50 protein-coding genes and 1 tRNA gene (2 of these 51 running past the window's edge) are annotated in these 57,671 nt (G+C 45.7%); 17 read left to right on the forward strand and 34 right to left on the reverse strand.

The window, feature by feature from the left end; genetic code table 11:
• The 5 genes from MKQ68_RS18715 to MKQ68_RS18735 form a co-directional block, all read left to right on the forward strand.
• Positions 1-1,643, forward strand: the 3' portion of a protein-coding gene (locus MKQ68_RS18715) for an alpha-N-acetylglucosaminidase (protein WP_264280443.1). 469 nt of this gene lie to the left of the window's left edge; 1,643 of the gene's 2,112 nt are visible here — the last part of the coding sequence; its start codon lies off the left edge, out of view; the stop codon is at positions 1,641-1,643.
• A gap of 884 nt (positions 1,644-2,527) precedes the next feature.
• Positions 2,528-5,536 carry a SusC/RagA family TonB-linked outer membrane protein gene (locus tag MKQ68_RS18720; protein ID WP_264280444.1) on the forward strand — a complete coding sequence of 1,003 codons (3,009 nt, stop codon included), beginning with the start codon at positions 2,528-2,530 and terminating at the stop codon, positions 5,534-5,536.
• A gap of 16 nt (positions 5,537-5,552) precedes the next feature.
• Positions 5,553-7,289 carry a RagB/SusD family nutrient uptake outer membrane protein gene (locus tag MKQ68_RS18725; RefSeq protein ID WP_264280445.1) on the forward strand — a complete coding sequence of 579 codons (1,737 nt, stop codon included), beginning with the start codon at positions 5,553-5,555 and terminating at the stop codon, positions 7,287-7,289.
• Between the two features lie 330 nt (positions 7,290-7,619).
• On the forward strand, positions 7,620-9,440 hold the full coding sequence (locus MKQ68_RS18730) for a histidine kinase dimerization/phosphoacceptor domain -containing protein (protein WP_264280446.1): 1,821 nt from the start codon (positions 7,620-7,622) through the stop codon (positions 9,438-9,440).
• Positions 9,441-9,472: 32 nt separating this feature from the next.
• Positions 9,473-10,063 carry a DNA-binding response regulator gene (locus MKQ68_RS18735; protein WP_264280447.1) on the forward strand — a complete coding sequence of 197 codons (591 nt, stop codon included), beginning with the start codon at positions 9,473-9,475 and terminating at the stop codon, positions 10,061-10,063.
• A 52-nt stretch (positions 10,064-10,115) separates the two neighbouring features.
• Here MKQ68_RS18735 and porV read toward each other — a convergent pair whose 3' ends face one another.
• From porV to MKQ68_RS18750, 3 genes are all read right to left on the reverse strand, one after another.
• The gene (porV, locus tag MKQ68_RS18740) at positions 10,116-11,222 is read right to left on the reverse strand and encodes a type IX secretion system outer membrane channel protein PorV (RefSeq protein ID WP_264280448.1); all 1,107 of its coding nucleotides are present in this window, start codon (positions 11,220-11,222) and stop codon (positions 10,116-10,118) included.
• Between the two features lie 63 nt (positions 11,223-11,285).
• On the reverse strand, positions 11,286-16,046 hold the full coding sequence (locus MKQ68_RS18745; protein ID WP_264280449.1) for an Ig-like domain-containing protein: 4,761 nt from the start codon (positions 16,044-16,046) through the stop codon (positions 11,286-11,288).
• A gap of 27 nt (positions 16,047-16,073) precedes the next feature.
• The gene (locus MKQ68_RS18750; RefSeq protein WP_264280450.1) at positions 16,074-16,535 is read right to left on the reverse strand and encodes a hypothetical protein; all 462 of its coding nucleotides are present in this window, start codon (positions 16,533-16,535) and stop codon (positions 16,074-16,076) included.
• 931 nt (positions 16,536-17,466) lie between these two features.
• Here MKQ68_RS18750 and MKQ68_RS18755 point away from each other — a divergent pair.
• Positions 17,467-17,622: a hypothetical protein gene (locus MKQ68_RS18755; RefSeq protein WP_264280451.1), complete on the forward strand. Its 156-nt coding sequence runs from the start codon at positions 17,467-17,469 to the stop codon at positions 17,620-17,622.
• 588 nt (positions 17,623-18,210) lie between these two features.
• Here MKQ68_RS18755 and MKQ68_RS18760 read toward each other — a convergent pair.
• Positions 18,211-18,285 (reverse strand) — tRNA-Pro (locus tag MKQ68_RS18760).
• 1,361 nt (positions 18,286-19,646) lie between these two features.
• Here MKQ68_RS18760 and MKQ68_RS18765 point away from each other — a divergent pair.
• Positions 19,647-20,705, forward strand: coding sequence for a nucleoid-associated protein (locus MKQ68_RS18765; protein ID WP_264280452.1), 1,059 nt, complete (start codon positions 19,647-19,649; stop codon positions 20,703-20,705).
• Between the two features lie 8 nt (positions 20,706-20,713).
• On the forward strand, positions 20,714-22,270 hold the full coding sequence (locus tag MKQ68_RS18770; RefSeq protein WP_264280453.1) for a hypothetical protein: 1,557 nt from the start codon (positions 20,714-20,716) through the stop codon (positions 22,268-22,270).
• 10 nt (positions 22,271-22,280) lie between these two features.
• Here MKQ68_RS18770 and MKQ68_RS18775 read toward each other — a convergent pair whose 3' ends face one another.
• Positions 22,281-23,270 carry a DUF4365 domain-containing protein gene (locus MKQ68_RS18775; RefSeq protein WP_244844014.1) on the reverse strand — a complete coding sequence of 330 codons (990 nt, stop codon included), beginning with the start codon at positions 23,268-23,270 and terminating at the stop codon, positions 22,281-22,283.
• A 66-nt stretch (positions 23,271-23,336) separates the two neighbouring features.
• Entirely contained in the window at positions 23,337-24,530 is a 1,194-nt protein-coding gene (locus tag MKQ68_RS18780; RefSeq protein WP_264280454.1) for a pentapeptide repeat-containing protein, read from the reverse strand.
• Between the two features lie 534 nt (positions 24,531-25,064).
• On the opposite strand from MKQ68_RS18780, the gene MKQ68_RS18785 reads away from it, so the two are divergent.
• Positions 25,065-25,253, forward strand: a complete 189-nt coding sequence (locus MKQ68_RS18785; RefSeq protein ID WP_244844016.1) for a hypothetical protein — start codon at positions 25,065-25,067, stop codon at positions 25,251-25,253.
• Positions 25,254-25,362: 109 nt separating this feature from the next.
• On the opposite strand, the gene MKQ68_RS18790 is transcribed toward MKQ68_RS18785, so the two are convergent.
• Together MKQ68_RS18790 and MKQ68_RS18795 are read right to left on the reverse strand one after the other, a co-directional pair.
• Positions 25,363-25,920, reverse strand: coding sequence for a hypothetical protein (locus MKQ68_RS18790; RefSeq protein ID WP_244844024.1), 558 nt, complete (start codon positions 25,918-25,920; stop codon positions 25,363-25,365).
• Between the two features lie 81 nt (positions 25,921-26,001).
• Entirely contained in the window at positions 26,002-26,268 is a 267-nt protein-coding gene (locus MKQ68_RS18795; protein ID WP_244844026.1) for a hypothetical protein, read from the reverse strand.
• Between the two features lie 374 nt (positions 26,269-26,642).
• Between MKQ68_RS18795 and MKQ68_RS18800 the strand changes: the two genes are divergently transcribed.
• From MKQ68_RS18800 to MKQ68_RS18815, 4 genes are all read left to right on the forward strand, one after another.
• Positions 26,643-26,915, forward strand: a complete 273-nt coding sequence (locus MKQ68_RS18800; protein ID WP_244844027.1) for a hypothetical protein — start codon at positions 26,643-26,645, stop codon at positions 26,913-26,915.
• Positions 26,916-27,178: 263 nt separating this feature from the next.
• On the forward strand, positions 27,179-27,496 hold the full coding sequence (locus MKQ68_RS18805; RefSeq protein WP_264280455.1) for a HipA N-terminal domain-containing protein: 318 nt from the start codon (positions 27,179-27,181) through the stop codon (positions 27,494-27,496).
• Entirely contained in the window at positions 27,493-28,467 is a 975-nt protein-coding gene (locus MKQ68_RS18810; RefSeq protein WP_264280456.1) for a type II toxin-antitoxin system HipA family toxin, read from the forward strand. Before MKQ68_RS18805 ends, MKQ68_RS18810 begins: the two co-directional genes overlap by 4 nt.
• 1,039 nt (positions 28,468-29,506) lie before the next feature.
• The gene (locus MKQ68_RS18815) at positions 29,507-31,186 is read left to right on the forward strand and encodes a hybrid sensor histidine kinase/response regulator (protein WP_264280457.1); all 1,680 of its coding nucleotides are present in this window, start codon (positions 29,507-29,509) and stop codon (positions 31,184-31,186) included.
• A gap of 51 nt (positions 31,187-31,237) precedes the next feature.
• Here MKQ68_RS18815 and MKQ68_RS18820 read toward each other — a convergent pair whose 3' ends face one another.
• From MKQ68_RS18820 to MKQ68_RS18935, 24 genes are all read right to left on the reverse strand, one after another.
• Positions 31,238-32,212 (reverse strand): terpene synthase family protein, encoded by a 975-nt coding sequence (locus tag MKQ68_RS18820; protein ID WP_244844032.1) that lies wholly within the window; start codon positions 32,210-32,212, stop codon positions 31,238-31,240.
• 963 nt (positions 32,213-33,175) lie between these two features.
• Complete coding sequence (locus tag MKQ68_RS18825) at positions 33,176-33,535, reverse strand: hypothetical protein (RefSeq protein WP_264280458.1); 360 nt, start codon at positions 33,533-33,535, stop codon at positions 33,176-33,178.
• Positions 33,501-33,773, reverse strand: a complete 273-nt coding sequence (locus tag MKQ68_RS18830; protein ID WP_264280459.1) for a MerR family transcriptional regulator — start codon at positions 33,771-33,773, stop codon at positions 33,501-33,503. The genes MKQ68_RS18825 and MKQ68_RS18830 overlap by 35 nt, the downstream gene beginning before the upstream one ends.
• A gap of 364 nt (positions 33,774-34,137) precedes the next feature.
• Positions 34,138-34,878: a hypothetical protein gene (locus tag MKQ68_RS18835; RefSeq protein WP_264280460.1), complete on the reverse strand. Its 741-nt coding sequence runs from the start codon at positions 34,876-34,878 to the stop codon at positions 34,138-34,140.
• 28 nt (positions 34,879-34,906) lie between these two features.
• Complete coding sequence (gene traN / locus MKQ68_RS18840) at positions 34,907-35,758, reverse strand: conjugative transposon protein TraN (protein WP_264280461.1); 852 nt, start codon at positions 35,756-35,758, stop codon at positions 34,907-34,909.
• Between the two features lie 23 nt (positions 35,759-35,781).
• A complete protein-coding gene (gene traM, locus MKQ68_RS18845) occupies positions 35,782-37,053 on the reverse strand; it encodes a conjugative transposon protein TraM (protein ID WP_264280462.1) in 1,272 nt (423 codons plus the stop codon).
• A 29-nt stretch (positions 37,054-37,082) separates the two neighbouring features.
• On the reverse strand, positions 37,083-37,547 hold the full coding sequence (locus MKQ68_RS18850) for a hypothetical protein (RefSeq protein ID WP_244844046.1): 465 nt from the start codon (positions 37,545-37,547) through the stop codon (positions 37,083-37,085).
• Positions 37,547-38,176, reverse strand: coding sequence for a conjugative transposon protein TraK (gene traK, locus MKQ68_RS18855; RefSeq protein ID WP_244844048.1), 630 nt, complete (start codon positions 38,174-38,176; stop codon positions 37,547-37,549). The genes MKQ68_RS18850 and traK overlap by 1 nt, the downstream gene beginning before the upstream one ends.
• A 5-nt stretch (positions 38,177-38,181) precedes the next feature.
• Positions 38,182-39,405 (reverse strand): conjugative transposon protein TraJ, encoded by a 1,224-nt coding sequence (traJ, locus tag MKQ68_RS18860; RefSeq protein WP_264280463.1) that lies wholly within the window; start codon positions 39,403-39,405, stop codon positions 38,182-38,184.
• Between the two features lie 23 nt (positions 39,406-39,428).
• Positions 39,429-40,058, reverse strand: a complete 630-nt coding sequence (locus MKQ68_RS18865; protein WP_264283658.1) for a TerB family tellurite resistance protein — start codon at positions 40,056-40,058, stop codon at positions 39,429-39,431.
• 16 nt (positions 40,059-40,074) lie between these two features.
• Positions 40,075-40,731 carry a hypothetical protein gene (locus MKQ68_RS18870; RefSeq protein WP_264280464.1) on the reverse strand — a complete coding sequence of 219 codons (657 nt, stop codon included), beginning with the start codon at positions 40,729-40,731 and terminating at the stop codon, positions 40,075-40,077.
• A gap of 11 nt (positions 40,732-40,742) precedes the next feature.
• Complete coding sequence (locus MKQ68_RS18875; RefSeq protein ID WP_264280465.1) at positions 40,743-41,147, reverse strand: hypothetical protein; 405 nt, start codon at positions 41,145-41,147, stop codon at positions 40,743-40,745.
• 9 nt (positions 41,148-41,156) lie between these two features.
• The gene (locus MKQ68_RS18880) at positions 41,157-41,831 is read right to left on the reverse strand and encodes a conjugal transfer protein TraI (RefSeq protein WP_264280466.1); all 675 of its coding nucleotides are present in this window, start codon (positions 41,829-41,831) and stop codon (positions 41,157-41,159) included.
• A 37-nt stretch (positions 41,832-41,868) separates the two neighbouring features.
• Positions 41,869-42,708, reverse strand: coding sequence for a hypothetical protein (locus tag MKQ68_RS18885; RefSeq protein ID WP_264280467.1), 840 nt, complete (start codon positions 42,706-42,708; stop codon positions 41,869-41,871).
• The gene (locus tag MKQ68_RS18890) at positions 42,705-45,152 is read right to left on the reverse strand and encodes a TraG family conjugative transposon ATPase (RefSeq protein WP_264280468.1); all 2,448 of its coding nucleotides are present in this window, start codon (positions 45,150-45,152) and stop codon (positions 42,705-42,707) included. Before MKQ68_RS18890 ends, MKQ68_RS18885 begins: the two co-directional genes overlap by 4 nt.
• A 79-nt stretch (positions 45,153-45,231) precedes the next feature.
• Positions 45,232-46,017: a hypothetical protein gene (locus MKQ68_RS18895; RefSeq protein ID WP_264280469.1), complete on the reverse strand. Its 786-nt coding sequence runs from the start codon at positions 46,015-46,017 to the stop codon at positions 45,232-45,234.
• Positions 46,018-46,052: 35 nt separating this feature from the next.
• Positions 46,053-46,379, reverse strand: a complete 327-nt coding sequence (locus MKQ68_RS18900; protein ID WP_264280470.1) for a DUF4133 domain-containing protein — start codon at positions 46,377-46,379, stop codon at positions 46,053-46,055.
• Between the two features lie 187 nt (positions 46,380-46,566).
• Positions 46,567-47,352, reverse strand: coding sequence for a hypothetical protein (locus MKQ68_RS18905; protein ID WP_264280471.1), 786 nt, complete (start codon positions 47,350-47,352; stop codon positions 46,567-46,569).
• 13 nt (positions 47,353-47,365) lie between these two features.
• On the reverse strand, positions 47,366-48,709 hold the full coding sequence (locus MKQ68_RS18910) for a hypothetical protein (protein ID WP_264280472.1): 1,344 nt from the start codon (positions 48,707-48,709) through the stop codon (positions 47,366-47,368).
• A 144-nt stretch (positions 48,710-48,853) separates the two neighbouring features.
• Positions 48,854-49,177 carry a DUF4134 domain-containing protein gene (locus MKQ68_RS18915; RefSeq protein ID WP_264280473.1) on the reverse strand — a complete coding sequence of 108 codons (324 nt, stop codon included), beginning with the start codon at positions 49,175-49,177 and terminating at the stop codon, positions 48,854-48,856.
• A gap of 316 nt (positions 49,178-49,493) precedes the next feature.
• On the reverse strand, positions 49,494-49,937 hold the full coding sequence (locus MKQ68_RS18920; RefSeq protein WP_264280474.1) for a hypothetical protein: 444 nt from the start codon (positions 49,935-49,937) through the stop codon (positions 49,494-49,496).
• Between the two features lie 371 nt (positions 49,938-50,308).
• Complete coding sequence (locus tag MKQ68_RS18925; RefSeq protein ID WP_244844096.1) at positions 50,309-51,265, reverse strand: hypothetical protein; 957 nt, start codon at positions 51,263-51,265, stop codon at positions 50,309-50,311.
• Between the two features lie 90 nt (positions 51,266-51,355).
• Positions 51,356-52,549, reverse strand: coding sequence for a hypothetical protein (locus tag MKQ68_RS18930; protein WP_244844098.1), 1,194 nt, complete (start codon positions 52,547-52,549; stop codon positions 51,356-51,358).
• Positions 52,550-52,851: 302 nt separating this feature from the next.
• Positions 52,852-53,433: a Crp/Fnr family transcriptional regulator gene (locus MKQ68_RS18935; protein ID WP_264280475.1), complete on the reverse strand. Its 582-nt coding sequence runs from the start codon at positions 53,431-53,433 to the stop codon at positions 52,852-52,854.
• A gap of 290 nt (positions 53,434-53,723) precedes the next feature.
• Between MKQ68_RS18935 and MKQ68_RS18940 the strand changes: the two genes are divergently transcribed.
• The 3 genes from MKQ68_RS18940 (at position 53,724) to MKQ68_RS18950 (ending at position 55,646) form a co-directional block, all read left to right on the forward strand.
• On the forward strand, positions 53,724-54,431 hold the full coding sequence (locus MKQ68_RS18940) for a response regulator transcription factor (RefSeq protein ID WP_264280476.1): 708 nt from the start codon (positions 53,724-53,726) through the stop codon (positions 54,429-54,431).
• 113 nt (positions 54,432-54,544) lie between these two features.
• On the forward strand, positions 54,545-55,123 hold the full coding sequence (locus MKQ68_RS18945; RefSeq protein WP_264280477.1) for a hypothetical protein: 579 nt from the start codon (positions 54,545-54,547) through the stop codon (positions 55,121-55,123).
• An 88-nt stretch (positions 55,124-55,211) separates the two neighbouring features.
• Positions 55,212-55,646: a hypothetical protein gene (locus MKQ68_RS18950; RefSeq protein WP_244844109.1), complete on the forward strand. Its 435-nt coding sequence runs from the start codon at positions 55,212-55,214 to the stop codon at positions 55,644-55,646.
• Positions 55,647-55,693: 47 nt separating this feature from the next.
• Here the strand turns inward: MKQ68_RS18950 and MKQ68_RS18955 are convergent, their stop codons facing one another.
• Together MKQ68_RS18955 and MKQ68_RS18960 are read right to left on the reverse strand one after the other, a co-directional pair.
• Complete coding sequence (locus MKQ68_RS18955; protein ID WP_244844111.1) at positions 55,694-56,197, reverse strand: hypothetical protein; 504 nt, start codon at positions 56,195-56,197, stop codon at positions 55,694-55,696.
• Between the two features lie 49 nt (positions 56,198-56,246).
• Positions 56,247-56,702, reverse strand: coding sequence for a hypothetical protein (locus tag MKQ68_RS18960; protein WP_244844112.1), 456 nt, complete (start codon positions 56,700-56,702; stop codon positions 56,247-56,249).
• Positions 56,703-57,120: 418 nt separating this feature from the next.
• Here MKQ68_RS18960 and MKQ68_RS18965 point away from each other — a divergent pair, with 418 nt between their 5' ends.
• Positions 57,121-57,671 carry the 5' end (the start) of an IS110 family RNA-guided transposase gene (locus MKQ68_RS18965; protein ID WP_264280478.1) on the forward strand. The gene runs 631 nt beyond the window's last position, so the window shows 551 of its 1,182 coding nt (coding positions 1-551); the start codon lies at positions 57,121-57,123; its stop codon lies off the right edge, out of view.

A 57,671-nucleotide genomic window follows, 5' to 3' on the forward strand; every position in this document is an offset into this window, starting at 1 on the left:
GCAGTGAAGCCGTATGGCAGAAAACATTGCAGCAACTGGGTTATACGCAAAAAGAAATCGATCAGTTCATAACAGGTCCGGCTTACAACGCCTGGTGGCTGATGGGCAACATCGAAGCCTGGGGCGGACCGATGCCGCAAAGCCAGATCGACGATCGCAGACGTTTGGTGCAGAAGATGCTCGTAAGGATGCGCAGCCTGGGCATCGAGCCGGTAATGCCAGCCTTCTTCGGCATGGTGCCTAAATCGCTCACCGAAAAAACGAAAGCGCACATCATTAAACAAGGCACCTGGGGCGCGTTCCCACGGCCCGATATACTCGATCCCACCGACACCGCTTTCGCACGGATCGCAGGTTTATTTTATGCGGCCACGAAAGAAATGTACGGCAGCAACATCCGCTTCTTTTCAGGCGATCCTTTTCATGAAGGCGGCGTTACAGAAGGGGTGGATTTAGGCAAAGCGGGTGCGAACATTCAACGCGTGATGCGTGCGTGGTTTCCTGGCGCCATCTGGGTACTGCAAGGCTGGCAGGATAATCCCAAAAAAGCCCTGCTCGCAGAAACCGATCGCTCCGCATTACTCGTACAGGAACTGTTTGGCGAAAACACCAACAACTGGGAAACCCGCGAAGGTTACGAAGGCACGCCTTTCATCTGGTGCACGGTAACAAACTTTGGCGAGAGGCCCGGATTGAACGGCAAACTGCAGCGTTTTGCAGATGAAGTGCACCGTGCCCGCACCGGCCCTTACAAGGCCTATATGAAAGGCGTAGGCATCATGCCCGAAGGCATCGATAACAATCCGGCTGTATACGAATTGTTGATGGAGCTGGCCTGGCATGAAAACAAAGTGGACACCAAAGAATGGGCGCCGGTTTACGCGGCGGCCCGTTACGGCAAGCCAAACAACGATGTGAACGAGGCCTGGCAAGGGTTTCTGCAAACTATCTACAGCAATCCCGGTTACCAGGAAGGTCCGCCCGAAAACATCCTCTGCGCCCGCCCGGCACTCGAAATTAAATCCGTTTCCCGCTGGGGCAATTTGCGCAAAGGTTACGATACCGCGTTGTATGTGCAGGCGGTGAAGGCGTTTGCGAAAGCGGCGCCGGTGTTTACAGGCAGCGAAACGTACAAAATCGACCTGGTAAACTTCACCCGACAGGTGATCGCCAACCGTGCCGACAAAGTGTTTGCGGATGTCGTGAACGCGTATCAGGCTAAAGATAAAAATGCATTTAACGCGGCATCTCAAGCGTTCCTGCAACTTTGCGATGATGAGGAGACATTGCTGAACACGCAGCCGTATTTCCGCTTGCGCACCTACCAGCAAAAGGCCATCCGCGGCGGCGCCAACGACTTCCTGAATGCGATGATGCTCATCACCTACTGGGGTGGCACCGATCATAACGAAGACAACCTGCACGAATATGCTTATAAAGAATGGGCCGGTTTAATACGCACCTTTTACCGCAAACGCTGGGAAATATTCTTCGCACATCTTTCCGAAACCCTTTCCGGCAAAGCATCACAGCTACCCGACTGGTACAACTGGGAGCGTGAATGGGTGCGCGAAAACCTGAAAGTAATGCCCGCTGAGAAGCCCGTCGACCTCGGCACCATCGTTCACAGAATACTCCACTAATGCTGTAGCCCCACGTCATGCTTATTATGAGCAAACTATTAATATTGTGATCTAGGGGAAACGTAACCGCTCATCCCGCCCGTCGGGTTGGCGGATTACGTTGATCCCAAATTAGTTTTTGAACCAGCCTTTGCAACCCTGCCCCGGCCACCGTTGTGTCACTCACTTGTGCAGCATCTCCCCTACTCAGCATCACTAGCGCAGAAAAGTGTACATCCGCTTCAGTAATGAATGGCTACCAGTTGTTATTGCCGCGAACAATGGAGCGGATGTTCGCTTCCTTGCAGTCGCGATGACGATGAAAGCGAAGCTCATTCACTTCGTGGATTCCCCCTCATGGCACAGCAAAAACATAAAGTCGCTCACTTGTACGACATCTTACCTACTCAGCACAACAAGTCAACACAAGTCAATACATGTTGAAACATCTTTACAATAACTGCAAACGCTTTCCCACAAAGGCATCCCATAAAAACCAGCACCCCAGAAATTTATTATCCCAATCATTTTGATTCCATAAAATAAATCCTAATTTTATACTGGTATAAAGACTTATAAACTGATAGCTAAATCGATTTTTTTATTTGATCCACGTGTAATGGTGTATAAATTGATTCGGCCCCGTAGAATTGTATTAGCCTCGGACTTCGCGCGTTGCGCAAAACATTGATGATGTATTATTAATAACCAAAATGAATCGCCCATGATGATTATCAATTCCATTTCCTCAGCAACAGGATAGCTAAATCGATTTAATGAAGCGTTTAGCGCTGTTCCTGTATGTAAACTGACGGTCCTGACGATCGGCAGCATTTCTATTTTTTTCACGATGCCACAATCGTGCGGGTTACTCATGCCCAAAAACAACTCAAAATTCAACGACTATGAAAAGAAAAACTACTCATTTTCTTAGGTTGTTGCTATGCGTACTATTACACGCATTGGCAACCACTGCCATCGCGCAAACGCGGCCTGTAACAGGGCGCGTGGTCGACAGCGTGGGGCAGGCAATGCCCGGTGTTACTGTGGTGGCGAAGGGCACGCAGGTGGGCACACAAACCACCGCCGACGGCGCTTTTGCTTTCAATGTGCCTGAAAGTTCGACGACCCTCATCTTCACCATGATCGGTTACAAAACAACAGAAGCCAACATTACCGCCGGCGGTATGACCGTACGCCTTAATGCCAATACCAGCGCACTGCAGGACGTGGTGATCGTAGGTTATGGTACACAGCGTAAAGTAACGGTTACCGGCGCCATTGCTACCGTTGCTACTAAAGAATTGTTGCAAAGCCCTGTATCTAACCTTACCAATGCCCTGGCAGGCCGCTTGCCAGGCCTTATCACCACACAACGTTCGGGTGAGCCAGGCGTAGATGCCTCTACCTTGTACATCAGGGGTATTGCAACAACAGGAACGGCCACACCACTTATTATCGTTGACGGTGTAGAACGCCCTATCGACTATGTTGATCCAAACGACATCGCTACGTTCAGTATTCTTAAAGATGCTGCGTCTACCGCAGTATTCGGTATGCGTGGTGCTAACGGCGTTGTGCTCGTTACCACCAAACGTGGTAACGTTGGCCCGCCATCTGTAAACTTCACCATGCAGGGCGGTTACCAGGAAGCGAATAAGATGCCGAAATACCTGAACTCTTATGACTACGCAACGCTGCGTAACGAGGCGGTGCGCAACGATAATCCTGCTGCTTCACTTCCTTTCTCAGCCGAGCAACTCGAAGGGTTTAAGAACGGCACGCTGCCTAACACAAACTATTACGACTTTATTATGCAGGCATCCCCGCAAAGCTCTGCGAACCTGAACATTTCGGGCGGTGCACCTAATGTGCGGTACTACATTTCTGCGGGCTACAGCCGTTACGCTGGCAATTATAAATATGTAAAAGATAATCCTGAAGGTAATAACACTAACTCTATCCAAAGCCGGTACACGCTTCGCGCTAACGTAGATGTAGATGTAACGAAAACTACGTTGGTGAGTATCGACCTCTCTGGTTTGTTCGCAGCGAGAAATGCGCCGAACACGTCAGCCGCCACTATCATGAATTTGGCGAACAGGCTTCCGCCGACCAACCCGATATTTAACCCTAACGGTTCACTTTTCGGGAACGGCACTTACACGCAGAACATTTACGGCGAAGTAACGAACCGTGGCTACCAGGTGTATTATAACAGCACCATCCAGGGGACATTTGCTACTAAACAGAAACTCGATTTCTGGGTGAAAGGATTGTCTGTCCGGGGCGCTATGTCGTTCGATAATACCTTTCAGCCGGTTACCACCTATGGTCGTAACTATGCGGTATTTTCTCCTATCTACAATGCATCCGGGCAAGTTACCGGTTATGCGCAAACTGGTGCTGACACTCGTATAGATCCAAATGGTGGACTAGGGTACGGAGAGCACAGGCGTCGTACGTATGGCGAGGTGTCGATCAACTATGACAGGTCTTTCGGCAAACATGCATTTACAGGCATGTTGATGGCCAACCGTCAGAAAGATGTAATCCAATCGCGCATCCCTTATGCAAAACAATCGCTGATGGCAAGGGCTACTTATAACTACGACCTTCGCTACCTGTTCGAAGTAAGTGCTGCTTACCATGGATCTGAAAACTTTCCCAAAGGTCAGCGTTATGGCCTGTTCCCTGCCGTATCTGGCGGTTGGGTAATTTCAGAGGAAGATTTTCTTAAAGGCAACAGGGCGATCAGCTACCTGAAACTCCGCGGCTCCTACGGCGAGGTGGGTAACGACCAGGGCGGCGGCGATCGTTTCCTTTGGTTTACATCCTGGGCAGGTGCCACGCAATACTGGTTCGGCCCGAGCGCTTCACAGGCCAATGGCTGGGCGCAAGGAGCTATCGGCAACCCGGACGTAACCTGGGAACGTGGCCGCAAAGCAAATGTCGGTATCGAAACAAAACTATGGGGTGAGCTTTTCGGGCTTACACTTGATGTGTTCCATGAACGCAGAAGCGATATCCTTTCAGGAAGAAACACCCTCTCTGATGTATTCGGACAAAGTGTGAAACAGCAAAACATCGGCCGCGTGGTTAACAAGGGTATTGATTTGGAATTTTCGCACGAACAACGCTTTGGCAAGTTCAGGTACATGATTAAACCAAACGTCACTTTCGCACGGAACAAAATACTTGACTATGACGAGCAGCCGCGCGCCTATCCATGGATGCGCCGTACTGGCCATCCGGTAGGCACCAAGTTCGGCTTGTTGTATGACGGTCTGTTTGTAGACCAGGCGGAAATTACCCGCAGCGCGCAGCAACGTTTTTCAGGTACGGTATTCCCCGGTGACATTAAGTACAAAGACCTTAACGGCGACAATGTAGTCGACGCCTTCGACGAAACCGTTATTGGTTACTCCCGCACGCCGGAATTTATGTTTGGTATTAACCTGCAAACCAGCTGGAATGGTATCGATCTCACGATGCTCTTCCAGGGCGCAGACCGCACCGATGTAAGGTTGGATAATGAAGCGGTGTACGAGTTCTTCCAGGAAGGTAAAGTAAAACCTATCCACCTCAACCGCTGGACACCAGAGCGCGCATCGATCGCTACGTATCCGAGGTTACACTACGGCAAAAACGAAAACAATCACCGCGCGTCAGATTATTGGGTAAGAAGCGCTGCTTACATGCGTTTGAAAAACATGGAGATCGGCTACACTCTGCCACGCGCCGTAACCACCCGCTGGAAAATGAAATCAGCCCGTGTGTACGTAAACGGCACGAACCTGCTTACCTGGGACAAACTTACCGACTTTGACGTAGATCCCGAAGTAGGCGATGGCAATGCTGCCATGTATCCGATACAGCGCGTATTTAACGCCGGTGTGTACGTGACCTTCTAATTTTAAAATCATTTACATGAAACGATCCTTCTTCAACATATTTTACATTGCCGCACTGGCGGGCATGCTAACGTCCTGCGAAAAAGGCTTCCTGGACAGGGCGGCCACGAACCAGCAGCAGGACAAAGACATCTTTTCCAATTATGAAACCACGAACCAGGTAATCGCCAACCTCTATTCCCGCACGCCACGTGTATTGCGGTATGTAGGAGGCAACTCGATGCTGGCTTCTGCAACCGACGAATCGAAAGACGCATCAACCTGGATGAATTCGTTCCGTTTTAACAACGGCTCCTGGTCGGGCAGCGATAACCCGATTGGAAACTCATGGCGCGATTGCTACGTTGCGATACGCCAGGCGAATTCGATACTCGAGGGCATTGAAAAATATGGCACCCCCGACGATCCCAACAACCCGGGCTTCCTGCAATTCCGCAGAGGAGAGGTATTTTTCCTTCGTGCGTTTTTTCTAGCGGAATTGATGAAACAATTCGGAGGCGTGATCATCGTTACCAAAACGGTAGACATTAATGATCTCACCATACTGAACGGCAAGCGCAGCACGTATGACAGTTGCCTTGCGCAAGTAATCAAAGATTGTGATTCCGCTTACAACCTGCTTCCGGCAGAGTCGTGGGAGCCCGAACACTCGGGCATGATTGGCAGGGTCAAGAAAGGTGTGGCCCTTGCGCTTAAATCCAGGATGACGCTTTATGCCGCCAGTCCACTCTGGGCAATTGCCGGAAAAACAGGCCCTAAAGGCGACATCAGTCCGCAAAAAACGGCTTCTGATCCCGAGAAGTGGGCAGCTGCAGCGGCAGCAGCCAAAGCAGTCATAGAAGCTAAGGACAGGAAAGGTCAGATTGCGTATCAACTAGAGCCGAACCTCGCGGCGCGGCAGGCGATGTTCATCAGCAAAACACTTACGAGCAGGGAAGTGATCTGGATGCGTATGAAAGATGACAACCAGGACTTCGACCGGTATGCATTTCCATTCGGAAGCAGCGGATGGTCAGGTGCGTCTCCTTCACAAAACCTGGCAGGTGACTATGAAATGCAGGCTACTGGCTTGCATCCGTCCGCTCCCGGCTCGGGCTACAATCCGGCGCAACCTTTCGTTGGACGTGACCCACGCTTTTACACTGACATCTTGTATAACGATGCAACTTTCAAAAACAGGCGGTTGGAATACTGGTCTAAAACAGACACCTGGCCGGTTGGTAAAGATGAAATGAGCACTGCCACCGACCATAGCCGCACAGGCTATTCCATGCGCAAACTGGTGGATGCGGGTTACACCGTAAACCAGGGCCCTAACCACGACTTTCATGGCATCGTTTACAGGCTTGCAGAGTTTTATCTCAACTATGCAGAGGCGCAAAACGAAGTACTGGCTGCTCCCGACCAAAGCGTTTACGATGCGATCAACGCGGTGCGTGTAAGAGCAGGCGTAAAGCCAATTTTGGTTGGCACGATGACCAAAGAACAAATGCGCGATGCAGTGCGACACGAAAGAAGAATAGAACTCGCATTTGAAGGCCATCGCTTCTGGGACGTTCGCCGGTGGAAGATCGCCTCAGAAACAGAAACAGCGCTGTGGGGCATGAAAACCACCAAAAACCCCGACGGATCTTTCACTTATGAAGTAGTAAAAGTGGAAGACAGGCCGTTCGCCCCACGCATGTATATGATTCCCATCACACAAGACGAAACGCTTAGAAACCCCAACCTGGAGCAAAATCCGGAGTGGTAGTTAAATAATCATACTCGTGGCAAAAAATCCCGTTCAGGCATGCCCTGAACGGGATTTTGTATATAAAACAGCACTTAATATTTTCATAATCTGCCTCCAAATCCCCCTCAAAATCACTTATAACCTGCAAAAGATATTGACAATCAATTAAAATAATACGGTCAGCATTTCCATCTTCCCACTTTAATTATCATATTTGTGCGCATGAAACGGAGGGGCCCTGTATATTTGTTGGTGGTAGTGCTTACATGCTGTATCACGTTGCTATCGTGTGAATCCGCACCAGCGTCGGACGACCAGGCATATGGAGAAATAAAGCTCCGGCCCTACATGCGTGTGTGGGAAGATGCCACAGGCACGGCATCCGCGGACTCGGCACTCGCTCATATACAAAACTTCCAGGCGCTTACGACTACCAGGTTAACTAACAACACAGGCGTTTACTGGCTTACTTTCCCCAGCGAAATTATTGCGGGAAATCAAAACCCGCTGGTCGTCACGTTCGGCGCTCTATCATATGTTGACCTCTATCTATATGACAACGGGCGATTGCTATTGCATAAAAAATCAGGTACGCTCCGCAAGAACAGCGAGCTGGCCGCCAAAGACAGCCGTTCCCGTATCGCTTTTCCGAGGGATCTAAACGCTCATGCCCCCATCGTGTTACTGAGAGTACAACACACCAGGCATAACCGACGTGGCTTCAACTTTACCATTTACGAAAGACTGGAATACCTGGAAAAGCGCCGCAGTGATGAAGCGATGGACTTACGGCTGCAAGGCGCCTTGTGGGTGTTGCTGGCATATACGCTGGTGTGTTGGATGACGAGCGGTCTGCGTGCGTACGGATGGCTTTTGTTGTTCACGGCCGGACTCACGTTCTTCAACCTTTCATCGCAGGGGTATTTTGTGAACTGGTTTTTCCCAGAATCTCCGGCCACGGGATCGTTGTTCAATATTCATTTTGCGCACCTGGGCATTCTCGGTTTATACTTGCTGCTCATCGATTTCTGGGAGATCCGTCGTCACCACCGTTTGTTGTACACCTTTTGTAAAGTGGCGCTAGCGTTGCTCGTAATGCTATCTGCCATGTGTTGGGGTATCAACTACTTTACAGGCAACTATGCACTCACCGCGATGCTCAATATATGGTCGTTACTGTTCCATATCGTTTTTGCGGCCGTTGTTTTGTGGCGTTGCTGGCCGCACCTCGACCGGCCGAAGCGTTATCTCGCCTACGGCATCTGCATGTTCATTCTCACCTTTATCTGGATAGCCGGACGTTTATTGTTTGCAGAAGAAAAGTCGTTAAACGTTGGCTACCTGAGCAGCCTGATGACGATCGGCATATTTTTGCCCTTCTCAGCCGGCCTTGCGCTCAGCTTGAAAAATACTGAAAAAGAAGGCAAACAGGCCCTCAACGAATTAAATCGTCTCCAGGAAAAACAGAACGAGTTGCTGGAAGTGAAAGTGCGTAAACAAACGACGCGACTCAGATGCTACAATATTCAACTGCTGCAGCAAAACGACGAACTGGCTGAAAAAACAGACAAGATCGCTTTGCTGATCAATGAACTGAATCACCGGGTGAAAAACAACCTGCAACTGCTATATAGCATTGGCAGCCTGCAGCTCGACACGATCAGGGATGGTACAGCCCGCGGCATCTTCCAGGAAAATATCAGCCGAATAAAGACGATGTCGCTGGTGAACCAACGACTGTATCAACTCGAGGAATTACAACTCATAGCGCCGGGTGAACTGGTGCGGGAACTATCTGAATACATCCGGCATATTTACCATAAGGGACAGCCTGTACAGATAAACGTGGCTGCCAGCGACGACATCCGGCTGGACAGTCGGCGGGCACTGTATTTTTCGCTCATGCTCACCGAACTGCTTACCAATTCTTTCAAATACGCCTTTAATGATATGACTGAAGGTCGTATAGACATTTCCATCAGTATCAATGAAACTGGCACGGTCACCTGCCGCTATGCCGATAACGGTACCGGCTTGCAGCCCGGCGCCAATAGTAAAAAATCTACCGGCCTTTCCCTGGTTAACGAACTGGTAAGACAGCTACAAGGGCAGCTGGCTGTAAACCACACGCCAGGAATATTATACGAGCTTACGTTTGCCACAGGATGAGCAAGTTCCACTTTACCTATTAAAAGACAATTATGACACGGGTGTTGATTATTGAGGATGAATTTATTATTGCCAGGTTTATAGAGAAGCAAATCAAAAACCACTTTTCATGTGAAACAGCGATAGCGATTACAGCTGCCGAGACTATCAGCGAGATGGAGCGGTTCATGCCTGACCTGCTGCTATGCGACATCAATCTCGGCGACGGGCATTCAGGGATTGACCTTGTGCACCAACTGCAGCAAGCGTATCGATTCGAAGTAATTTATATCACCTCTTACAATGCAAAGGATATTATCGAACAGGCAATATCATCAGGAGCGGCGAACTATATCATTAAACCGGTGGATGAAATGCAGCTATTCGCAGGCGTTCGAATGGCCATAGGCAAGATTGAGAATAAAAAGGCAAACGATAGCACTGCCGCTACTTTAACACCGGCTGAGCAGCGAATCGTATCACTGATCGGCATGCGTAAGTCTACCAAGGAAATTGCGGAGGTGATGCACCTGAGCCCTTACACCATCAAAAATCAGCGACATAAAATATGTGTAAAACTGGGGTTGAAAGACGAAAACAATGCGCTACTGAAATGGGCTTTAAAACAACTCGAGCTAAAATGAAGCCGGCCGGTAAAAACCGGCCAGCTGTCAGTAAGTGTATTCGGTAAAAAAATTAAAACTTCAACTCCGCACCTACGCGTAGCGTATTAGCAAGCGGACTGCGTGACAATCCAGTGCCGGAGGGAATGATGTAAGACAGGTTGATGGTCGCAAAACTATATGCCACACCTGCTCCTAGTGTAAAATATCGCCTGTTGGCCGCATCCTTCATATCGAAGAAGTAGCCTCCACGCGCGAAGAACTGCTTATTATAATCGTATTCGGCTCCCAGTGATGCCGTGTAAGCACTATTGCCAAAAGAATTGATCCAACCAGCCACAACACCTTTGTTGTGATAATCCTCCATGCTTGCTGCATCGTTACCTTTTAAGGCCGGCACCAGCAATTTGTTTACATCGGCCCCGATTGTAAGTGACTGCTGCTCGTCCAACATAGTTGCATAAGACGCGCCCACACCCAGGTTTGATGGTATGTATTGCTTCTGATTTGCGTTATCGGTGTAAGCGATCTTGCCACCAAGATTGCTCAACACGGCGCCAAACGCCCATCCTTCGCCTTCCTCACGACCGTTATAGTAAACTGACAGATCACCTGCTACTGTTTGTCCAGCCTTATAATTGATACCATTCATTGCAGCACCATTAGCGAGGTTGGAATAAATATAGCGAAATGCAACGCCCACGGACAATTTACCCGATAACTGCCGGGTGTAGCCCAGCTCCGCCGACCATTCATTGGGCCTGCTGCGGCCAACACTTTTACCCTCAACGTCTGTCAGCTCGATGGCACCCAGGTTGAAATAGCGGATCCCAGCTACGATGGCCTGTGTGCTATCTAATTTATAATAAGCAGATGCTGCCAGCAAATGTGTACCATCCACACCGAAGTTGGTCATCCACGGCGTATAGGTTAATGAACCGCCCTTGGCACCGGCCAGGAAGGGAATTTTAGATAAGTTATAAAAGGAAGATGCAGCATCAGGTGCCGTAGCGATGCCCGTCTCTCCCATACCACCAGCACGTGCATCCGGGGAAATGCGCAGGAAAGGCACTGAGTTAGTAACGATGTCGATGGAGTTTACTTCTTGCGCAGCCCCCACAATTGGCGCACCGAGCAACATCGCTGCAATGGCCAGTTTCATATGGAAAGTGTTTTTCATTTCGCCTTGTTGTTTAGGTAAGTTAATCCCCCGGGATATTCAGCTCCCGGGGGAATGAGCAGGTTAGCGTACGATGCTTATCCTGGTTTTATAAGTATAGGTTTTGGTATTTACCATTAAGACATATATACCCTGAGCAAGACCCGAAGTATTGAGCGTCATGGTTGTACCCTGGAAGCCCAGGTCCTGCCGCAATACCACCTGGCCCAACATGTTCACCAGCATCACTTTACCGGTTGCCGGCACCACACCGTTGAAGCGGATATTGATGTTACCGCTGGTCGGGTTAGGATATACAGATTCTACGGTGGCGTTGAACAGCGCATCTACGGTAAACGCATTTGAGTTGATGTTACCATTGCCCACTGCGTCCATCACTGTGTTGGCTGCGATGTTGATGGCAACTGCTCTTTCTGATACCGGCATAATCGTCGCCTTATATTCGTTAGCACTTATCGCAGTAAAGGCCGTTACGGATGCATTTGTCAGCGTCAGTGAAGAGGCGGCGAAACCGGTTACTGATTCATTGAACTTAATGGTAATCTCGAATGCACCTGTTACAGAAGTTACGCCTGCTGAAATCGTTGGTACCGGCGATTCAGTATCCACCAACAAGCTGAAGCTACCACTGCGTGCACTGGTGTTACCGGCAGCATCTGTAACAGTTACAGCAAAGGTATTGTCGCCGTCTGGCAAAGGAGCCACTACGTCGTAAGTCCAGGTACCATCAGCGGCTACAGTTGCGGTACCAAGCACCTGTTCACCATGATAAATCGTAATGATGGTATTCGGTTCGCCGGTGCCATTCAACGAGGGTTTATTATTGTTCGTGTGCGGCTGGCCGTTGTGCAATACAGGTGTTGAAGGCATTTCAGGCACCACCGTATCTACCGTAAATTCAACCGGTGCACTTGCCTGGCTGGTGTTGCCCGCAGCATCCGTAGCGGTGGTAGAAAGTTTGTACTCACCATCTAACAGTTCAGTAGGGATGGTATATTGCCAGTTGCCGTTTTCGTCGGCAGGCGCCGTACCTACTACTACATCATTAATATAGATGGTGATTATTGCACCGGGTTCTGACTTACCATTGAAGACAGGCTGCTTTTTATTGGTATGACCATTGTTCGCATCCTGTTGCGCTGGTGCGGCTGGAGTAACCGGCACTTCGGTATCGATGACCAGTTTCAGGACATCGCTGGATGCGCTGGTGTTACCGGCGGCATCGGTGGCGGTGGTGCTGATCTGGTGTTCGCCTTCAGCCAGTGGGCTCGTAAATACATATTCCCATTTGCCATTAGCGTCGACGGTTACGGTGGTTACTTTTTTGCCATCTATATAGATGTCTACCTTGCTGTTAGGCTCTGCCTTTCCGGAAAGAGAAGGCAGTTTGCTATTCAGCGGATTTTTACCGGAAGCCAGTGTGGTGGTCGGCTGCTCGGGTTGTTTAGTATCCACGGTGATCTTTACCGCCGTGCTAGCAGCGCTCTTGTTACCTGCAGCATCCGTAGCAGTAGTCGTGAGCGTGTGATCTCCGTCGGTGAGCGGCTTTGCAGGTGTATAGCTCCACTTGCCGTTGGCATCGGCCATCAAACTATCTACTACCTCTCCATTAATATAAATATGGATTTTGCTATTGGCTTCGCCTGTGCCGGTGATCGTCGGCTGAGCCGTTTTCACAGGTGTGTTATTGGCTGGTGATCCGATTGCAGGTTGACCAGGTTCGATGGTATCCACGATGATATCCAGGCCTTCGCTGGCTTCACTGGTATTGCCAGCTTTATCTTTCGCGGTCGTGGTAATTTTGTGCGGACCATCGGTGAGCGCAGGACGAACAGTGTACTTCCAGTCACCGTTTACGTCGGCGGTGGTGCTGTCTGTTACCTCGCCATCAACATAAATAATAACGACTGCGCCTGGTTCAGCTTTACCATTTATAGTTGGCTGATCTTTACCCGTATGGCCTTCGTTACCATCTTCCAGTACAGGCAATAATGGAGCAGCTGGTTTTTCAGTATCGATCACTAATGTCAGCACATCACTGATATTGCTGGTATTGCCTGCTTCATCAGTAGCGGTAGTGCTGATTTTATGTTCTCCATCACCCAGTGGCGAAGTAAACTCATAATTCCATTTACCGCTTACGTCTGCAGTAACAGTGGTAACAATTACCCCACCTACATAAATGTCAACGATGCTATTCGGCTCCGCATCTCCGGAAAGCTTTGGCAAATTAACATTCAGCGGATTATTACCGGATGCGAGCGTTGTTGTTGGCTTATCGGGTGCTTTGGTATCGATTTTAATTTTTACCGGTTCGCTTGCCTCTCCGGTATTGCCAGCTGCATCGGTCGCAGTGGTGGTAAGAGTGTACTCTCCATCGTCGAATGCTTCCGCAGGTGTAAAGGTCCACTTGCCATCAGCATCAGCAGTAACACTGTCTGCAATATTTCCATTAACATAGATATAGATTTTGCTGTTTGCTTCGCCTGTACCGGAAATAACGGGCTTACCGGTATTTAACAGACTGTCGGTTACAGGAATGGTTATCTCCGTTTTACCCGGAACTGTCGTATCGATTGTTACCTTCAATTCCTCGCTGGACTCACCCACGTTTCCGGCAGCGTCCTTCGCGGCGGCAGTAACAGTATGGTCTCCATCCGTGAGGACTGTTGGCAATGTGTACGACCACTTGCCGTCTGCATCGACAGGTGCGGTACCCACTTCATTCCCATCAACATAAATAGTGACGATGCTGTTCGGCTCTCCTTCGCCGGATATTGCTGGTGTATTATCGTTTATCGGCGAGGTGCCTGTTGGGCGGCCGATAGTCACTTTGCCAGGCGCCTGGGTATCTATTTCGATCTTCAGTGCGGGGCTGGCATTGCTCGTTACATCATTATCATCCGTAGCAGTAATAGTAATATCGTATTCGCCATCTGTTAAATCAGTGGTAGGTGTATACGTCCAGTTGCCACTTGCATCTGAAGGCGTTGTACCTTTGTTCTCACCATTTATATAAATCGTAACAGTGGCATTAGCAGCAGCGGTGCCTTTCAGTGCCGGCTTGCTCACATTCATCGGGCTGGTACCGGTTGAAAGTTGTGGAGCGGGCGGTGTTGCAGGTCCGTTGTTAATCGCCAGCATCAGTGCATTACTGGCGCTACTCGTTACGCCACCCTCTGTCGCAGTGATAGTGATAGTATGCGTACCTACGGTAAAGTTGGCTGTAGGTGTGATTTCATATTTACCGTCAGCATCTGCTGCACCCGTACCGATAACGGTAGTTCCGCGGTACAGTGTAACAGTTCCATTAGGAATCGCAGTACCTGTAAAGACCGGACGCTTATTACTGGTTGGATTACTGCTTTTCGGAGTCGGAGCCGCCAGCGTGTTAATAGTTGCCGTCATTTTAGCAACAGCGCCCTCACCACAACCGTTTGCACCGGCAACACTGATTTCACCGCTGGTAGCATACGGACCAAAGTTCACAGTGATCGTATTAGTATTATAACCAGCCACGTAGGTGGCACCAGCGGGAAGTGTCCATTTATAAGACGTCGCTCCATCAATTACCGGAACGCTGTAAGTAGCATTCATGCCCCTGATGATTTTTTCGCTGCCTGTAATTACTTCAGCAGCACCTGGCGCAGCAATGATCGTAGGATCGAGTGTGATGGTAATACGGCGAGTGGTTCCACAAGTGTTTACGCCATCTGCAATATAAGTAGCACGACCAGTGAGCGTTGCCTTTACAGCGCGACCGGTTGTAGAACTGAGGCCTGTAGCGGGACTCCACGTCCAGTTGAAGCCGTTACCATTTACGATTTCGATCGTCTGCTCCTGACCGGCACAGACATCGATCGAAGAACCGGAGCCGTAGGTATTTGTTTTTACATTGAACAATGGATCTGTTCTATCCATTGCTTCCGGAAGGTCGGCGGCGTTCAATACATAAGCGAAGGAGAGGGAAGTTGAATCTCCTGCAGCCAGCGAACCTATGTTGAATGCGACCGACATGGCAAAGTCCCCCTGAGAAGAACCTGGCGTTATTAACCTGGTACCGGTGCCTGCCCAAAGCGCCTTACCATCTGCATAAGGCCAGCTGGTTGGTACGGCCACTTTAGCGCGACAATCGCGGCTGCCTAAGCCGAGGTAAGAATTATGTGTTAACCCTCTCGCAGATATCAGTGCGGTACTGATGCTATTCGGGTTTTGTTGCTCGATTACGTTTCGGGTGTCATAACCACCACCTTGTGTTACTTCATTATCGGGATCCACCTCACGTGTATAGTAAATATCAGTGATGGTAGCCGCCGAGGTATTGACCAATGTAACATTCACCAGGATGAAACCCTGTGTTTTTTCTACGGTGGCCTCCTGGCGAACCCGTATACCGGCTACGTTTCCGATCCATTGTACTGTCTGACTTACGTCTGTAGTACTAAAGCCGGTAACCCCGCCTGGGACGCCATTACTGTTGCTACCGTCATTCCGGTACGTACCGCCATTCGCCTGTACGGAAAAACCTTCATACGGCGTACCTGGCAGGAAATAATCGCCGATATAAGCGGGGCTACCGACTGTCCAGCCGTCTTTTCCAACGTCTGAAATAAAGCCTAGCCGTCCGCCAAAATCTGTGTTGTTGTGATAAAAATAGTTAGAGGGCGCTTTTACAGTTGTACCAAACGCGCCATTGGGGCGGATACCCGCCTCAATATAATCTGCTTTCAGGAAGCCATTACCACTCACCACTTGCGCATCGGCAGCGGTAACTGATAAAAGTGAGCAGGCAATAAGGGATAGAAGTTTGTAGCTTTTTCTCATGCAAACGGACATTTTCTTAGGAAGAGATTATTGCAGACGAACGCGTCGTGCTTCGATTGTAATGGTGCAAGGCACGTAACAGGCAACAGCCTTATTACGTAAAAAGGATGGCCCACTGGTTTTGGTGTCGCTAAGCAGTGTTTTTAACGCGGCTGCATGCGTGCCGTTGCTCGCTTTCATCACCTTTGCATCTTTTATTGTTCCATGCTCGTCTACCACCAACATGAACAGTACTGAATCAACCCCGGTAACGTTCTTTGCGTAGGCCTGCATCGCTTCTCCAGCCGACCAGGTAGATAAATCATGCGACGGTGTGTAATCAGCTTTTGGCAATAATGCATAGTTCTTAGCCACGTCAGCAGATGGTTGAAACGTGTTTTCACACCAGCGGTACTTAGCGGTGACCGCCGATTGCGCATAGCTGTAGCCGGCGCTACAGAGCATGAGGGAAGCCAGCAAAAGCCCCTTTGCACGGAATGGTTTTGTCATATACTAGGATTTAGATAAAAATTGATACGCAGAAGTTGGTCAGAAATGACCTTGTACTGGCAATTTCATAGAATGTGGTTATGGTTACTGTGTATTTTACCGAATGTATTTTCTCATAGGTGCTTGATCAGCACGTATTGATACGCACTAGCGTGGTGTCTTCATGATTACTGAATAATGGTTATAAAAGTGCTTACCGAATATTTTCTCCCATAGGTGTTCGTTTGGCCGTAGTGCTACGTACGGTCGTGATGTATTTCATGGTTGCTCAATAATGGTTAAATTTTTACCGAAACGTTTTTCTATAGGTGCTCTTAATGGGCCGTATTGCTACGTACGACCGTGGTGTATTTCATGGTATGTTACTGTCCGTAAATCTCTGTTATGATGCAAAGGTGTATCAAAGGGAAAAGCGAGACAAGAACCCTGGGGTTCTATCTTGTTGGGATTGGTGGAAATACTACTTTTGTTGTATGGGGTTGGTAGACAGGGGGGTAGCATTTCGTATAGCCCCCTTATGTTGCGAGCATGTACTGATGTGTAGAAATGAAAACTTGCCCTAGGAAGAGCGCCTGCTAGTCAATGAAAATTAAGTTAATGTCCCCTTGCCGACCAGCTCTAAAACAAGATGCGTCAGGGTTATCTGAATATCATCGCGCCACATCGCTCCGTCCAGATCTCGGATCGGCCGACGCAGGGAAAACGGCCTTTGTACTGCGAAGATTCATTGAACACGGACTTGCCAAGCCAGAGCCTTATACTATGCTGGTCTTTGATTTTAAGTTTCGGGACCTCTCTCTAATCGCCTATAATAATTGGGGATTTCTTTGTCGAGTCGAGTTTCAATTTCTTTACCGCGATCATTGGGTTTCTAAGAAAATACCGGGACGGCATTTATTGTACACTCCCGCATGCCATTGAACTGATCCAGTTGGATTATGATAGTCAATTCACGCTCCTGCAAAGCGATTGGGCCAAAGAATGCACGGTGCTGCCCCCCTTCATCTCCGCTTATAAAGCGGACGTGATGGAGCAATTTGAAGGGCAGATCGCCAGTGCCAAAATTGCGCTGGCCCGGCTCTCCTAACCACAGTTGTATTATGCCCTCACCGGTAACAATTTCAGCCTGGACATTAATAATCCTGAAAAGCCAACGACTTGTTTAACGACTCTATATCCGATAGAATCATTGAAGACGCGATGTGACAAACGAGCATTAATCTGGTCGATCAGCATGTAACCTTTTTCTCTTCGAAATGTTTCCCTTTTGAAAATCCACGAGAAGAAATGCCGTCAAAATCTTTCCTTGTTTTAACAAATCAGCTTAGCTCGTGCAACTTGACTAGAGAGTGCTTTGAGGTACGCGCTTAAGGTCTTCGAATCTTCCTTATTCCCTTCTGCTCTAACAAAATCTTGGTTCCAACGTTCAACAATCCATTTCGGTTTAGTTGAAAAATCGTGTGAAACACCATGATTAAATACAAAATCGTGGCGCTTTTTTCGCACTTCAAATAGTGCCACGATTTACGCACACAAACTTCATGCGAATCCCTAAATTTTACTTGTCCTCGATGGGCGCAAAAAACGCCTGCATTTTCGTGCAGGCGTTACCTTATGAATCATTTGTAAATAGAAAAAGGCTTCTAATTCAATGATTAGAAGCCTTTTTGCTTAGTCGGGATGGCAAGATTCGAACTTGCGACCTCCTGCTCCCAAAGCAGGCGCGATAACCGGACTACGCTACATCCCGAACTATTTGCCGGAGTTTCGCGGTGAGGGAGGGAAATGAACCCTGCCCCAGAACCAGCCATCACAGCCTTTTTGTTCTTTTAATCACCAAATGTGCCACTCTAGACGCACACTTGTCGAAATTACTTAATGTATGCAATTTCTCTTCAAACTTTCAATCAGCGGTCCGGACGGAATTAGAACCTCCACGTGGGCAATATCAAAAAGGCACTTTTTTACTCCCTATTTCAAAACTGCCACGATTAAGGAATAATCGCCATTCCAACTAATTTTCTTCATAAGATGCCTGCATCAACTCACAAAACCTTTATACTTCTATCAGCATCAATCTATTAACTTTTACAAAGTTAAAAAAATACCGCAAAATTTTATGTTTCTAATCCCACTTCTAAATCGAGATAGATGACTACGTCCAAGCGAAGATAAAGTAACAGCCCACCAGCTGCCTATAACCAATTGATAACACAAATTAACAACCCGACATAGCCTGTGTGCAATTTAGCGGTACGAGTTCCTTTAAAATCAAAAAAACTTAAAAAGATCAGAATCATCATTCCCAGACTTATCCACCCAGGAATGTCGGTCTCATTAATATCATAAACTCGGATACCAAGAAAATCTCTGCGTTCGTTTCGTCGTCGTTTCTCCATACCATCAAAAATAAAACCTCCCTCGCCCCCTTCCGTTATGCTTAGCCAAACATTCCCTTGCAACTCCTTAATATGCTCGTATTTTAGAAATAGCTGTACCCTCCTATCGAGAATTAATGCGAAATACCCATGGACTATCGTATAGATAATTAGAATCAACCTAACGTGATTCCAGCTGAGGGTCATATTTAAAGCTGGCATCGTGAACGATCGCTTGCTTTTCATTAAAAACTTGCTGCAAACGATGAAAATTAGTAGACTCGTTCCAGCAATAATGAATCTATTTTAGTTTACAGCCGCTGCGTAAAAAACATTTGACAAAATTTGAATCACCACCTCGTATATATCAAAGGCACTTTTTTCACCCTAGTTTAACACTGCCACGATTAACGGTATAATCACCATTCCAACTAACATCCTCATAAGATGCCTATACTCACACCTCTTACTTCGTTAGCATCATGCTTTAACTATAAATGTTACCAACCTTCACTCTACTTATATCCACTTTAAATGGAGTGATGATGAACATTCAGTATTTTGGACCACATTGAAAAGTTGACAATTTAAGTTATTTGCTGGTTCTTTAGTATATTAGCGACAGCTTCGAAATTTTGAAATAGAAGTTCATTCTCAAAGGGCCGATCCATCCAATTTCTTTATGTAAGACAATTAAATTTTTATATATTTATTAAATTTAATTAATTCTCTTATGCCTAAAGAAAGTGTCCTATCCGAAGCGGAAAAGGAATCGTTCCAAATTGAAAAGTTTATCTTTCATATTATTATCGAATCGGAGCACACTCCCGTATATCTTGAAGAAGTCATTTTGGATGAAAAACAAAATGAGTTTTTTAAAATGCGGTTCAGGGATATATCAGAAGGAACCCAGTTTATTTTCAAAGATAGATCAAAATCCGATTTTGTAGCTGAATGTGAAAAGCTGGTTGGCAATGCTGGAAAGAACTTCATAGAGTCTTCAAAAAAGCTCGCGTACCAGTTCAAAAACGTACATAACAAGGCTACAAATGATGGGGTTTTTATTGCAGCCCTTGTTACTGTCGCGGGTAATCGCCAATTAATCCTTCTTTTGAAGCTTGAGCACAAAAAAGTGTACCAATATAAGACTCATAAGGCTAAAGCTCTTTTGGAAGAAATCAAAAACACATTCGTAGAAGACAAAAAAGCTATACAAAAGGCCGCATTAATTGATATATCCGACTACTACAAGTGGGATGTTCTGGCAACGGACAAAACAGCGTTGCATTCTGCCAATAGTTTAACGGAATATTTTTCAAATTTTCTCGACGTCGTCGAACTAGAAACTGCTACAGTTCTTACAGAACACGCAATGAAATATGCTTTTAAATGGGCAGTTGAAAATTCTTCAGAACTAGATCCAGACCAAGAGATTTCAAGTTACAAAAGCAGAGCTATAGCGTATTTATCAAATACAAACAAATTTGACACAGAGGACTTTATCTCAATTGTCGTGAAAGACGATAACGTAGAACGCAGGCAGAAATTGGCGAAATCCTTCAAGGCGTTCTTAGATGAGAAGGGCCTGTCTGGCCAAACGTTTGCTCCTTCGAAAAGCGTGCTTACCAAAAGAAAGACTAAGAATGTTAGGCAAACTGCAGAAGGTATAAAGATCGAATGGGAAGGCGACCCGGAGGATTTGAACTTAAATATACCGACTGAAAAAGATAGCAACGGATATTTGAATATCCTTATAAAAACTACAAATATTAGAATACTAGATAATAAATAAACGGTCTAATGAAACCGTATAGAGACATTACCCTCAGCTTTGCAAAGCTAGCATCCAAAGCGAACAATATTGATGAACACTGGGGATTTATATGTGTCGCCGGAACAAATGAAGCTACGGTAGCTTTTGATGTATACAAAGAGTTAACGGGTCAAATAAAAAGCTATATCGATAGCTTCCCATTAACTTTTGAAATTAACGGTGTATCGGCAACTCAAGAAGATATTGAAACATATGAACAAACCCCAAGTGCAATTAATAATTGGAAAATATCATTAAATAAGCTTCCGCTTATTCGTGTTTGTCATGCGGATGGCTGGAGATACAATTTCTTCTTGAATGAGTCTACTTGCTTGGGGTGGTTGCAAAAGCAAAACCCACTTCTAAGCGAGTGCATTTTCAATTCAGGAGAAAAAAACTGCATAATAGTCAACAATCTTTCTCACTGCTTTGGAGGAGTGTTCACTAGCTTTACCTCAACTGACGAAAAAATGACTCCACGAGATCAGGCGGAGTTCAGTCTCCCCGATCGAAAGAAAATTAGAGAGTCATTGAGAATCGTAACAGATCAAGATATATCAATTTTCTGCCCAGCTTACGAGGTTCGAATTTTCGGGAGCTCAAAATTGAGTCAAGAGTTCGTTAATAAGGCCTCCCTTGCTCTTGCAACTTCTCTACTTTCCGAATATTATAGCTTTGAAAAGGTAATCATCGATGGTTTCAGACGCATTGAGCTAAAACTAGACGACGAAAAATCTAAAGCTACTGAAGCTTTTTATCGGGGGCTTCTAGAACTTGTCGACTGGATTTATTCAGACCGAATCACCATCCGAAAGAAGCTATTTCATGAGCGTCTTAGCCTAGAATTATCGACTAATGATTCATTTGTAGAAGCTCTTTCGCGCCATAGCGAAAAAGCAATCAAGCAAGCAAAGGAGCGCTACAATTTTGTAATAATTGATCGAAAAGATGCTTACCTTAAAGAACTTAAGGAGCTTCTGAAGGACGTTAGAGCCCAGTCAGATTTATATGCTAACAAACTCAGATCACTTCTATCCAATTTCTTGCGAGATTTGCTAGCTGCTCTGATCCTAATTGGATTCACTATTTTTACAAAGTTTAAGGACAACCAGATTTTAGAAGACATTAAATTACTTGATATTGTATTTTTCGGACTGTCTATTTACTATACCTTCTCGGTCATCATGCAAAGTATTGTAGACACAACTGACATTCTGATATCTAAAAGAGAGCTAACATATTGGAAAAATGTCACTAAAGAACTTATGCCCGAAGAAGAGTTTAACCATCATATAGAAAATGCTCTTAATCCCCGTCGAAAATCTTTCATTGTCATATATATGATTGTAGCCTTGGGGTATATTGCCATTGCTATCTCTTGCTACAAATTTCCCATGCTTCTAAGGAATAAAAGTAACGAGCAATCAAAACAAATTAACTTGTCCACCCCTTCAACACACACAAACCTGTCCGCACCTGATAAAAATAAATTAGAGATGAAGGATTCGTTATTTAATACGTCACAAGATAAACTTAGCAGGTAAAAGTATACAACTACTTTTCTGACACTTCCGTTGGAGGATTAGGGTGGGATAGTTGATAGGAAAGTAATTTAGGCAGATGCCATTCACGAACGATTTCTTCATAAAGGTTCGCCAAATTGCATAGCTTGTGCCAAGTTATCAGGGCTTGGGAAAGAATAACTTGTCTATCACTTGAACTATCTTCCAGCACCTTTTTTAAATTTTCCAGCTCGCGATAAGACATATCAATGGGAACCCATTCCCTAATTTGCCAAACATCAAGGTGGATGACTTGAGAAATAAATACTCTTATCATATTGACAAATTCAGAATATTCAGACTCGTCACATTGATAAATAGCATTATGCACCGTCCATCCGTATCGATTTACAAAACGAAATACTTCATTTCTCTGATAGAAAAATTTAGCAAATGCCGATAGTAACTTTGCCCTTTTGCCATAAAACTTGAGTGCTGTAATACTAGTCACCTTATCATTAAAGTTCAAATAAGTAGGAATTTTTAGTGTTACACTTTTTTTATTAAGAAATTCCAAGTCCTTAGGCTTAATATACTTGTCGATAAGATCATTGAGGCAAATAAAATAAACATTTTTTTCTGCCAGGTCAACGACAAATAGCAAAAAGGAAATACTACCTCCTAATTTTTCAACGGTATATAAAGAGTTAGTGTCTAAAGCATACGATATTAAATTGTCTTCGATATAAGCACCTTTCAACTCCTCCCAACTAAACTTTGAAACATTATTTACACTATAAATTTGTTCACTTCTAATACTGATCTTTTGAACCGATTTTACCTGCACATAAACATATTCACCAAGAACTTCAAAGTTTACATTATCGCCTGAATCCTCGAAAATTTCTATCACCAAGTCAACACCATAATCTGGATTGTTAAACTCTCGAACAACCCAATGCTTTGGAAGATTTTGACGAATAATGTCAAATGACTCAGACTCCATTATATGTTGAAAACTTCTTTTTTTCCTTTCGGCCATTTCATATTTTTTTTGCAGATGCAGTCGTGAATGTATCGCAACATTTAAGTGAAAGTAACACTTAATTTAAGGTCGAGGTAACGGTGTATGTTTGAAATCTATTCGATTGTCGTTGATGTAAAGTCCGCTATCGCGGCGCTTATACGAGTTCACCCACTCTATAATCCCATTGAGATTCTTCGTATCCAAGTCATAGCGAGATGCTTTGAAGTTATCGACACCCTCTGTAAAGCTTGATGTGGTGGCAAGCAGAGCATTTCCAACTCGCAAGTCAGTTTTCACCCCATATAGACTACGTACTACTTCAATGCCCACTTTCCTATCTGGGTTATATTTCTTACATTCGATTATCCAACTATGCCTAATACCGCTATCATCCTTATATATTCCGAAAATGTCATAGCCATTGTCTTTTGTCGCGCTTGTTAGTTCAACGCTCCAGCCAAATGACGCAAGTAATTCTGCGACAAGTTCTTCAAAGCCACGCCAATGCAAATGGTGAATATCGTGTGGATGCTTTTTCAAATGCATCAACAGTTCCGTGTTGATATGTTGAACTAAGCTAACTATAGTCTCAGAAGGCCGTCCATCTGTGAACATGTGAGTAATTTGACTTATCATATTTTTTACATGGCTATCAAACTCACTCCATGTTAGCTTTTCCTTATTGTCTCGATAAACATCGAAAAAGGAGCTAGTTATATATTCTCGTATTGATTCTTGGCCGTTCGGATGAACTAATTCCAGATTCTTGGCAAAAAGAAAATTTTCAGGCAATTCATCCCATGGGTTGCCTTCAAATGTGGTTTGAAATTCCATGCCCTTAATCTTCGCACCCGACATATCAGCGCCAACACAACCCTTTATAGTAAAATCAGCGCCCTCAAGATCGGCATTGGTGAAGTTGGCCTCATCTACCAGTGCTCTGTGAAAACTGGCGTTGCGTAAGTTCGCACTTCGGAAATTACACTTTTCAGCATAAGCCTTTGTAAATCTGACATTCATTAAATTTGCTCCTTCAAAATTACAGCCTCTTATGTCGGTATAACGAAAATTAGCTCCTTGAAGGTTTGCACCACCAAAATCGATATTTCTTAAATCAGGCCTACCAAGTCCCCCGACCATTGTGAGGGAAAACATTCGATTGGTTAGATCCCTATTATTAAAAGAAATAGAATCGTGACTATGATCAGAAAGCCATTTATGAAATTCAATGGGGCCTTGCTTTAGCTTTTCATAAGCTTCATCATGGATTGACATATTTGTTAAATTAAAGCTTCATCGTGACTAAATTAAGCAAAAAGTACAATATGATGATTTGACATTGAATCAATAAAATTATTTAGACAAGGCGATTCCTGAATAATTGATTGATGAACAGCAATTCGACTTATGAGCAAGAGATATGAGCAAACGGAGAATAGACGAAATACCGAAAAAATCCTAACTCAAAACTACTATCATGCGCAAAGCCCTAGTTTTTGGTAACTTCATAATAATGGGTAAACACAAAAATTCTTACATTGGCAAGCCAAATCCATCGTGCTGGAGATGATTTCAATTCATTTCCCCCAACTCAATAGACGTCGCCCGCTCGTATATTTCAACGATCGCCCTGAAGACTACATGGTAACCCTGGATTTGATTTTCGTCCATGTCATACGTATCGGGAAGTCGGCCCTTCCTGAACCTGCTTTTCGAAGCCTGGTATCCCATGAACTTGGACATATTGTTTTCGACAGGTCAATGACCGCGTGAGAGCGCCTGCAGTGGTACTTCAAACGTACTGAGGAAATGGTGACATATTATGAGCGGTCAGCTGATACGATCGCGATCGAATACGGTGCCGGAGAATATCTTATGGACTTCCACGAGCATCACAATAAACTTTGTAAACGGTATAAAGCCTCCGAAGGGCTTACTACAAACGAAATTAGAATGAAAATAAAAGCACAGGCACAGCTGAACAAAGCCGAATTTTGAAATAACCCTTTCTAGTAGATACGTCCCATTCATTTTCAAGCTGTCCATTATTATTTAAGGTAGCATCTTGTTCTTCACCGCTCCCCGAGTTACAAAATCCTGAAGCCATTTATAAGCTCGAGAATTTTCCTCTCGCCCTGCATTTCCTATCAGCGGGGTAATCCCCCAACTCATGCCAATATGATAAAAGGTCCCGCACCCCCTTTGAATCAATAATCCATACCGCCGGAGGATTTGTACCCACAAGCAAACGGCCATCTTCGGTTAAATAATACGACCGAACGCTTAACAATCCAGGCATAACCTGGTGGCAAGGCTCTGTCGTAGGTTCATAAACATGCTCTTCAAACATAACAAAGCAAAGCTGCCATAGTTGATGAACGAAAAACAAATAACTTACAGGCCTTTTATCAGTATCAAAATAAATACTCCAGCTTCCTTGGTTGGTCTGCGCCAGATAAATTCTGCGCCTGGTTGGAAAATTCCGGTAGAATTTACCATAATCGTCCATTGCGAAACCCATTTTTGCTAAGCGATCTGCGGTAATCTCAATTGGCTGGAAATCCAGATAGATATACGGCAAAACTAAAAGACTCTCTTCAGTGACTCTAAACACATTGCCCCTAAGTTCATACACGCTGCCTATGGCAATTTCCTCTAGCTTCATGACTCCACGATTTTGTCAAAAACACTAAACTTGTTGGCATTTTACTGGGCAGCGAATACATATATCCATCCACCGCGCCTATCAAATCACATCTGAGGTGAGCGTGATTTTAGTCTGATCATCGCAAGCCACTAGTTCAATATAGTAAGACTGTTTATCTGTGGGCAATTCATTAAGTCCGTCAAGACCACTAAAAATCCTCTTATATGCACCCGGACTATCCTGAATGGTTAATGTAATGGCAGCTTCCGGCGAACTTGCTTCCTTCAGTTTATTCAGCAGTTGGAACCACAATGCGCTAAAATGCGGGTCTGAAAATTGAAGATCTAAACTTTTGATCTGTAACATGTTTTGCGATGTTTTTGGATTCGACGAGTTGTATAATTAGGTGATCGGTAATTTTCAGGATGCGCTCGTGCTCTGCTTTTGAGAAGTCATCCTTATCTTTCCGTATATAGTACGTAGAATTACAGATTGCGAGATCTTCAATAACCCGTTCACGGAACTGTACAGGTAGGCTGTATATACAACTGTATAATGGCGGCAGAAACAGCAACGATTTCTCCCTATTTTCATTCATAACATGAAATTTAAGTGTTAACACATTAATTAAAATATAAAAACGATAATTTTCAACTCAAATTAATAATTAATTACCATATAGATATATTTTAGCCTCATTAATGGGTTATAATTTTAGATTTAGCTAACGAAACACGAAAATGAAGGAAGTAAACTACCAGCGCGTAAGATCCCTACTGCTCAGTAAGGAGCGGCAAGAGTTTGAGCATTTCAGCCAGATGTTTGAAATTCTTAAGGTATCCAATGTCGCAGTTGACATGAAAGTAAATGGATCTACCTTAAGGCGAAAAACGTTAAATCCAGAATTGCTAACCGCAGGAGATTTGGTGAAACTAGCAGCCCTGCTGAATGTTGAGCCTCGTATCCTGCTCGAACTAGCATTGCGTTCAGTGAAGAGAGTCGAGCTTCAGTAGTCGCCATGGGTCTGCCTTCGTGTGACCCCGTACCTCTATACCAAGCATTACCCTATCACTCAATCCCACTCAGAATCTTTCTCCAAATCTGAGACTTTCAGACTCAATATTGTTTAAACCCTCCGCTTTTGCAAGAACCTCTCCCTAAATAACGATTTACCTTCGTATTCACACTAATATTAGACGTTCTTTATGGTCGATATAACGGCCGACTCCAATGGGCAAGCAGACCAATCAAACTAATTGTGCAAACATACATGCTTATGAGAGAAGCACGGGTATATTACAACCGACACTTTGCCGGCACCTTAAAAATGCTCAAAGATGGTCATTCACTTTTTCGATACAACTCGGATTACGTGGAAGACAATTCACTACCATCTATTAGTACCAGTCTTCCGAAAAATAAGATTGAGCACAGGGCATCAACCCTATTCCCTTTTTTTGCAGGGCTTCTTACAGAGGGGGAAATTCGACAAATGCAGGTCCAGGCCCATAACTTGGATCCCCATGATGATTTTTCCCTACTCGCTTACACAGCCAGCCTTGATACAATCGGCGCAATAACCTTGAAATTATGATAGAAGCCTGTCCCGGCTGTTACAAGCCGCAAAAAAGATTTCACTATTGCTCGATTTGCCGACGGGAACTTTTTGACGGCGTAAAAGTTCCTCCCATACTATTTTTCAATCCCCCAACTGTAGAAGAAATAAAATGGTTTCACCGCCAGCAAATACGCGTAGCAATGCCCGGCAAGCGGCCTAAATACTCATTAATGCTGGAGGATGACGAACTGGCATTAACCAGAGAAAACGTGAAAGGGCTTTTTATAATGAAACTCCCTCCAGTCTCACAGCCGCAAAATTACGACCTTTTATACAACGAACATCTCACAATGCAGCTCGCACGGGTTTTCGACATTGAAACTGCGCATATCGCAATGTTATACTTTGCGAATCATTCACCGGCGTTGTTAATCAGGCGGTTCGATGTAGAAGCTGACGGCAATGGACATCTGCAGGAGTCGCTGCTACAGGTAAGCAATGGATTGCTCGATCCCAATACGGTAAGCTATGAAGATATAGGTTTACTGATCAAGAAATACGTGGCGGCGTACAAACCGGCACTCCAATCTTTTTTTCAACGGGTCATATTCAACCACCTATTTTCAAATAATAACGCTGGCCTAAGTAGTTTTTCTATAATGCGAACTGCGTATGGAGATTATAAGCTTTCACCAGCCTATAGCCTGCGATGCTCTGAACTTAACACCGCAGATGTCGACGATAAGCCTATCAGATTATATAATGAGGTCGAAAAAGCTTCCCGACCATCCAGCAGACATCGACCTTTGGACTTTATTATTCTTGCAAAAAAGCTTGGAATCTTAGAAAATCGCGCAAAAATGATTATCGAATCCATGACGAGTCAAGATGAAGCTGTAGAGATGCTTGTGCGTAAATCTTTCTTGAGCAAAGAATTAAAGAATAAATACCTGGACCTTTTCCTCAATAGACAAGATGAGCTTAAAAAGGAATTACACAATATATAGGCCGGATGCGCGGTGAAATACAGTCTACTGGCAACTGAAATTTTATATGCGCGCGGCCGGTTAGTATCGTGATTAGTGCATACGGTGAACCGAACCCTGTCACCGCGTCGGAACAATAACGTCGTCCTGCTGACTTAAACTGGTCTGGAAGATTAGTGAGTAAAATTGTATCGGATTGATATGCTACCACCCAAGGACGCGGCGTACAGGCATCTTTCGTATACGGCCCAATCACCGTACCGTGGTAAGCCGGTTCGGTTTCCTTTTTGCATCCGAGCGTCACCAGTAGAAGGATGGTAAATAGCACACGCTTAATCATAGAAACGATTTTGGCTGTTGTCATCAGTGCAGGCTGTTACAGGTTAGGCAGCGAAGATATATCAATCTGTATAGTTAGCTATGTTAACGGGCTGTTAACCAGGGTATCGACTTTTGGAGGGAAATCCCATATTTTATTAACATTGCATGCTCTATTTAGCTCATTTCAATATTTCAACACATTTGACTGCAGCTTAGCCGACGACTACCTCATAGCTGATCGATACGACCCGAGTGATTTGATGATCCGCTTCAGGAATAGCTGGAAGACCATACTGGTGATCGCCCCTGATTGTAAAGAGGGCTATAGAGCAACAATTAATGCTAAAACATATGTTTAAGAAATACAGCTTTCGGTTTGGTACCCGGAAGCCGTTACACTGCAAGCAGTGTAGGCGGGCGCGGCCTGGCTGGCTCTTTCGTAGCGCTGGCATCACGTCAGTAGAGATTTCGAGGTAAGGGAAGCTAACATGATTAAGCTTCCGCAATAGTTTTCGTATAGGTAACGGGGCACTTCGTGTGCCCTGTATATATCCACTAATCGCATTAGATGCTTAACAGCATCATACATAAGCGTCTAATGGCACAACCATTCACGCAGCCACTATTACTGCCCTTTCACAATTCTTTAACTTATCACCCTCAAATATTATTCTATTTTCGCTTATAGAACCCGTGACCCAACGACCAAAGACAACCTCCAAATAATCTTACAACTGTTATGAAGATTTTTAGCCGGCCAGCCGATCTGCCAACCTACAATCGTATCAATATCTTACGAAATATAATCAACGCCGGGACGGACACCCTGCCTTCGGAGCGCGCAAGAAAAGTAAGGATCGTCAATGCCCTTTCGATGATTACAGCCTTTCTGGCAGCGGTTATTGGAACGATGTTTTATTTCAGCAATGGCCTTAAGGAGATACTTACTGGTGCATGGGCTGAAACCTTCGCTTTTACACTAGTCATTATACTGAACAGGTTTAGATTTTACAATGCCGCGAGCATTGGCGTTTTGGTGATACATTGCCTTGGAGCGCTATACTTCCATGAAATACTTGGTTCACTTATCGATATTTCCCTCATCATTGCGTTTATGTTTGGCATGTGTTTTCTGGTTTACTCGACATCCAGGATGCAGGCTATTGGCGCAGCGATAACACTCTCCACCTATTTCTTACTTCAAGCCGATCTGATACCGCAGATCATTCCTACACTCAATATGCCACAAGAGCAGCAACAACTCATTCGTTCGGTGGCAGATCCGGCCTTTATGTTTTTCAACGTACTAGTTTTTGTGGGACTTTTACTGCAATATCGTAAGCTGATGAACAGGTTAAATGCATACGTACATCAATTTAGCCATGAACTTCGCAATAACCTTAACTCTCAAACGCTAATTGTTGATAAACTTCAAAGAGAAATCCGTAAGAATCCATCGCTAAGTCAACTTTTGCCATTGGTGGAGGAATTACAGATATCCACAGACACGATGGCTGAGATATCCAATAATGCACTTAGTATCGGAGAGATGGAAGCAGGTGATCGACGCACATTACAGGCGGACAAAGTAAACATCAAGCTGGCAATCGGACGCATGATCGCTATCCATCGACTCAAAGCCGAACGAAATCAGCTTTCCCTCTCCCTCTCTATCGCCGAGGACTTTCCTAATGAGATCATACTAAACAAGGACGGGCTGAATAAAATCCTCGCGAACCTTATCGTTAATGCAATTAAATATGCCGATCAGAATACTCAGATCAGCATTGCTGTTACATTGGAGAAAAATGAATCTTTCCGCATAACAGTTACCAATAGCTGCCCGGATATTCCAAAAGAGGTACTCGCGAAGTTATTTGACCGGTTTTTCACCGCCAAAAACAAAAATGTGGAAGGAAGCGGCCTTGGCCTATATATTGTCCAAGAGCAAGTAGCGAGGTTAAATGGTACAATAACAGCAATCAGCCAGAACCGGAAAACAAGTTTCGTCGTTGTGCTTCCGTTGAAAACTGCATCATTATTCAAAGTAGATCTCAGTAATGTTCATGTGGTTGTAGTGGATGATTCGCCAGCCATGGTGAGATACGCTTCGAATGCCCTGGAAGCGTATGGATGTACAGTATCCACTGCAAGCGAAGGAGCGCAGCTTTTTGACATGCTGCAGGATCAGGTGAGTTTACCGGATGCAATCCTATTAGACAGGCACTTACAGGATGTAAGTGGCATAAAAATCCTAAAATCGATAAAATCCAACCCGCGACTAAAATCAATTCCTGTAATCATCTACACCGGTGACAACGCAGACCAACAGGCCTTAATCGACGCCGGCGCTTCCGCTGTACAGCTCAAACCTTCAGAGCCGCGTGCATTGGCCGAGCTGATCGGGCAACTAATTTAATACAATCAACTATCTGATAGGCGGATGCGGGATACCACATCCGCCCATATTTTAATGTACGGCTTCCTGCATCGACGTAGCAGCATGGCCTCCAGCCGTATACCGGTCGGTAAAGTACAAGGTCCAATCAAGATAGCCGGGAATCATTGACACCAGATTTTCAACGTAATTTTGTACGACCGGGTTATATCCCTGGAAGTCAGGAAGGTTATTACTCAATTCAATTAACCTTTCTACATCCTTATCATGCATGTTCAGCACCCGCTCACTGGCCTGCTGGGCACTACAGCCCTCAAAATGCTCAATGATCAGGATTGAATTTAGCACATCCCCGCATTCTCTTTCTTCCGCTACCGAGAACATATCATTGCAAAATATTAAAACCCTGCACACCAGAAGCTCAATTTCTTTTATGACCTCATGGCCAGTAAGAAAGTTAGGTAGCAGTCTGGCTGTTATCGCTTCTGCCAAATTGCTCATGATGTCAACATTGACAGACCGCATGCGCACATCCATATACCGCTCGAAAGTCGGATAGATTCTATTATTGCGGTAGTAAGTCTCATCTGCAAGCCCGGAGAAATATAAACTCAGGTTCTTACAAAAACGTTCTTCAAGCCACTGCTGTCCTGCGATCACGAGCAGGCGTTCACGCATTACTGGCAGTACGCTAAATAACGGATGGTCTACTCCGGGAATTTTTCCCAAAAGAATAGGGATGGCCGTATCGCGAATGTTAAAGATGGTCTCCGGGTTACTTCGCTCAAACTTGTCGTCAATGGCAAATGCCCATGTAAATACAGTACAAATAGCCTCAAGGTGAACCGGATCACCGCTGGGAAACAGGCAACCCGCACAATATCCGATGTGCGTTCGCTCATATTTTTCGACAGCAGCCTCCGGCAAAAACGGATACAAACTGCGAATCATTTGAGGCATAGCAGCGTCGATTTGAGCTGCATTCGGGTTTCTACGCGCAGGCAAGTCATAACGCACCTGCTCGAGTGGGTCAAAAGACGAAATCATGTGATACTTTTTTAGATTATAGAATAGAGATTGCTCGACAATTACAGGTAATTGAAATATTCACAGCTCTACAGCTCCCGCATTAGCACTAATAATTAGGGATATGGAATACAGTTTCACGACAACAGCCCACTGAAAAAGCTGTACTGGAAATTTACGTTTAAACAGTGCATATTTCTTCGCTGCGCCTGGATTATTAAAAAAAGTAACACCTCCAAGATCAAGCATACCGGCTACTGTAAAGGCTTTTAAAAAGCAACAAATAAGGACAAGCCTTATTATGAATCGAGTAGATATAAGGCAAATGATTAATCTAAAAACTTCTGAGCGATTATCGCAGTTGGCTCCTGAAAGCATTTTTTTAGTTCTACTACAAGTTGATATAAATGAAAATGGCCCGGCAATGCCAGGCCATCAATAAACAGCGCTTAAACCTTCACTGTTCAACTACCAAATATTGGATATGAGGTGCTGACGGTCCCAGCGCCGAAACAACCCAGCTAAAACTGGTATTGATTTCCATCATCACACCATTCAGGATCAAATTAGTAGATGTCCCGCCAGCGCCAGGCGACTTACATCCCAGTGACCAGACCTCGGCCGTATACGTCCGCCAAATGCTTCCCTCGAGCCTTCGGACCAGCAGACGGGAAGTAAATATTGAATTTCCTAATTCGCCAGGTATCGCCGCATATCTGACCTCCATGCTACCTGAATCAGGTATAATGCTGGTGCCGTCTGCGAGTATCACCTTAACTACCTTAAATTGGTACACACCTGCCGATACGGCCATCAGATCCTCCCAGGACCCGATACAGCGACTTAATGTGCCGAAAACCTTAGGTTTTACGGGCCTTATCATATTGAACGCGCCAGTTTGATTCTCCGCCGTCCCATCAAAGTCCTGTTTACATCCTAAAAACAATACGGTTATAAAACCAATAACTACCACTCCAACTCTCATCACACCTCCGTTACCATATCCTTATTCACTTCAAAATTGATAAAAAAACCAGAACCCAACCTGGGATGATAAGAAGCAAAATATTCGACGTAGCCAAATTCCTGAAGCTCTTTCAGGTATTTATGATACGTGGCAATACTTCTGATTTTAGTCACCTGCATCAACGTCCGGCGCGACATCATCAATACGCCGGCAGTGCCGCGGTATTGCCACTTGTTCAATATTGCCAGCATCATCACTAGGTGATAAACTCCAATTCGCTGATCTTTCGCCAGCTTACCTAAAAAATTACCTATTTTTTCACAACGCTCCATACTACTTCCATTAGGGTTTAAATTTTTTAATATCCGCAGGATCATAGTAATACGTGCCTTTGATCTTTTTTGCCTTCAGGATGCCGTGTATCCTGTAGGACTGCAGCGTACTTGCCGAAATATCGAGCAAGGCGCGTACCTCCCGGCTCCGTATTGTTTTTGCGCCACTCACTGAGCTTGCCTTGCCGACTATGCGCCCGATCAATAACTCCATTTCCTGCAGCAATTCAACCTTGAATTGCACAAGATCTCTCCTGGTCAACGCCTCCGTGCTCATCTCCATAACAACCTCCCACACTATTTCTCTCACCTACCTTAACTCAACTTACGCTCAACTGATCCGGAAAAATATCTTACTGGCCTGGTTCTTTTTAAAACTTGGTTGGTAAATGATATAACCGTAACTGCTTAAATCCCGGACACATTTATGATACGTATTGGCAGCGGAAATCTTTGCCAGCGCCATAATTTCGTAGCTGTATGCTGACATCGGATTTATACATTCATGCATCTGCCAAAACCTAAATAGGGCGGCAAAAACCCCGATGTGGGTTATACTAATGCGGGGATCAGTTGCCGTTGCTACAAAAAAATCATCCAGACATTTGCAACTTCCTATCATATTACCTCCTGTTATCTATTTTCCGCTAGCGAATCGACTTACCATTCTTTTGCCTGGTCCGTTCTTCCCTGTTTTCTTTAATGCGTTCCTTTATTTCTGCTTTTGCCTCCGACGTCATCAGTTCCAGGCGTCGCTTAAAACTGAGCGGCTCCATGTTTTCATCGTAAAAATTGAGCGTCTGAAACTTTAGCGAGGGAGCAACAAACAAATCCTGACCGTCTATAGAGGTCTTTGCGAAATCACCCTGCTTTAATGTTTGGATAAAGGAGGTTAGTTTTGCCGGGTCCTCTGCCTCCGGCAGGCGGAACTTACTCACCGCTTCATGGATATCATAAGTATGACTTTTCACGCGCGAGAAACCTAAGTGATCCAGTTCCTCACGATCAAATCCCGACCAGGCTATATACACATTCCTATCTTTATCTGCTTGCTCAGACTCTACCGACCCTCCGCGCGCCATCTTAGCCAGTTGGTCCAGGGTGAAATTATGTGATGGGTTTACGTACGCCTTGAACTTTATGATCTCCGAGGTATTTACAGGGATAAACATTACCTGATGCTCATTTAAAAAGTAAAAGGCATCATCCTTGGCCCGGTTAAGGACAGGGCTGAAATACAACGTCCCAAATTCGTATTTACGACTTTCGTTCAACATAATTACTTTATGATCCGGCTCCATTCTAGCCGGCAGTTCGGCGATCAGCCTATCACTATATCCCAATTCCTTTAACTGGCTTCCCAGGTATTCCACATTTCTAACACTCATGATATTCAGATTTTCATTACCAATAATCCTAACGGATATTCATTTCTTTCACCTTTAGCAAATGCTTATTTCTAATCCAAAGTTGCAAATGCCTTCCTCCTTCTTTTTCCATCAGCTGAACGATCAACTGTTTTTGATCCGGAATGGAAAAACGAGGTATACCGAACACGCACACCTGCGTAGCCCGACCAGGTATATCTTTTATGGGTCCATGCACGACATCAGGTTTTAACTCCAATTCCTGCGATGAGGTTCTTTTAGATTGCTTCGCATCACGGATAAAGAAGCGGAACTGATCAACATCATAGTCGAGCGCACTTGTATTCGAAAGCTGTAGTTTAAAAAACAGATGATCATCATGGATATAGATACCTTTAAGCCGAATACCCATCTGGTAACGGACATCTTTAGGATGTCGCAAAAAAGAACCGGCAGAAGCCGCCCTGGCGGCCACATTCTCCAGGCTGGCCGCCGGACCCGCGCTGGCAGAAAACAGCACAGGAACCTCCATGCCAGCGTTATTACTACCCAATATCATATTTAGCATTGCAGGATTAGGCTCATATCGCACCCGGAAAGAATACAGGCGCGCATCATTGGTAATGACCGTCAGATTAGTCTCCTTAAAATCTCCGGACTGAAGTTTAACCTGTAATACGTTATCGACGTCTATTGCTTTTTGTACCAGCAGGTCGCGCCGGCCACGATCTATACTTTTGATCTGTGAAGGGAAGATCAGATTTGTCGTCATATGATCAGAAACCCCGATGACTACCGGATCAATCTGCTGACTAATTTTAGGTTGCTGCGCCTTTGCAGTTGTTACCATTACGATCATCATCGCGAGAACAGATCGCCACCTTTTTACACACACTTTCATACACACATTTTCTAGTTTAATAATTAATTCAAATTCTCTATCTCACGCCTATTATCATCTTTAAGCAGGATTTGATAGCCGGCTTTAACGGTGACATTGACCATTTTTACTTTCCGGCCCAGGAAGCTCTTAGTAGCCTGTACACCGGCATTGATTGCCTGAGCGCCCAAGGATGGGTCAAGCGAACCAAATTCCACCCCCTGTAAGGTTCTGTCTCCGCTCTCTTTGGCGACAGTCCTGCTGATGGCGCCGGGAATATGGATACCCTCCAGTCCATCCAGATCGTAAATGGTCATCTTCACGGGAAACAACGACTGGTCTACCCGGATCTGATCAATACTTAGAGTGAGCCGGTCACCCTGCAAACCGCAGACGCCATAGACAAAATGCCCACGTGGCACCAGGTATCCACCGACATAAATATCCCCTGTCAACCGAAGCTTGATGATTGCCCCTTCAGTTACCGTCTGTGTTTCATGCACGACAGCGGTAATCGCATTTTGTGTTGCAGGAGCGTTCCATCGTTCCAGGCCGAAAAAGCCGGGTTGCCGGGAGCGCCGATTTTCATCACTCATCGAGTCCAGCAGAGAGGTCTGCGAACCTGCCGGCTCCGCACTGACCGCAAATACTTCCCCGCGCCGCTGCGCTGAATTTTTCTTTAGACGCTCACGAACCCGCTCAGGATGCTGGATGTCCACGATCCGTTCCATCAGTTCTTTTAGTTCGCGGGTTTCGGAATCCTCTTCTGCGGGCTGTTGCATTGTTTTCATAAGCCCTTCTAACCGGCTCAAATCAGCGCCCATCCCAGTTTCAGACATAATTCCGCGATCAGGTTTATTTACCAAGGGTTCAGCCTGCGGCTGGTTTAAGGCCTTATTAAGCGCATTTAACCTATCATATACTTTCGCTTCCGCAGGATCATTATAGGATGGTACGTTATACACAGAACGTCCTTCCAAGGAAGGTTGAAAGCTTTCGCCGGGTAAATAACCCGAAGAACTGGCTATCTCACGGTAATAAGGGTCTTGCTCCAGCCTTCCCCTCATCTGCATGGAATCTTTATCGGCCCGATCATATAAGGCCATCTTATCCATCACCGGATCGCTTTTGTTGGCTGCCGAGGGCAACAGTATGTTCAGCCCTTTTTCGTTACCGGAAGCCAAAGCCACTGTACCCGCGCGCCCTCCGCCCAAGACCCAAAACAGTAGGGTTATAAATGGCAATACCAGTACAGGCAAAGCCGTCATCAACCTGCGTTCTCGCAGGAATTTTTCTGAGTGTTTCACATTTCCCATCACACCTAATCATTAAATAAACACTTACTTCAATCGGGAAAGATCCCGTCATATAATTTCTCTACCATTAAAAGGCTATCTCTTAACCCTGGCCGCGCTTTCACTATGCTATCCAGCTTTTTCCTGCCCGCTTCAGTCCCCTCCAGGCGGTCCAGGTACAAACGCATCGACCTGATCCGGCTAAAAGTTTCTGCGCTGATGGGCGTATAATTTTCCTGAACAGAAATTACAGGAGATGTCCGAAACACCTTTCTGATCTGCTCACGGCCGCTGCTGAGATAACCGGGCCGTATCACCAGCATCAGACTCCAACCTCCCAGTACAAGAAAGAACATCGCAATGCATAGTTTTCTTTTGCCGGGAGATAAGCGCTCAAATGCGCGTTGCAACTTTTCCATCGTAAACCGCTGCACGCCTGAGACATAACCTCCTATTGCCTTAGACATCCAGCTGCCGGCATCGCCGACATTGCTTTTCCTCCCTCGTTTCATCATTACCTGGGCTTTACAGTGATGTCATTATTCTCTAAGATTTTCCATCGCTCGATCAAAAGACCGTGAGAATTTTGTTCACTACGCGGAACGCTCCTTAGATATCCTTCTGTTATCAGGCTCCGCTCCACCACAGCAGTTACCCGCGTGATTTCTTGCCGGGCCATGCACCTGAAATAATAGGGGTAACGCTCCATATCCAGCACCACACTGTCTATGCGGATCCGCTGACTTACATTTCCGCTGATAACGTTGCTGAAATAATTACGCTCCACCAGGTTATCGTATTGATCCTTTGCGGACCTATCCGCCAGGTACAAAGCGCGGTTTATGTTTTCCTGGATCAGCCGGTCATCCGGCGATAACGTAAAAAAATATTCGTGAAAGGTGGCCACATGATCCCTGGCCTCTACCGGCTTGTTTTCCTCCCTGGTAGAAGGTACCGCCTCTACCACTTTCCCGTTGAGTAACACCAGCACCTTATTTTCAGCCTCGGTAATACGCGTCTGTGTACGCACGACAATAAATCCGCATAAAAACAAGCTGGCAAGTACAACGATCAATGCAAAATGCTTCACCTGCCTGAACGCTACATCAACGCTCTTTGCTCTACTAAAAATCCCGTTCATCATTCCTCCTATTTTGTTCCCCCTGATAACTTATCGTGCATATAGCCAGTATTGCCAATTGCACGTCCTACTGCGCCGGTAGTCCCTTTGCCCGAAGCCTGACCAGATAATCCTTCATTGAAATGCTGGCGGGCATCGGCGATATTGCTAAGACTTTCGCCTGCTCTGCCCATTGCACCCCGCCCGGCAGAAACTGCTGTCCCGGCAGCTGAGCTGCTCATGCTGGTAACCTTTTGCAACAGGCCTCCGCCACCGCCCGAGTTAACAATGAAGCTGGCAATGGAGGGCACAGTGAAGTAACCGGCAATACCGATCAGCATAAACACCAGGTATCCGGTATCCTGCGCACTGAATACGGTATCTCCGCTGGCCTTGATCTTATCCAGATCTAACCGTAACATCTCTTCTTGAATTTTTCCAAGGATCGCGCCGAAGATGTTGCACACCGGTAGCCATAAAAAGACATTGATATACCTCGCCAGCCAGGCGGTAAGCGAGTTCTGAAAGCCGTCAAAAACGGCAAGGCCAAACACAATGGGGCCAATGATGCTCAATACCACCAGTTGGAAGATCCTTATTGTATTGATGCACAACGATGCGGCCTGAAACAAAACCTGCAAGATCTCACTCAACCATTCTTTCACCGTATTGCGGAAATTGTAGGAAGCTTTTGCCATGGCGAATTTGATCTCACTACCGATAAATTCAAAAGGACCTTCCCCGGGAGTAGGCTCTCCGTCCTGTATCCCTTTGGTATAGCGCAACCACTTCTCCTTATCTCCGTCCTTATTCGCTCCTACATACATTTGCCAGGCCGAACTGTTCATCACCGCGATTTCCTTTTGCTTAAGCAGCACCTTAACTGCTTTATCCGAATCGCCTACCATTTTAGCAGTACCCTCTACCAGCGGATCCAGCAGACCATTTAAAAGTGCTAAGAGCAGGGTAAAGTTGATGACGGCAAACCCAAGCACAAACGGACGAAAAAGCGGATAAAAATCGATCGGCTCCGCGTTGGCATAGTGCCGCCAAACCCGGTAAGCAATATAAAAAAGCGCTCCAAACGCCGCCACACCCTTTGCCACGTCAACCAATTCCTCACAAAGCGGCACCATTTTTTCTAAAATCGTGTCCAATACGCTGTGTAGTGAATGTATCTTATCCGCTACCCCCTGCGCCATGGCCACTGCTGGCATCAAAGCCATCAAACACACAACACCAATCTTCCTCATAACACCTCCAATTTCTCCAGCGCCTAATCATCCTCGCGCATATTGCCGAGTCCCTTCAATTCTTCTTTTTCTTTAGCCCGCTGTAAACCCATTAAAGCAGTACGTCCGTTAAAATCTCGCAGAAAAAGCAACTTATCTTCCATCTCTGCGTAAATTCGGTCGATCGCCGCCAGCCGCTCATCGTCACTCATGCGCAATTGGCCAGCAGTAACCACTAGAATCAACTCATCCAGGTTGCCAAGGCTTAGCTTAATCAGGTTGCCATACACTGCAGATAAATATTCCAACTCAGCCGCCCGGAAGGTTTTCAATCCGTTAAACCGGTCGCTAGCGGCCTTGCATTCCTTGACCACCGCAATTTGATATTCAACAATGCCCGCGACCTTCCGGTATTTCTTCACAGCTGGGCTAACCTGCATCAATCCATCAAGAAATACCTTGTGTAGTGAAAAGTTACCTTCTGCAATATTTCTGATCGACGTGTAACCGTTACTGAGAATCGTGTAACTTTTTTTCAGGTCTGTCAGAATATTTTTTAGCTGGTTAAGCTTTTCTACATTTAATAATAACTGTGCAGCTTCGGTAGATTGCCCCCTTGCCCAGCCCGGCAGCAGCCCTACCAACACAACCAGGATCACACACATTTTCTTCATCACACCTCCCGCTCTACTATTTTAACCTTTCTACACCTTCGCCATACCAGCCAGCCATATCATCTCCAACGCCCAGCTCTCTGGCCCGAAGAATGGCCAGGACCATCGCCTCCTGGCCGAATACTTCGCAGAATGCATGTTGCTGACAGGTACGCTCATAAAGCACATCAATCCTTTTCAACCTCGCATCATCACTAAGTTCAAGTTCTCCGGAGGTTGTTACTTCGATCAGTTCATCCACCGTTACCGAACAATCTTCGAGTAACTTTGCGAAGACCCGGCCGAGATAATCGATCTCGGCCCTGCGAAACTTTTTGTCCCTGCGGATTTCTGCTATCTGCCGGGAGGCTTTCCTCACAGTTGTCAGTTGTAACCCGATAATGTCGGCAATCCGGCCGTAACGCCCGACCACCGGGGACACATTTCTAAGCGAGTTAAAAAACAGGTCATGCAACCTGAACTCCCCATCTGTAATGCTGCCAATCACGTTAAGGCCTTCCCTGGCAATACCATATCCTTTTTGGATCACCTCACTATAGGCCTTCAGCGCCAGGATTTGCTGCGCCAGATACTTTTTCTGCGTGTTTTTCTGGCGAAACCATTCGTTCCAGGTCTGCCCGCTGCAGGCAGTAGCTACCAGGCAGCAAACCGCCATCATCATCAATCTTTTCATACGACCTCCCGTTATAATCTGTCTTTTCGCCCCAACGAACTGATTGCTTGCTCGCAGGCAGGTATATCTTTTAAACCAGTAAACTCCAGGACCACAGCTGCTAACTCCATGTTACTCATACGGCCAATTTTCTTTACTTCCAGGCGTCCGCCCGCTAGACTCCCATCAGTAGGCCAGTTCAAAAAGAACCGGCATTGCACAAAACTGATCGCCGTCCAATGCATTTGCACGGATACCGTGGTACAAAATATAGCAGCGCCGGTAGCGAGTTTCCCCCACTGCCTCGCCAGAAACTCCAGATTATCATCTGCCGGCTGGCCATACTGATCATGGACAATCATTGTCCCATTGTAGCCCTTCTCTTTCAGCGTACAAAACACCAGCTTTGCATTCGCCACTAAATTTTCAACATCCATCTCACTCCTTTATTTTAATCCATATAGCTGTTTAACCTCCTCCTGTTCGGCACCAGCTCTCGCCCGCTGCAAAGACAGCAGCGCGTTTTCTCTATTGAAATCCAGTAAATCATTATAATTCTGATCGACCCGCTCACTAACGGCGTGTATGATCTCCAGGCGCTTCGCATCAGTCATCTGCGTACGGAAAGAATTGACCACCACCATCAGCTGCTCTATGTTTTTCACCGTTTCATCCAGCATCCCCAGGTAAACCTTACCCATGTATTCAATCTCCCTGGGCGTAAACCGCTTATCACCTCGCACCATTCTCCAGGCACGCTGGTACTCATGGACCAACCGGGCCTCTTTCGCCGATATGTCTTTAATGCGCTTATAATAAGTGATAAGCGATTTGACTTTATGCAGCTCCTGGAAGTATATTTTATACTGGTTACGCTGCTTTTCCGTCCACTCGCTGATTTCGGTGAGCTTAAGCTTGCTCAGGGCGTTTTCCAATACCTTTTGTGCGTTCTGAAGCCAGATCACTTTGTTCTGCTGCCGCTGTACTTGCAGGTCAACTGCCTTAATCACCTTTTTGATGCCGGCTTTAATAATGTCCAGGATCACAATCTGGGCATTGGCCTTTTGCGCCGGAAACCCCACGCAGATCATCAGCATACTTATAAATAATATTCGTCTCATCGCTCTTAACTTTTCAGTCACACATTCTCATTAGTTTTTATAGCCTCCGCCCTTTTACGCGTAAGCTTTTCCGCTCCTGGAGCATTAGTGATCGCAGGTCCGGCGCTTGGGGCAATCCCTGGCCATCAATCCCCACCTGCTTTCTTCTTTCAATTTTACTGGTTAATTCATATTGCACTACATCAATACCGCCAATGCGCAGGTTTTGATGATTGCGATCCACCCTGAACTGGTAGCTAAGGGTGTCGGTTGCCGGAAACTTCGATGCCGCAATAACAACTATGGGAAATACATTATCCATCCCTTTTTCAAAAAGGTGCGCATTCTGATACTGAAAAATTTCATCCACGTCAAAGGCTTGCTTGAACCTATTCTGCAGATGGCGAACAACAAAACCGGCATCATTGATCTCTTTCAAGACAAGCTTAAACCGCTCAGGCAGCACTAGCATTTCAGCGTACATTTCTTCGCTCATTTTATTCACTACCGCTTTTTCCGGCAACTCACCACGCCCGCTATAGTTAAATTCCAGCCTGCTGCGGTCGATTCCGTATTCATCCTTATGACACATGGTCAACTGCCGAACGAAATACCCTGCCTGATCAAAACCGATCTTCAGCTCAGCAACGTGCTTTTCGCCATTTTTATCGATTGAGGTTACTGATTCAATAATCGTTTCGTCGAGCGTGTAACCAAAATGTTCGGCCCATCTCATGCAAGTTTCAATGGTCATATATGGCGCTAAATCAGGATCAGGCCTGAACCTGTCACCCACCACAGTGGCAGAAACGGCGTATCCCCTTTCAACCAGGCGCTGTTGCAGCTCAGCATATTGCTCCTCACGTTTCTCCCGGCTTAATTTAATATCCACTATCATGCCCGCTTCGCTCTATTTTCCTCCACCATTGCGGCAATGCCGCGTTCCATACCGCCATGCATTGCAGCGAGTTCCAGCACCCTTACGCGCTCTCTGCCCTCTGTCGTGTAGGCGTAATACTCTTCCGGGCATAATTCGTTCCGGTAGACCATCTGCTGCTGACCACCCAAATCGAAGAATACATCACGATCTTCTTTGTTTACCGAAAGCAACACGGTCTTCGCCTTTTCCGATAAGCCCAGCGTTTGCTGCAGTTTGTCGAACTTGTTGAGGAACTTGCGCATATCAAAAAGGATTTTGATATCCGCGTTGTTGATGATTGCATCTTTTATGATCGGGGAATCTACCAGGTCATCCAGCTCCTGGGTAATAACAATAGGAACACCGTTAAATTTGCGGATCGTCTTAAAGGCATATTTCAGAAATTCTGCCATCCCGCTTTTGGCAATGGCCTTCCAGGCCTCATCAATAATCAGCACCTTGCGTGTGCCTTTTAGCTTGCGCATCTTGGAAACAAACTGCTCGACAATGGTCAGTGCGAGGACCGGAAATAATATCGGATGGTCCTTAATGGCGTCCATTTCTATGACGCAAAAGGGTTGATTTAACACGTCAAGGTTTTCGGTCGCGTTCAGGAGGTAGTCGAACTCTCCACCCCGGTAGTAAGGCCTCAACACATACAGGAAGTTGTCCAGGTCGAAATCCTTATCTTTTACTTTATGGAACCGGAGTACCTCTGTGTAAGCCCCCTGCAGGTATTCATAAAAAGTATTAAAACATGGAAAAATGTCGGGGTTGGCATCGAGCTGCTCATAATAACCGCTCAATGCATTGGATAAAGCAACGTATTCGCTCCTGTTATAGTTATCGTTTTCCTGTTTCCACAGCGCTACCAGCAAGGACTTCAGGCTTTCCCTTTTTTCTGTATCCAGTACAGCTCCATCGCTCAAAAAGAAGGGGTTGAATTTGATGGGATTTTTCTCTTCATAAGTGAAATAATACCCTCCAACTAGTTCGCAGAGGCCTTTATAACTTCCACCTATATCCACGACGAAACAGTGGGCACCTTGTGCGTACAGGGAATGAGCCAAATGATTAATGGTCATGCTTTTGCCGCCTCCGCTAGCCCCGCAGACCAGCATACCCATGTTCGAAGTGACACCTTCCGCACGAGGCTGATCTAATAGGTCCAAATACACTGGGCGCGAGGATAGGCGGTCACAGAACCGGATGCCCTGATCCGGGCGAACACTCCTGGGCGAACCTTCGCAGTTCAAAAAGCAGGTCGCCTGCTCTAAGAAAGTGTCGAACGTATCGTTCATCGGAAAATCCGCCGCATTACCCGGAACACCAGCCCAAAAGATTTGTGGCGCACCGATAGTTTCCTCCTTGGCCACCGCGTCCATTTGCGCGAAGGCAGTTCCCGCCTGATTGCGGATATCAGTAAGCTGCCCCGCGTCCTCTGACCATACCAGAATATTGAAATGTGCTTTTACCGGCAGGCGCTGCTGGCCGATCGCCTCATTTAGAAAATCGTTTGTCGCATCCCGACTAATGGCGTTTTCCCGGCTGTATGCTGACAAAGACTGTAAGCGAAGCCTTTTCCGCTCCAGCTTATGAAGGGTCTTTTGGGCATCTTCAACGAAGATGTACTGATTATAAACGTGGTCGTAGGGAAACAAATGTCCCAGGGGACTGGCAAAGCCGATGCTGAACTTAGTGCGGTCAGTGCTATACTTTTCGTAATTAATCCGGCTCCCGCAAAGCGAGGGCAGATCGTTAACGTCGCCCAAGGTGTATAACTGGCAATAACGCTGTCCTATTTTTATCCGGTTACCGAACTCAATGTCGCGTATCATAAGCGGCTCTGCCTGATCAGAAAGCGTCATGTAGCGCTCAATCACGCCGCGTCCATGCTTATTTCCCGATAAAGACGCATCAGGCAAACGCTCCATCTTCAGATATCCTGACGCAGTCAGGATGCGTTCAAACTGACCGCAGGCATCATAAAAATTCTGCAGCAGATCCGGCTTAATGGTTTGCGCAGCAACCAGGTGGCTGCGCAAAAGGTTGCTGAACATTGAGCTCCCTGATTTCCTGTCCTGGGGCTTCTTGGTAATGAAAATATAGCAGGTATGATCAAGGTAGTTGCGACCTGCGAAATGCCTGGCCGAAGCCTGCTGCAGAAAGGATCCGTCTTTTGAAGTTTCCGGTTGATACTTCGCCCTCTGAAACCAGTCCTGCTTATGGACCACACACATTTTCGGCAAAACCTTCACCGCCTTTACCCAAGCCTCATGGAGACCTTCGTACTGCTCATCTGAAAGGGTAAATATTTCAGGTAACGTTGCCTTAAAACCCACCGTCACATCACCCTGCTTTGACAGGATGCAGTCATGCTCCACGTCCATCAATGGAATAATATCTTCCAACCACTTTTCCATACTTCACCTTTTTTATTCTAATCAATCGCTCCACTATCTTCCTATCCGCCCTTACCGCCTGTCACATTCCTAACGATATTCAGGGACGTTTGCCTTTCCGCTTTGTCTTCTCGTATTTCTTCTCCTCCTTCTTGCGTAGAGATTCAAGTTTCGCGGTGATGTCCATCGGCGGTAGCTTCAACCTCTTGCGGTTTTCATCGATAATCTCCTGCAGCCCGATCTCCTCCCATGGAACCATTCGCGCCACGAATTTTTCCTGTGGCGGAAGCTGGCGAAAAGCCTCTTTCAAGTCTACATGGTGTTCCCTGCTCCAGCCATAAGGATCAAGTTTCCAGAAAAAGGGGATTTCAATAAGCACTACGTCTTTGGGAACATCAATAAGTGTTCTCTCATCGACATACTGGTCCGTAAAGGTTTTGGGATTATAGCAGAACGCGTGCGCCGTGCCGTCGCCGTTTTCCTGGTTGTCGATATTGTCAAGAGAAATACCCCGAGTGGTAAATACGCCCTTGGGTTCTAAATACCCAGCATTTAAATTGACAAAGAAGTCATGACCTGATATGTCCAGAATAGGCTGCGCGCCAAGACGAATCCGCCTTTCGACCAAATCATGGTTTACGATAATATCATAATCGGTCTTAGCCTGAATATCACCAATGGGAACACCATATTTAGCAGCCATTCCCTCCGGATCTATCCTTACCAAATGAGGTAGATGATGACCATCCACTATATAACCTTCATCGGTATAATCGATTTCGGAAAACCGCCTTATTTCAGTAGGATTATTTACCTTAATTAGCGCATCCTGCTCGATATCAACATAATATTTATCCGCTCCCAACGTCACTATTTTTCTTTCCATCACCGCATCCCTTCACTATAAAAAAACCACTAAAATCAACGCCTGGCGGGCGATTCAAAAAGAAACACCTTCCTGCTTTTCACCTTCACCACTTTCGGCACACCCCGGCGCGCCATTTTTTTCATCAGACCGTGTTCACCATAGGTATTGCTCATCTCGTACAGCTTGTAAGCCAGCCCGGCTCCCAGGCTTAATACAATTGCGATGGCCAGCAGGTCATTAAATTTCAAAAAGTACATGATCGCATACAGGATGAGTAAAACAACTATCCCAGCGCCCATAAACCATATGTATTGTGCCTTCAGGCCTTTAAATTCGATGGATCTGTTGATCCCCTTATTGATTTGATACACACTATTCATCTTGCCTTTTTTTATCAATTGACCATGCTGTTTCGCTGCGTTATTGACCGGATGCCACGTAGCAACGTGCCGGCGTTAGGTTTTTTATTGAGCGAACGGGTGGAAAGCCCAAATCCAATTACAACAGCCTCAGCGACCTGACACCCGTCATCCTTCGTTTTACAGGCATGGCCAACATTTTCATCCATCATCTTTTGCGGCTCCGCCTGATAACTTGTTTTTTTGCTGCCTCGATCTCTTTTTTGCGGTTAGCTTCAACTACATCTGCAAAGCTCGTCTGGGCAAGCGCCACAGACTTTAGCATCGTCGTGTCCCCTCGCATAGGATACCTCGGTAAAAGAGCTGTATCCTCCAGACCAGTACTACGCGCATAACCAATCGGATCGATCCACCGGATGTCCGGCAGAAATACCAAAATGATATTGTCCGGCATCACACTCGCGCGGAAATCCGGCATAACCGTCTGTCGTGTTGCCAGGTCATAATGAAATGCAGATTTCGCCAGCTCCAGCGGGGATTCACTAAGCCTGCTTTTTATGGAGATGTCTGCTAACCCCTCTCCGCTGAGCCTCCTATTCTCCCAGTCTACCTGGTATACATTACCCTCTATATTAACCCGTGGCAAGGTACCTTCCAAGCGTCTTACGATCGCATCATCCACTAGCAATGCGTTTCGGTTTTCTTTATAACTCAGCGCATTTAAAGCATTGAAATCGTCCGCATCCGGCCTGAAACTTTTTGATAGAAATTCAGCGGGAAAACGGACAAGGAGCAGCTGGCTTTCCTTATCAACCAGCTCTTTTTTTACCGAGTTGAGTGTTAACGATGCGACTCCATTTTCAATTTGGATCGCATCAAACGGGATCACCGTATTGGAATCCATAGACCGGATCAGCGTTTCCCGCTCGCGATCGGCGATAAAAAGCGATCCATCCAGGATAATCCCGTCGTGTTGCAGTTGTTTAGCTTTCATGGCATCTCCTCACTCAATTACACCACCCCGTATTTGCCGGCGACTTGCCCCTTCGCTCCACTACCCCCGGCTGCTGACGCAAATCCTGTCCGAAGCTTCCTGGATTCCTTCCATAACCAACGTACCATTGTCCTGCGCTCCGCGGCAACACCGTCCCCGCAGCCGCTGCCACATCCAAGGCGTAGTCCGTACAGTTGTAATTCTCCAGATCATAAGTTGGCTTATGCAACAAGGCCTTTAAAATCGCTTCGCTGAATTGCACAGGATTCAGCTCGATCGCTAAGCTGACGTTATACTTCCTGCTACTGTCATCGCCGATCGTACTCGGTGCGGTGGTCTTGGTAAAAGGATTGACTTTTTCATTGGCAGCAAAGCCCAACGTCCTACGGATCGTTACGCCGTTTAACTGCTGTTCTAACCCTAAAAAAACATGCCCCATAAGCCTGCTCAGGGTAAAGGGATTATCGCTCCCAGGTTCCGGTTGATCAACGTAGATGATCAGCCGGCCAGGCTTGGACTGGTTAAAGCAAGACAAGAACTTCAGCAGATCGTTAATCTTATTTACCGGTGGCAATAAAATGTCTGATGGTGAAATGTAGCCTGAATGACCGCCACCACCACCGCCACTTCCCGAATTTGCGCCACCAGCTTCTCCTGACCCCGCACTGCTGTAATCAGAATCATCTGTCCAATACGTGGTTGTCAGGCACTCTGTGTGATGATTTATATTTCCGATACACTCTCCCCTGCCATTTCCGGTGCAGGAAGTCCATTCATAACAACTGGTCACCGGCAGAAGTAGCGATACACTACTGCCGCTTCCAGCGCCCTTTCCCCCACGGTGCCTAGTCGGCCGGGTTTGAAATCGCGTTACCCCATCAGCCGGCTGTTTACTGTGAAGCGAATAGTTGAACATCGCAATCAGCTGTGCTGCGCGACCTTTTCCAATCGCGGCATCATTTTCAGCGTCATCCTGATCTCGAAAAAGTTTAATCCGAAGTACAGAATCCGATTCTACCGCAATAAACCCAGACACCTTTTGTTGATTAGCTTTTGAAAGCGGAACCAGGCAAATAAGGGTTTCTCCCCTTGTGCCGGTAAGTGCGCTGCCCCACCTGGCTAGTCCCATTGACCGTTCAAGCTGGCACAAATAGGTCTGGCCGTTATGATCAGCACGGAGGCGTGCAACAGCCTGATTGACCAGCGGGTCATCGTATGAAATTTCATTATCAATGTTTCCTGTGGCAGGGGCTTGTTTTTCACAGGAGTGTAACCCTGCGATAAACAAACCGGTTAAAACCATCACTGCTGCCAGCGCGGCGGATTTTCGACATCCGCAAAACTCAAACTTCCTCATATCCTCTCTCCTCAAAAAATTATGCTATAAAAACTTGTGCATTTCCACCAGCTGTAGAAAAAAAATGGCCCCGCCGCAGGTGTCCCATCTCACCCATCAACCTCAACCCGCAAGCGGGAACCATTCCTCCTCTCCTACATCTACCTAGCCTGTTATTCCGAAAAATGACCTGATGATGGTTGCCACCACCACTAAAAAAATGCAACTTCCAAACCATGCGGCTGCAACCTTACTGGTATCCTGATCGCCGGAGTTCCATTTCTGATAAACCTTTACTGCGCCAATCAATCCCAGAATCGCACCCACAGCATACATTAAATTGGTGCCATCGGTAAAGTAACCCCTCACCTGGGTATTGGCTGCCTGAATACCAGCCTTTCCATCCTGTGCATACCCTGCCACCTTCACTCCCAGCAACACAACCGCGATCGCAGCTGTCCTGCAAACTTTTACCACTCTCTTCCTCATTTCCTATCTCACTTAAAGTTTACACTCGCCCTCATCCAGACTCTGCGTCTCCCTGCCAATGGCAGGGAGCGAGAGTCCCTCCCTCTTGCGCGCACCATCCCATCCATTGCGTCATAGCGCCGTGCCGCGGGGAAAATCTGAAGGGGCACTGCCACCAAAACCAATCATACCAAACCAACCCGGCAGTACGCCCTCCATCTATCTTTTTGGCTATCTCTCCAGGTTAGCCTATTATCTTTTCCAGAAATTGACCGGCACCGGACGCCATCCCTCTCCTCGCATCTCATCCCTACTTCAATCCGGTGCGGTCAATATTTTATTTAGTCCACAGCAGATCCACTTCTTCCTCGGTCAATCGTACGTTGCCCCTGGATTCGGATTCGCTGACAATAAATTCGTTAATAGCGCCGCGAAACGCCGGACTACCCAGCTGAAAATGACTTGAAAAAAGCTGCTGTAAACCCTGTAGCAATTCAGCTTTGGTAACCTGATTAATCTGCCCACGGGTAATTAAGTCTTTCGCCTCGCCCATTAGCAATTCTGCATCATTGAGATTGCTACCAGCTACCGCGACTTCTGCATGCGTGTAGGCATCGGGGGCAGACTGTATCGAATCAACACCGTGTGGCGGCCATTTTTTTCGGCCAAACAGGTTCTCAATTTCTTTGGGATAATATCGCAGGGCAACAAATGCGTAATACAGCAGGCCGCCGATTGAAACAATTTTAAGGTAATCCATCCAGGTGTAAGCAGAAAACATAATCCACAATTTTTTAGGTTCAACAATCCTGTTCAGCTGCATCTCCCGGCGAACTGACAATACAAAATTGTTGGATTACGAGACCCCGTGAAAGGACAATTGCAGGTACAGAAATGTTGCTCCCCCTTGTTCCTCCTGACAACCAAGGAATTGAAGAAACAAACTGCAATAAAAAAGTTACTACCAAAGGAAGGAGCAATTGAACCATATTTACGCTGAGAACAAAGGGTCTTCAATTCTAGCTAAGCTTGGCGTAAATAAGTATTGGGGAGCAGTAATAATGATATGGAATTATTAGTACTTTGGTTGACAAGGGTAATCGCTAGCTGTTGCCGGCTTGTGAATGGCCGAGCAGAGTAAATTACAAAACGTTATTCTTCATCCATATTAATCGTATTTATTAAGTTGTTCATGGCGTCAAAAGCGAAGAACTTTTTGAGACGACCCTGATGATCGTACAGGCCGGCTGCTATTTCCTCATTAGGGGTAAGGTCTTGAAACTTCAACATGTATAGGTTCTGCTTAAGTACGCGAAACTCGTCTAGGTTACCTTTCTCGGTTGCATGTCTCTTACGAATCGGCAATATATAGATCGCAGTATAATTACCCTTCTTCCTACGAACAAGATTTTTTATATCCTGTCTAACTAGTTCTTCAAGACTATTCGCAGGAATACAGCTCAGTTTAATTACGTTAGAGGTCGGAAGCATATCTTTTCCACCAATGGACATATCAATAAGGAAAGAATACTTCATCCGATATCTGAAAATAGTATCCTCCACCTTAACTGATTGATCAAGTGAAGTTTCATGTAGCGTAATGAGGTCATTAATCTGTGTGTGAAATCCTGGATTAAGTGTTTCGATTTGATAACTCACTTGCAAGTGGCTCTCTGATTCGCTGATAGCCCTTTTTATGTCTAAAAATGAAGGGGCAAGTAACTGAAAACCATTAACATCCCTTACTGCCAACTTTGAAAGTTTGGGATATTGGAGAATTAAGGTGACGTTTTCCGCGTCCTTTTGCCCACGGTTAGTTACCTCAATCGGCAGTTCCGATAAATTGACAGATGCATTATCCATCTCGCCGCCATAAATTAAATTAACAGTGTCTTTAACATTCACCGGCAGGGCAAACTCACCAATTGATAGTGACAGTAAAGCCCGGTCAAATGCACCAGATCGCCTGGCGATATCTTCGTCGGAGTTCCTACCTGCGCGATTATCACGCATAGAGATGAATATAGAAATAAGTGCGATCAGTACGCCAGCGATCGCGATCCAGTCAGAGCGGTTGAGTCCTTTAAATAGATCGATTAACTTTTTCATACGGAATTGCCAGGGATTACGGGATTTGAAGGCAAATATACCGTTTATTATGATCTTGCCTCACTCATGGTTAGCCTTGGCTATTGCGAATCAATATTCCTTCACCTTTTCAATCAATTTTTCCAGCATGCTGATCACCAGCTGTTTGTCAGGTTCCTCGCCGTCATAAGATTTCGCGCGCATGGCACTCCAGGATGGATCAACCTTATTTGGGGTAGAGAGAAAAGGCACGATCGTTTTAAATACAAAGCTTAGCGAGCGGCCACTTAAAATATGAAGATCATACAGCCCGCGCAGGATTAATGCTATCTGATCTGATGATAATCCGACCATTATTTTAAACAGTTCGCCTGTAAACGACACACTTTTCTCGGTTTCTGACAATGGCACGAATCCTTGATTTCGAATGCGAAAATCGATTTCTACAGCCACCCAGTCCCTACAATAGTCACGCAGACTCGGATAGGCAGGATTGTATATGTAACCCTTTGCTTCCGGCATTTGCCCAAGATTTTTATATTCCCATTGCAGAAACTTCATCACCTCATCCTCACTTGGCGATTTTGCTATAATTTCTTCGATTCCATGAGTAAAATACGAAATGGCCGTTTTTGAGTTTAAGTTCCATTTGATCAAAAGTTCATGCAGCGGCGGACAGGAGGTCATAGGCTTATCCTGTCCGGACAATGCTTCTACATCACGCACTACATACATTACATAATTAAACTCATGCAAGGTAACAGGCTCATAGACATCTACTTTCCTGATAAAATCATCCAGCAACTCCCTGACGATATAAATAGGGTCATGTCCATGGCTTCCACCGCTCAGATTATGCACAATCATGTCCATTTTTGCCACAATCTCATCGCGGGCAGGCGCCAGCCTAGTAATAGGCACCAAGACTTCAGATGGTAAAGAGGTTTTATAATCGGTCTCTAACACCTGCAGCATGTGGCCTAATTTCAGCGAAACAAATTCGTAAAGATCGGCAACCGTCTCACTTACTGCTACCGTATCCCTGCTATGCCGGTACACTTTCCCCATCAATCCCACTAACTCATCGTAATGCTTTCTGATAAATTCTTTGTTTTCATCAGCCTCCCGCGCTTTGAAGTAGCGCTCCTTGATTTCACTTAGCGCCCACTGATTTTTAGCGACCAGCTCTTCTCTCAGTGCCTCTACCTGCGCATCGCCGAGCAATGCCAGATCGGCTTCCTGCGGATTGATTTGGTGATTAATTAACTGGTCATGCCAGTAGTATAAATAATTGCTCTTTTTCATGTAAACAATGGTTAGAACTGGTTAACAGTTAATAAGCATCATAGGAAAGGAAGAGCATTAACGTTAGATAGAGTAACGAAAAAAAATCCTGATCTGCTTTCAAGCAGGTCTAATATCGAAATAAATTTTTTAATTATTCAAATGCAATTGCGCTACCCTGGCTATTTTCAGCCCAATACCCTAAAAATCCGTTTACAGATGTAGGCGAACAAATTTCGCTAACGATAAAAACTATAAGCTAAATCGACGATTCAAAAATACGTGATAAACAAAATCCGACGAGCGAACAATTGTTCGTTTTTTCACCTCGCAGCACGCACCTCCCGGAGCGTCTTATCATGGATACCCAGGAAACTGGCTACATATTTCAGCGGCACCTGGCTGAGCAATTCCGGCGCTTGCTCAAGCAACACCTGGTAACGCTGCTGAGCGGTTAGATTGACCAGCTCAAGATGATCGATAACCCGCACGTGATAGTTTTCTATCAGCCTTCGGCCAACGTAGTTTACCGATCGAAACTGCTCATAAAGATGTTGCTGGTCGAACTTTTTAAGCATGACCACTTCAGCTGAAGTGAGCAACTCTACCGTCTCATCGCTCGGCAAACCAGTTATATAACTTTTAGGAGACATTGCCATGTCACCTTTTTGCATAAACCAGGTGGTTTGCTCCTTCCCAAAACGATACTTGTAGCTGCGGGCGATGCCGCTGTTTAAAAAAAGGATTTGATCACTCACTCGTCCGGCCTTCACCAGTTTGTGTTTGCGCGGAAATTGAACAATTTCAGCCTTTTGGTAAATCAGGTCGATCACTTCCTGTTCCAGTGGGGGTTGGGCATCCTGGATCAATACCCGGTTCATCGCTTGAATAAACATTTCGAGCATAACGATGGAATTTTTTGCGATTAATTAGGAGTTACTATGAGATTGATTATCTCCTACGCTGCATGCTAAATATAAAATTTTCCGGCGATTATGAATCACCGCGACTACATCGCGGCACCATCGATCGCGGCTACCTGCTTTCGGAAAAACGAGTGTGAAAATGCAGGGCATTTGCGGCCTGACAAAGGATTGTCGTGATTTTTCCGTATTTTTAGGATACCAATTTGCAAAAGACATAACGTGCAGCCCCGGCAATTAAGTGTAGTCACCCACGATAGCGCCCAAAATTCATGAGTATATTCAAAGGAAAAATTCTCCTGGCCGAAGATGATATCAAACAGGCGACCCTGCTGGCCGAGACATTGCTTGAACGCGGTTACGATACCACCACATATGATAATGGGCTGGAAGCTTTTTCCTGTTTTCAGCGAAATGCGGACAATATTGACCTTTGTCTCTTTGATGTCCGTATGCAGGGACTCGACGGACTGACGCTGACCTCCAGGATCAGAATACAAAACGAACGCGTCCCCATCCTTTTGATTTCCGCATTAACTTCAGAAAATGACGTCTGCAAAGGTCTAATGTGCGGCGCCAATGATTATGTGCGCAAACCACTGAACTTATTGGAAATAGAATTACGCATTGAGCTGTGGCTGCGCCGCACCAAAAAGCTCATCGCCGACACCCGCGATGTTATTGAACTGGCTGACTGGAAGCTTGATGCCAAACAGATGGCGCTCATCCCGCCAGGAAAAGCCAGGCCCATCTCGCTGAGCGACAGAAAGTTTGTACTAATGGAATACTTGGCTAGAAGGCAGAACAAATTCATTTCCCGCTCAGAGTTACTGCTTAGTATATGGGGAGTTGATGACTACTTCGCCGGAAGAAGCATGGACGTCTTCATTTCACATCTCAGAAAATATTTCAAGAACCAGCGCAAAGTAAATCTGAACTACGATCCCACCGAAGGGTACATGTTAAAAGTAAAAACCTAAGCTCGTCAAAATATCCTGAGCACCGGCTTTCCGGATAATATGAGTTAATTTTAAGCGCGTCACAGCGTACATACATGCCCGGAGAGATTTGTTTAACCTAAATATATTGTGACATGAGAAAAGTACTTCAATTTGCCCTTTGCGCTTTACTATTTTCCGCCTGCGCAACCACGCCATCCCTGAAACCCGAAGAGGCCCTGACGCTAATCAACCAAACTTACCATTATCCCGCGAAGTACGGCTACACGCTCTACCTGGATGATCCTGAACTGCACAGGCTGGTACAGCTGAATGGCCTGGATACTTCCGGCCTACTCAACATCGTACCTGAAGGCGAAGTCATACCCGAAGGCGCTCACCAGGTCAGCCTCACGGAGAAGGGTCGCTCCTACCTCATGGTAGACAGCAGCCTCCCAGAAGGCCAGCAGCGCGTGCACGCAGTTACCGCCTACATCGCCGAAACCGACCCAGAGAAAGCAATCGCTATTTTGGATGAGCCGAAGGCCGGCAGCATTGTCGCTCAGTACCAGGTCAGCTACCGCGACCACACTCCCTTCACTGCAATGGCGCCAACCAGGGAATTTACAAAGCCAGAAACGAAGAAAGTATATTTTCAATATCAGGGCAACGCCTGGAAACTAATTGAAAAACCGGAACAGGATTTTGGGGGGAACGCGACGCATAGAAAATGAGCAACAAAGACCAGCTATTTTGTTACCGCCTACTCGGTAAAATCAATGCATTATTTGTAACTTATCTTCAGATTTACATAATTTAACAATGACTGACGAAGAATCTCGAGAACTTGGAATAATGACTGAACAGGAACAAAAAGAAATGGACCTCCGATTTGAAAGGACTGAAGAGAATGGTATCGCGGATACCCAAAAATACTTTGATCGTATACACGATAAAGTATTTAGCCTTAATAACCTCTTAATTGCGGCCTACTTTGCACTGATAGCAATCCGGAATGATGTTCCCAGCTGGAGCCTGGTAGTTCCAGCGCTTAATTCCATTTTGTTATTATATGTCGATTATCGAATGTTAAAAAGAGCGCGACTTCAAGCTAACATTACCAAGTTAACACTGGAAGAAATTAAAGAGTATGGAGCGATTCAGAATAATACAAACCTATTTTCGCTTTTGTCAATTTGGTCTACGGTACTTGTCCTTGTAATCTTTGGGTGGATTCTACTTTCGACAAGAGGATGAATACTAACGCGATCCTACGACCGCCATTCCTGACTTGTCGCCAATTTTTATAGCCTGCAATTCGTGAGTAGCGTATCCAGTGCCTCCATCAATTCAGTCAAGTCCAAGATTTCTCCGCGAAATACAAGGGTATGATCATAAGAATTATAACCTCTGTGTACGTTACTTTTCCCGTTAAAAAACCTTGGAGCCATTAAAGAAGGGTTCATCGCCCGATCAACATACACCGCACTGACGCTATTCTCGAACCATTCTTCTACCCGTTCATCATAGTGTTCAAAATGGTTGCGGAACTTACGACTTGAAAGAGGGTTGTCATCCCCAACGCTAAGCAACTTCCTTAGTTTTTCTCCTCGTTCCTTATACTTCTGTTTTGTTGGCCAAAGGATTTTGGAGATATTACCGGTAGCCCCAAGGATTGACTGAATGGAGCACCATGTTTCGACAGGATCAGAATGGTCGTGAGTTGCCAGCAAGCGTTCTGCGGCCCGTTTCGCAATTTTTGTTTGCAGGACAATCTCATCAATCAAAATCATCTCTTGAAGCGTCATAAACTGGGGGCCTTTAGTTGGTGAATCATGGCGGAATTAAGCAATTGAACTATATGAATGAATCTAGAAGATACCGTACTCTTTCCATATCCTTTTCAAGGTTTCTTACAATGCGCTTGGCACCGTTATAACTAAAATCTTTGTACGATATCTCCAATAGCCTGATTCCATTTGCGGGCAAAGATAATCTGCGCCGCTCATCGTATATTTTACGCTGCTCCGCCCGATTCACACCGCTGTTGGTTAGTCGCCCAGGTTTATCAAAAAAAGCTACAGGTTCGAAATGCTGTCGTTCACGGTACTCAATGACCAGGCCTAGTTGAGGATAGTATCCATCAACGGGTAGCTTGCGACACCTGCCCTTCTTGTCAGGATCTCCCTTTAAAAATTCAAATTTATTATACTGCCGACAAGCAGCAAAACCTAGTACCTGATCGCACAAATGCAATACATAGTGCTCATCTTTCTTCGCATTGATTTTAATAGCTATCTGGTTATTGTCCATAACATGAATTTATAATCCCCTGATACACCACGACACGAGTGCCTAAATTAACGAATATTCCTCAGCAAGCGACTCGATCAATTGATTTCTACAGACTATATTCCTAAGAAATATACTTCAATATCAGTCTTGGCCTTGTACTGACCATCTCTTACCCCGAGTTACCCATACCCAATGCACTTAAGATTTTAAAAACAGCATCATTTTTCGGCGATCCGCTGGGTGCGGCCGCGCTCATATCTTCGTTTCATGAAAAAAAGGAGGTAAATCGATTGCGGGCAGTACACGTAATTTCACGATGTTGACGAGAAAGGCTGATCCTCCTTTTTTGATTTGATGGCAAATGTTTAATTTTTTCAAACATTCAGAAAAAGGAGGCAATTCGAGGCCGGGCAGTACACGTAAATTAACGATGTTGATGAGAAAGGCTCAACCTCCTTTTTTTGCTTTCTTAAAGTCTGAACAGTACCGAATAACAGGTTCCGTACCTGATTATGTATTGAATGAGCAAAGACCGCAGGGAGGGCATCTGAAACTAACTTATTATGAAATGAAAAACCTAAAGTACACCATTGGTGCGGACGTGTCAAAAAAAGAGATCGTCTGCTGTTTATCTACCATCAACGAAGAGCAGGAGGTGCAGGTAAAGGCAACCCACAAGTTCCCCAACTCTACATCGGGCTTTAAAAGCCTGCTTGCCTGGGCCGACAAACACATCAAGGAAACACTCCCTGTAAATTATGTGATGGAAGCTACCGGTGTTTATCATGAACAGTTTGCCTGGTTCTTGCATCACAATGATAAAACAGTAAGTATTCTGCTGCCCAACAAGGCTAAGAGTTGGTTGAAGGCAGCAGGGTTAAAATCGAAAAACGACACCATTGATGCCAAAGGACTCGCGAAGATAGGCGCGGAACGAAAACTGGAAGTGTGGACGCCGCCCTCCAAAAACCTGTTGGTTTTACGGGA

Source organism: Chitinophaga horti, assembly GCF_022867795.2.
In the GTDB taxonomy this organism is placed as follows: Bacteria; Bacteroidota; Bacteroidia; order Chitinophagales; family Chitinophagaceae; genus Chitinophaga; species Chitinophaga horti.

Excerpts from the sequence above, each read along its gene's own strand:
- MKQ68_RS18870 (WP_264280464.1), bottom strand. The coding sequence starts at position 40,731 with ATGAAAAGATTGATGATGATGGCGGTTTGCTGCCTGGTAGCTACTGCC.
- MKQ68_RS18720 (WP_264280444.1), top strand. The coding sequence starts at position 2,528 with ATGAAAAGAAAAACTACTCATTTTCTTAGGTTGTTGCTATGCGTACTA.
- MKQ68_RS18865 (WP_264283658.1), bottom strand. The coding sequence starts at position 40,058 with ATGAAGAAAATGTGTGTGATCCTGGTTGTGTTGGTAGGGCTGCTGCCG.
- MKQ68_RS18795 (WP_244844026.1), bottom strand. The coding sequence starts at position 26,268 with ATGTTACAGATCAAAAGTTTAGATCTTCAATTTTCAGACCCGCATTTT.
- MKQ68_RS18820 (WP_244844032.1), bottom strand. The coding sequence starts at position 32,212 with ATGATTTCGTCTTTTGACCCACTCGAGCAGGTGCGTTATGACTTGCCT.
- MKQ68_RS18850 (WP_244844046.1), bottom strand. The coding sequence starts at position 37,547 with ATGATGAAACGAGGGAGGAAAAGCAATGTCGGCGATGCCGGCAGCTGG.
- MKQ68_RS18745 (WP_264280449.1), bottom strand. The coding sequence starts at position 16,046 with ATGAGAAAAAGCTACAAACTTCTATCCCTTATTGCCTGCTCACTTTTA.
- MKQ68_RS18775 (WP_244844014.1), bottom strand. The coding sequence starts at position 23,270 with ATGGCCGAAAGGAAAAAAAGAAGTTTTCAACATATAATGGAGTCTGAG.
- traJ (WP_264280463.1), bottom strand. The coding sequence starts at position 39,405 with ATGAGGAAGATTGGTGTTGTGTGTTTGATGGCTTTGATGCCAGCAGTG.
- MKQ68_RS18915 (WP_264280473.1), bottom strand. The coding sequence starts at position 49,177 with ATGAGGAAGAGAGTGGTAAAAGTTTGCAGGACAGCTGCGATCGCGGTT.
- MKQ68_RS18955 (WP_244844111.1), bottom strand. The coding sequence starts at position 56,197 with ATGACGCTTCAAGAGATGATTTTGATTGATGAGATTGTCCTGCAAACA.
- MKQ68_RS18950 (WP_244844109.1), top strand. The coding sequence starts at position 55,212 with ATGACTGACGAAGAATCTCGAGAACTTGGAATAATGACTGAACAGGAA.
- MKQ68_RS18815 (WP_264280457.1), top strand. The coding sequence starts at position 29,507 with ATGAAGATTTTTAGCCGGCCAGCCGATCTGCCAACCTACAATCGTATC.
- MKQ68_RS18880 (WP_264280466.1), bottom strand. The coding sequence starts at position 41,831 with ATGAGACGAATATTATTTATAAGTATGCTGATGATCTGCGTGGGGTTT.
- MKQ68_RS18960 (WP_244844112.1), bottom strand. The coding sequence starts at position 56,702 with ATGGACAATAACCAGATAGCTATTAAAATCAATGCGAAGAAAGATGAG.
- MKQ68_RS18940 (WP_264280476.1), top strand. The coding sequence starts at position 53,724 with ATGAGTATATTCAAAGGAAAAATTCTCCTGGCCGAAGATGATATCAAA.
- MKQ68_RS18900 (WP_264280470.1), bottom strand. The coding sequence starts at position 46,379 with ATGAATAGTGTGTATCAAATCAATAAGGGGATCAACAGATCCATCGAA.
- MKQ68_RS18765 (WP_264280452.1), top strand. The coding sequence starts at position 19,647 with ATGCCTAAAGAAAGTGTCCTATCCGAAGCGGAAAAGGAATCGTTCCAA.
- MKQ68_RS18895 (WP_264280469.1), bottom strand. The coding sequence starts at position 46,017 with ATGGAAAGAAAAATAGTGACGTTGGGAGCGGATAAATATTATGTTGAT.
- MKQ68_RS18890 (WP_264280468.1), bottom strand. The coding sequence starts at position 45,152 with ATGGAAAAGTGGTTGGAAGATATTATTCCATTGATGGACGTGGAGCAT.
- MKQ68_RS18920 (WP_264280474.1), bottom strand. The coding sequence starts at position 49,937 with ATGTTTTCTGCTTACACCTGGATGGATTACCTTAAAATTGTTTCAATC.
- MKQ68_RS18830 (WP_264280459.1), bottom strand. The coding sequence starts at position 33,773 with ATGGAGATGAGCACGGAGGCGTTGACCAGGAGAGATCTTGTGCAATTC.
- MKQ68_RS18790 (WP_244844024.1), bottom strand. The coding sequence starts at position 25,920 with ATGAAGCTAGAGGAAATTGCCATAGGCAGCGTGTATGAACTTAGGGGC.
- traN (WP_264280461.1), bottom strand. The coding sequence starts at position 35,758 with ATGAAAGTGTGTGTAAAAAGGTGGCGATCTGTTCTCGCGATGATGATC.
- porV (WP_264280448.1), bottom strand. The coding sequence starts at position 11,222 with ATGAAAAACACTTTCCATATGAAACTGGCCATTGCAGCGATGTTGCTC.
- MKQ68_RS18875 (WP_264280465.1), bottom strand. The coding sequence starts at position 41,147 with ATGGATGTTGAAAATTTAGTGGCGAATGCAAAGCTGGTGTTTTGTACG.
- MKQ68_RS18905 (WP_264280471.1), bottom strand. The coding sequence starts at position 47,352 with ATGAAAGCTAAACAACTGCAACACGACGGGATTATCCTGGATGGATCG.
- MKQ68_RS18935 (WP_264280475.1), bottom strand. The coding sequence starts at position 53,433 with ATGCTCGAAATGTTTATTCAAGCGATGAACCGGGTATTGATCCAGGAT.
- traK (WP_244844048.1), bottom strand. The coding sequence starts at position 38,176 with ATGATGAACGGGATTTTTAGTAGAGCAAAGAGCGTTGATGTAGCGTTC.
- MKQ68_RS18885 (WP_264280467.1), bottom strand. The coding sequence starts at position 42,708 with ATGATAGTGGATATTAAATTAAGCCGGGAGAAACGTGAGGAGCAATAT.
- MKQ68_RS18730 (WP_264280446.1), top strand. The coding sequence starts at position 7,620 with ATGCGTGTGTGGGAAGATGCCACAGGCACGGCATCCGCGGACTCGGCA.
- MKQ68_RS18825 (WP_264280458.1), bottom strand. The coding sequence starts at position 33,535 with ATGATCCTGCGGATATTAAAAAATTTAAACCCTAATGGAAGTAGTATG.
- MKQ68_RS18910 (WP_264280472.1), bottom strand. The coding sequence starts at position 48,709 with ATGAGGAAGTTTGAGTTTTGCGGATGTCGAAAATCCGCCGCGCTGGCA.
- MKQ68_RS18925 (WP_244844096.1), bottom strand. The coding sequence starts at position 51,265 with ATGAAAAAGTTAATCGATCTATTTAAAGGACTCAACCGCTCTGACTGG.
- MKQ68_RS18800 (WP_244844027.1), top strand. The coding sequence starts at position 26,643 with ATGAAGGAAGTAAACTACCAGCGCGTAAGATCCCTACTGCTCAGTAAG.
- MKQ68_RS18805 (WP_264280455.1), top strand. The coding sequence starts at position 27,179 with ATGAGAGAAGCACGGGTATATTACAACCGACACTTTGCCGGCACCTTA.
- MKQ68_RS18810 (WP_264280456.1), top strand. The coding sequence starts at position 27,493 with ATGATAGAAGCCTGTCCCGGCTGTTACAAGCCGCAAAAAAGATTTCAC.
- MKQ68_RS18750 (WP_264280450.1), bottom strand. The coding sequence starts at position 16,535 with ATGACAAAACCATTCCGTGCAAAGGGGCTTTTGCTGGCTTCCCTCATG.
- MKQ68_RS18945 (WP_264280477.1), top strand. The coding sequence starts at position 54,545 with ATGAGAAAAGTACTTCAATTTGCCCTTTGCGCTTTACTATTTTCCGCC.
- MKQ68_RS18780 (WP_264280454.1), bottom strand. The coding sequence starts at position 24,530 with ATGTCAATCCATGATGAAGCTTATGAAAAGCTAAAGCAAGGCCCCATT.
- MKQ68_RS18735 (WP_264280447.1), top strand. The coding sequence starts at position 9,473 with ATGACACGGGTGTTGATTATTGAGGATGAATTTATTATTGCCAGGTTT.
- MKQ68_RS18770 (WP_264280453.1), top strand. The coding sequence starts at position 20,714 with ATGAAACCGTATAGAGACATTACCCTCAGCTTTGCAAAGCTAGCATCC.
- MKQ68_RS18725 (WP_264280445.1), top strand. The coding sequence starts at position 5,553 with ATGAAACGATCCTTCTTCAACATATTTTACATTGCCGCACTGGCGGGC.
- traM (WP_264280462.1), bottom strand. The coding sequence starts at position 37,053 with ATGGGAAATGTGAAACACTCAGAAAAATTCCTGCGAGAACGCAGGTTG.
- MKQ68_RS18835 (WP_264280460.1), bottom strand. The coding sequence starts at position 34,878 with ATGAGTGTTAGAAATGTGGAATACCTGGGAAGCCAGTTAAAGGAATTG.
- MKQ68_RS18785 (WP_244844016.1), top strand. The coding sequence starts at position 25,065 with ATGGTGACATATTATGAGCGGTCAGCTGATACGATCGCGATCGAATAC.
- MKQ68_RS18930 (WP_244844098.1), bottom strand. The coding sequence starts at position 52,549 with ATGAAAAAGAGCAATTATTTATACTACTGGCATGACCAGTTAATTAAT.